The 57671-nt window shown below is 61.2% G+C and carries 48 protein-coding genes (2 of these 48 running past the window's edge); 29 read left to right on the forward strand and 19 right to left on the reverse strand.

Annotated features, from left to right (window positions below; translation table 11 throughout):
* A protein-coding gene (locus J5M56_RS00290; RefSeq protein WP_207868960.1) for a TonB-dependent siderophore receptor crosses the window boundary here: on the forward strand, positions 1-420 show its 3' portion. Its footprint begins 1737 nt before the window's first position; the window shows 420 of its 2157 coding nt (coding positions 1738-2157); its start codon lies beyond the left edge, outside the window; it ends in the stop codon at positions 418-420.
* A gap of 59 nt (positions 421-479) precedes the next feature.
* Here the strand turns inward: J5M56_RS00290 and J5M56_RS00295 are convergent, their stop codons facing one another.
* From J5M56_RS00295 to J5M56_RS00305, 3 genes are all read right to left on the reverse strand, one after another.
* Positions 480-1451, reverse strand: a complete 972-nt coding sequence (locus J5M56_RS00295; RefSeq protein WP_207868962.1) for a biotin-dependent carboxyltransferase family protein — start codon at positions 1449-1451, stop codon at positions 480-482.
* Positions 1448-2323: an allophanate hydrolase subunit 1 gene (locus J5M56_RS00300; RefSeq protein WP_186477062.1), complete on the reverse strand. Its 876-nt coding sequence runs from the start codon at positions 2321-2323 to the stop codon at positions 1448-1450. Before J5M56_RS00300 ends, J5M56_RS00295 begins: the two co-directional genes overlap by 4 nt.
* 84 nt (positions 2324-2407) lie before the next feature.
* Positions 2408-3172: a 5-oxoprolinase subunit PxpA gene (locus tag J5M56_RS00305; protein WP_207868964.1), complete on the reverse strand. Its 765-nt coding sequence runs from the start codon at positions 3170-3172 to the stop codon at positions 2408-2410.
* 116 nt (positions 3173-3288) lie between these two features.
* Between J5M56_RS00305 and J5M56_RS00310 the strand changes: the two genes are divergently transcribed.
* Entirely contained in the window at positions 3289-4206 is a 918-nt protein-coding gene (locus J5M56_RS00310; RefSeq protein ID WP_060476593.1) for a LysR family transcriptional regulator, read from the forward strand.
* A 42-nt stretch (positions 4207-4248) separates the two neighbouring features.
* Here J5M56_RS00310 and J5M56_RS00315 read toward each other — a convergent pair whose 3' ends face one another.
* Positions 4249-5100, reverse strand: a complete 852-nt coding sequence (locus J5M56_RS00315) for a type 1 glutamine amidotransferase domain-containing protein (RefSeq protein WP_207869631.1) — start codon at positions 5098-5100, stop codon at positions 4249-4251.
* Positions 5101-5195: 95 nt separating this feature from the next.
* Between J5M56_RS00315 and J5M56_RS00320 the strand changes: the two genes are divergently transcribed.
* From J5M56_RS00320 to J5M56_RS00335, 4 genes are all read left to right on the forward strand, one after another.
* A complete protein-coding gene (locus tag J5M56_RS00320; RefSeq protein ID WP_060476595.1) occupies positions 5196-6140 on the forward strand; it encodes a LysR family transcriptional regulator in 945 nt (314 codons plus the stop codon).
* A 35-nt stretch (positions 6141-6175) separates the two neighbouring features.
* A complete protein-coding gene (treS, locus tag J5M56_RS00325) occupies positions 6176-8242 on the forward strand; it encodes a maltose alpha-D-glucosyltransferase (protein ID WP_207868966.1) in 2067 nt (688 codons plus the stop codon).
* Positions 8243-8374: 132 nt separating this feature from the next.
* Positions 8375-9004 (forward strand): riboflavin synthase subunit alpha, encoded by a 630-nt coding sequence (locus J5M56_RS00330; RefSeq protein WP_207868968.1) that lies wholly within the window; start codon positions 8375-8377, stop codon positions 9002-9004.
* 9 nt (positions 9005-9013) lie between these two features.
* Positions 9014-9715: a YoaK family protein gene (locus J5M56_RS00335; protein ID WP_186477056.1), complete on the forward strand. Its 702-nt coding sequence runs from the start codon at positions 9014-9016 to the stop codon at positions 9713-9715.
* Positions 9716-9718: 3 nt separating this feature from the next.
* Here the strand turns inward: J5M56_RS00335 and proP are convergent, their stop codons facing one another.
* From proP to J5M56_RS00350, 3 genes are all read right to left on the reverse strand, one after another.
* Positions 9719-11221 (reverse strand): glycine betaine/L-proline transporter ProP, encoded by a 1503-nt coding sequence (gene proP / locus J5M56_RS00340; protein ID WP_186477055.1) that lies wholly within the window; start codon positions 11219-11221, stop codon positions 9719-9721.
* Between the two features lie 126 nt (positions 11222-11347).
* A complete protein-coding gene (gene hemB / locus J5M56_RS00345) occupies positions 11348-12322 on the reverse strand; it encodes a porphobilinogen synthase (protein ID WP_060476600.1) in 975 nt (324 codons plus the stop codon).
* Between the two features lie 172 nt (positions 12323-12494).
* Entirely contained in the window at positions 12495-13388 is an 894-nt protein-coding gene (locus J5M56_RS00350) for a PA4780 family RIO1-like protein kinase (protein WP_060476601.1), read from the reverse strand.
* 310 nt (positions 13389-13698) lie between these two features.
* Between J5M56_RS00350 and J5M56_RS00355 the strand changes: the two genes are divergently transcribed.
* The 3 genes from J5M56_RS00355 (at position 13699) to J5M56_RS00365 (ending at position 15733) form a co-directional block, all read left to right on the forward strand.
* The gene (locus J5M56_RS00355) at positions 13699-14394 is read left to right on the forward strand and encodes a 3-oxoacid CoA-transferase subunit A (protein ID WP_186477053.1); all 696 of its coding nucleotides are present in this window, start codon (positions 13699-13701) and stop codon (positions 14392-14394) included.
* 8 nt (positions 14395-14402) lie between these two features.
* Positions 14403-15044 carry a 3-oxoacid CoA-transferase subunit B gene (locus J5M56_RS00360; protein ID WP_060476603.1) on the forward strand — a complete coding sequence of 214 codons (642 nt, stop codon included), beginning with the start codon at positions 14403-14405 and terminating at the stop codon, positions 15042-15044.
* Between the two features lie 152 nt (positions 15045-15196).
* Positions 15197-15733 (forward strand): type 1 glutamine amidotransferase domain-containing protein, encoded by a 537-nt coding sequence (locus tag J5M56_RS00365; RefSeq protein WP_060476630.1) that lies wholly within the window; start codon positions 15197-15199, stop codon positions 15731-15733.
* Positions 15734-15812: 79 nt separating this feature from the next.
* On the opposite strand, the gene J5M56_RS00370 is transcribed toward J5M56_RS00365, so the two are convergent.
* The 4 genes from J5M56_RS00370 to codB all read right to left on the reverse strand — a co-directional run bounded on the left by J5M56_RS00370 (position 15813) and on the right by codB (position 21315).
* Entirely contained in the window at positions 15813-17429 is a 1617-nt protein-coding gene (locus J5M56_RS00370; RefSeq protein WP_186477052.1) for a histidine kinase famiy protein, read from the reverse strand.
* 165 nt (positions 17430-17594) lie between these two features.
* Positions 17595-18833, reverse strand: a complete 1239-nt coding sequence (codA, locus tag J5M56_RS00375; RefSeq protein ID WP_186477051.1) for a cytosine deaminase — start codon at positions 18831-18833, stop codon at positions 17595-17597.
* A complete protein-coding gene (locus tag J5M56_RS00380) occupies positions 18830-20053 on the reverse strand; it encodes a PucR family transcriptional regulator (protein ID WP_207868971.1) in 1224 nt (407 codons plus the stop codon). The genes codA and J5M56_RS00380 overlap by 4 nt, the downstream gene beginning before the upstream one ends.
* Positions 20050-21315 carry a cytosine permease gene (codB, locus tag J5M56_RS00385; protein ID WP_207868973.1) on the reverse strand — a complete coding sequence of 422 codons (1266 nt, stop codon included), beginning with the start codon at positions 21313-21315 and terminating at the stop codon, positions 20050-20052. Before codB ends, J5M56_RS00380 begins: the two co-directional genes overlap by 4 nt.
* A gap of 398 nt (positions 21316-21713) precedes the next feature.
* Here codB and nhaA point away from each other — a divergent pair, with 398 nt between their 5' ends.
* From nhaA to mrdA, 3 genes are all read left to right on the forward strand, one after another.
* Entirely contained in the window at positions 21714-23072 is a 1359-nt protein-coding gene (nhaA, locus tag J5M56_RS00390; protein ID WP_207868976.1) for a Na+/H+ antiporter NhaA, read from the forward strand.
* 125 nt (positions 23073-23197) lie between these two features.
* Complete coding sequence (locus J5M56_RS00395; protein WP_207868978.1) at positions 23198-24577, forward strand: 8-oxoguanine deaminase; 1380 nt, start codon at positions 23198-23200, stop codon at positions 24575-24577.
* 267 nt (positions 24578-24844) lie between these two features.
* Positions 24845-26737, forward strand: a complete 1893-nt coding sequence (mrdA, locus tag J5M56_RS00400) for a penicillin-binding protein 2 (protein ID WP_186477046.1) — start codon at positions 24845-24847, stop codon at positions 26735-26737.
* A gap of 14 nt (positions 26738-26751) precedes the next feature.
* On the opposite strand, the gene pobA is transcribed toward mrdA, so the two are convergent.
* A complete protein-coding gene (pobA, locus tag J5M56_RS00405; protein ID WP_186477045.1) occupies positions 26752-27939 on the reverse strand; it encodes a 4-hydroxybenzoate 3-monooxygenase in 1188 nt (395 codons plus the stop codon).
* Between the two features lie 131 nt (positions 27940-28070).
* Here pobA and J5M56_RS00410 point away from each other — a divergent pair, with 131 nt between their 5' ends.
* The 7 genes from J5M56_RS00410 to J5M56_RS00440 all read left to right on the forward strand — a co-directional run bounded on the left by J5M56_RS00410 (position 28071) and on the right by J5M56_RS00440 (position 36515).
* Positions 28071-28958 (forward strand): helix-turn-helix domain-containing protein, encoded by an 888-nt coding sequence (locus J5M56_RS00410; protein ID WP_060476612.1) that lies wholly within the window; start codon positions 28071-28073, stop codon positions 28956-28958.
* 54 nt (positions 28959-29012) lie between these two features.
* Positions 29013-29411: a MerR family DNA-binding transcriptional regulator gene (locus tag J5M56_RS00415; RefSeq protein ID WP_060476613.1), complete on the forward strand. Its 399-nt coding sequence runs from the start codon at positions 29013-29015 to the stop codon at positions 29409-29411.
* 13 nt (positions 29412-29424) lie between these two features.
* On the forward strand, positions 29425-30324 hold the full coding sequence (locus tag J5M56_RS00420; RefSeq protein WP_207868980.1) for a hydroxymethylglutaryl-CoA lyase: 900 nt from the start codon (positions 29425-29427) through the stop codon (positions 30322-30324).
* Between the two features lie 643 nt (positions 30325-30967).
* On the forward strand, positions 30968-31207 hold the full coding sequence (locus J5M56_RS00425) for a DUF3203 family protein (RefSeq protein WP_060476615.1): 240 nt from the start codon (positions 30968-30970) through the stop codon (positions 31205-31207).
* Between the two features lie 123 nt (positions 31208-31330).
* Positions 31331-32740, forward strand: a complete 1410-nt coding sequence (mapR, locus tag J5M56_RS00430) for a GntR family transcriptional regulator MpaR (RefSeq protein WP_186477042.1) — start codon at positions 31331-31333, stop codon at positions 32738-32740.
* A 55-nt stretch (positions 32741-32795) separates the two neighbouring features.
* Positions 32796-34388: an ATP-binding protein gene (locus J5M56_RS00435; protein ID WP_207868982.1), complete on the forward strand. Its 1593-nt coding sequence runs from the start codon at positions 32796-32798 to the stop codon at positions 34386-34388.
* A gap of 63 nt (positions 34389-34451) precedes the next feature.
* Positions 34452-36515 (forward strand): PAS domain-containing protein, encoded by a 2064-nt coding sequence (locus J5M56_RS00440; RefSeq protein ID WP_207868984.1) that lies wholly within the window; start codon positions 34452-34454, stop codon positions 36513-36515.
* Positions 36516-36524: 9 nt separating this feature from the next.
* On the opposite strand, the gene J5M56_RS00445 is transcribed toward J5M56_RS00440, so the two are convergent.
* The 4 genes from J5M56_RS00445 to J5M56_RS00460 form a co-directional block, all read right to left on the reverse strand.
* On the reverse strand, positions 36525-37271 hold the full coding sequence (locus J5M56_RS00445) for an SDR family oxidoreductase (protein WP_207868986.1): 747 nt from the start codon (positions 37269-37271) through the stop codon (positions 36525-36527).
* Positions 37272-38102: 831 nt separating this feature from the next.
* Positions 38103-39638: a DHA2 family efflux MFS transporter permease subunit gene (locus J5M56_RS00450; RefSeq protein WP_060479099.1), complete on the reverse strand. Its 1536-nt coding sequence runs from the start codon at positions 39636-39638 to the stop codon at positions 38103-38105.
* Positions 39635-40828, reverse strand: a complete 1194-nt coding sequence (locus J5M56_RS00455) for an HlyD family efflux transporter periplasmic adaptor subunit (RefSeq protein WP_207868989.1) — start codon at positions 40826-40828, stop codon at positions 39635-39637. Before J5M56_RS00455 ends, J5M56_RS00450 begins: the two co-directional genes overlap by 4 nt.
* A 30-nt stretch (positions 40829-40858) precedes the next feature.
* Positions 40859-41332 carry a MarR family transcriptional regulator gene (locus tag J5M56_RS00460; RefSeq protein WP_207868991.1) on the reverse strand — a complete coding sequence of 158 codons (474 nt, stop codon included), beginning with the start codon at positions 41330-41332 and terminating at the stop codon, positions 40859-40861.
* A 243-nt stretch (positions 41333-41575) separates the two neighbouring features.
* Here J5M56_RS00460 and J5M56_RS00465 point away from each other — a divergent pair, with 243 nt between their 5' ends.
* Positions 41576-42583 (forward strand): FecR family protein, encoded by a 1008-nt coding sequence (locus J5M56_RS00465; protein ID WP_207868993.1) that lies wholly within the window; start codon positions 41576-41578, stop codon positions 42581-42583.
* A gap of 4 nt (positions 42584-42587) precedes the next feature.
* Here J5M56_RS00465 and J5M56_RS00470 read toward each other — a convergent pair whose 3' ends face one another.
* Positions 42588-43907 (reverse strand): Na+/H+ antiporter NhaC family protein, encoded by a 1320-nt coding sequence (locus J5M56_RS00470; RefSeq protein WP_207868995.1) that lies wholly within the window; start codon positions 43905-43907, stop codon positions 42588-42590.
* Positions 43908-44174: 267 nt separating this feature from the next.
* On the opposite strand from J5M56_RS00470, the gene J5M56_RS00475 reads away from it, so the two are divergent.
* Positions 44175-46319 carry a methyl-accepting chemotaxis protein gene (locus J5M56_RS00475; protein ID WP_060479104.1) on the forward strand — a complete coding sequence of 715 codons (2145 nt, stop codon included), beginning with the start codon at positions 44175-44177 and terminating at the stop codon, positions 46317-46319.
* On the opposite strand, the gene J5M56_RS00480 is transcribed toward J5M56_RS00475, so the two are convergent.
* Positions 46316-48256, reverse strand: a complete 1941-nt coding sequence (locus J5M56_RS00480; protein WP_207868998.1) for a S8 family serine peptidase — start codon at positions 48254-48256, stop codon at positions 46316-46318. The genes J5M56_RS00475 and J5M56_RS00480 overlap by 4 nt on opposite strands.
* Before the next feature lie 161 nt (positions 48257-48417).
* On the opposite strand from J5M56_RS00480, the gene J5M56_RS00485 reads away from it, so the two are divergent.
* The 3 genes from J5M56_RS00485 (at position 48418) to msuE (ending at position 51138) form a co-directional block, all read left to right on the forward strand.
* A complete protein-coding gene (locus J5M56_RS00485) occupies positions 48418-49434 on the forward strand; it encodes an ABC transporter substrate-binding protein (RefSeq protein WP_207869001.1) in 1017 nt (338 codons plus the stop codon).
* Positions 49431-50279, forward strand: a complete 849-nt coding sequence (locus J5M56_RS00490; RefSeq protein ID WP_186477032.1) for a proline/glycine betaine ABC transporter permease — start codon at positions 49431-49433, stop codon at positions 50277-50279. The genes J5M56_RS00485 and J5M56_RS00490 overlap by 4 nt, the downstream gene beginning before the upstream one ends.
* Before the next feature lie 298 nt (positions 50280-50577).
* A complete protein-coding gene (gene msuE, locus J5M56_RS00495) occupies positions 50578-51138 on the forward strand; it encodes an FMN reductase (protein WP_060479108.1) in 561 nt (186 codons plus the stop codon).
* 245 nt (positions 51139-51383) lie between these two features.
* On the opposite strand, the gene katG is transcribed toward msuE, so the two are convergent.
* Entirely contained in the window at positions 51384-53639 is a 2256-nt protein-coding gene (gene katG, locus J5M56_RS00500; protein ID WP_207869005.1) for a catalase/peroxidase HPI, read from the reverse strand.
* A 301-nt stretch (positions 53640-53940) separates the two neighbouring features.
* Between katG and J5M56_RS00505 the strand changes: the two genes are divergently transcribed.
* From J5M56_RS00505 to glcE, 5 genes are all read left to right on the forward strand, one after another.
* Positions 53941-54849: a LysR family transcriptional regulator gene (locus tag J5M56_RS00505; RefSeq protein WP_207869008.1), complete on the forward strand. Its 909-nt coding sequence runs from the start codon at positions 53941-53943 to the stop codon at positions 54847-54849.
* A gap of 101 nt (positions 54850-54950) precedes the next feature.
* Complete coding sequence (locus J5M56_RS00510) at positions 54951-55550, forward strand: hypothetical protein (RefSeq protein ID WP_207869014.1); 600 nt, start codon at positions 54951-54953, stop codon at positions 55548-55550.
* A gap of 100 nt (positions 55551-55650) precedes the next feature.
* Positions 55651-55968 carry a DUF2388 domain-containing protein gene (locus tag J5M56_RS00515; protein WP_060479112.1) on the forward strand — a complete coding sequence of 106 codons (318 nt, stop codon included), beginning with the start codon at positions 55651-55653 and terminating at the stop codon, positions 55966-55968.
* A 201-nt stretch (positions 55969-56169) separates the two neighbouring features.
* Complete coding sequence (gene glcD / locus J5M56_RS00520; RefSeq protein ID WP_207869016.1) at positions 56170-57669, forward strand: glycolate oxidase subunit GlcD; 1500 nt, start codon at positions 56170-56172, stop codon at positions 57667-57669.
* Positions 57669-57671, forward strand: the 5' end (the start) of a protein-coding gene (gene glcE, locus J5M56_RS00525; protein ID WP_060479114.1) for a glycolate oxidase subunit GlcE. 1050 nt of this gene lie beyond the right edge of the window; only the first 3 of its 1053 coding nucleotides appear in the window; the start codon lies at positions 57669-57671; its stop codon lies beyond the right edge, outside the window. The genes glcD and glcE overlap by 1 nt, the downstream gene beginning before the upstream one ends.

The following is a 57671-nucleotide window of genomic DNA, read 5'->3' on the forward strand; positions in this document are numbered from 1 at the left end:
GTCGCAGGCGGCTACACCTACGCCCGCGTGCACACCCTCAAAGACGCCGCCACCCCCGCCAATGTCAATCAGCGGTTCGACACCGACACCCCGGAGCACATGTTCAAGCTGAACACCGTTTACCATTTCCAGGGCCCGCTGGAAAAACTGCGGGTCGGCGGCAACATTTCGTGGCAGAGCCGCATCTATAACGACTTCACCGTAGCCGATGGCAGTCAGTACCGACTGGTTCAGGGTGCTTATGCAGTCACTGCCCTGATGGCCGGCTACCGGGTCAACCAGCATCTGGACCTGCAGCTCAATGCCAACAACGTGTTTGATCGCAAGTACTACTCGGCGGTTGCCAGCTCCGTGGACTATGGCGGCGACACATGGGGCGCACCGCGCAATATGATGCTGACGGCCAAGTACAGCTTCTGAGCAAGCGCCTGACGACACCGGCCAGGCCGGTGCTCGCAGGCTGCTTCAAGCCGGAACGTTCAGCCGAACAGCTTGGCCAGGCAGCCCAGCTTTTTCTTGTATGAGCGCCTGGCTGCCAGGGCATCCTCCAGGGTCACCGCCAGGAATCGCGCCTGCTGGTTTGGCTGCATCTGCCCGATCAGATCCAGGTCGGCACTGATCACCGTGCCGATCATCGCATAGCCACCGCCGGACACAGCATCGCGGTGCAGGATGATCGGCTCAAGCCCCGCCGGGACCTGAATGGAGCCTATCGGGTAGCAGCTATCGACGATGTTCGAGGGGTCAGAGCCGGCTCCGAAAGGTTGTTCGCGGGCTTGGAAGCTCAGCGCACCCCCGCCCTTGTAGCGATAGCCTATCCGATCGGCTTCCGACCCCACGGTCCAGGCATCGGTGAAAAAGCGCTTGGCCGCCGCCTCGGTCAGGCGGTGAAAGTACAGCCCCGGCACCACCCGCAACAGCACTTCGCCACCCAATGCCTGGCGCAACGCCATCGGCAGACTGGCCCCGGCACGGCCCCTGCCACTGGGCACACCTACCGGCAGAAGATCGCCCGCCGCCAGCTTGCGCCCGTGAAAGCCACCCAGCCCGCCAAGGGCGTAGGTCGAACGGCTGCCCAGCGCCATCGGCACATCGATGCCCCCGGCCACTGCCAGGTAAGCTCGCGCCCCTGCCGCGGGGTAGCTAAAGCGCAGTACCTGCCCGGCACGCACGGCAAAAGCGGTGTCTGGGCGCTGTTCCCGGTCATCGAGTAGCACCGGCATTTGCGCGCCGCAGACCGCGACCAAGGCATCTTGCTGAAATTCCAGCTCCGGCCCCACCAAGGCACACTCCAGGCCCGCCGCGTCTGCCGGGTTGCCGACCAGGTGGTTGGCGGCCTGCAATGCATACTGGTCCAGCGCGCCAGAAGGCGGTATGCCGAGGTGATAGTAACCTTCGCGGCCCAGGTCCTGTACCGAGGTGGCCAACCCGGGTTTGATGACCTTGATCATGCCAACACCTCCTGCAGCGACTTGGGGTAGCCGACAGGGTCGGCAAGAAATGCATCCAGAGAGAACTCCACCGGGCGTATGCGCAAGTCGAAACGACCGTCTTCCACATCCGCCACGGCCTGGTCATAGGCCCGGCGGTCGATAGGCTTGAACTGCACGATATCCCCCGGGCGGAAGAACACCATGTGCTCTTTGAGGTAGGCCAGTGACTGCTGCGGGTCATAGATCGGCGCCGGGGTTACGCCGAACATCTGGTAGCCCCCGGCGCCACGTACCGAATAGATGCAGCCGAAACAGCCGCCATGGCCCAGGGTCAGCTTGGGTGTGTCGGTACGCGGACGCAGGTACTTTGGCACCTGCAACTGCCGCTCACGCTCCACCATCTGGAACATGAACGGCAAGCCGGCAACGAATCCCACCATCGACACGAACCACGGCGCGCCACTGTGCGCAGCGACGAAGGCCTCGACGTTGGCCAGCCCATTGATGCGGGCAGCGTACTCCAGGTCGGTGCTGTCGGGGTCCTGGTGACGATCACGGAAGCGCATCAGCGTCTCGTGGGTCCAAGGGTCGTTGTACAGCACCGGGATCTCGATGATCCGAGTGCTCAGCGAGCGCTCGGTAACAGCTTGGGCCTCTGCGCTTCGAACTGCTTCGAGCAAGGCGTGGGGGGCGATGCGATCGGGGTCGAACCGCACCTGGAACGAGGCGTTGGCCAGGCAGATGTCCAGCACGCCTTCCAGTGCCATACGTTCCACTGCACGGGTCACCGCCATACCTTTGAAAAAGGCTTCCAGCGACATGCTGTCGCTGACTTCGGCGAACAGGTGCTCGTCGGCACCGAAGCTGTAGCGGATCGGGGAAGTCGCCATGTCTGCTCCTTGTTGGAATCTTTATCGACGGCAGGCAAAACAATGCGGTGCTGCGGGCCTTGGCGTCTTCGCGCCAGCAGCCAATCAAGCTCGGTGCGGTGCACGCACCTCGATACCTGCAGCGTCCAGCGCAGCGCGAGTGGCTTCGATCAGGTCGAGCGCTCCGGGGGTGTCGCTATGCAGGCAGATCGACTCGAATTCGACGGTCAGATCTTGGCCCTCCACGGTTTGCACACGCCCCTGCTGACATGCCCGCAGCACTCGCTCGGCAACCCTTTGTGGCTGATAGCCGCTTACGTTGCGGGTAAATACGATCGAGCCACTGAGGTCGTATTCGCGGTCTGCGTAGAACTCCCGCACGACCGGTTGGCCGAGCTCTTGGGCGATGCGGCAGATCACCGAGCCTGGCATGCAGTACAGCAACAAGTCAGGCGCCAGCACCTGCAGGTTTTCCACCAACAGGCGTGCCGCCTCCTCGTCACGGGCCAGATGCATGTACAGCGCGCCATGGGGCTTGATGTGCTGCAGGCGCACGCCCTGTGCCCAGGCGATTTCGCGCAGGGCGCCAAGCTGATAAAGGATATCGTCGACCAGCTCTTGAGCCGGTGCGTTGATATGCCGGCGACCGAAACCCACCAGGTCGCGGAAACCAGGATGCGCGCCCACCCCAACACCCAGCGCCTTGGCCCGCGCAACCGTGCGCCGCATGGTCCCGGGGTCACCGGCATGAAAGCCAGTGGCGATGTTGGCCGAGCTGATGAATCCCATCAGTTCGTTATCGACACCATCGCCGATCGTCCAAGGCCCGAAGCCCTCGCCCATATCAGAATTGAAATCCACTACACGCATCGCGCTACCCCTGGCTTGTGACGGCATGCCAGCCACGTTAGATTCTGCCTGCCCCCTTGGGAAGATCTATAAACAGATGGGGTGTCTTCTGAAAATCAGATACCCAGGAGCCCACCGTGTCTCTCACGCTACGCCAGGTACGTTACTTCGTTGCCACTGCCGAGATTGGCCAGATCTCCCAGGCAGCGATACACCTCAATATCTCCCAGTCGGCGATCACCACTGCGATCAAGGAATTGGAAGCCATGCTGGGTGTGCTGTTATTTCAGCGCTCGGCCCAAGGCATGAGCCTGACCGAAGCCGGCCGGCACTTTCTCAACCGCGCCTACGTGATCCTGCGCAGCGTCGACGATGCCCTGAACAGTCCTCTACCCAACGTGCGCGCCAGTGGCCTTCTGCACCTTGCGGCAAGCTATACGGTCATCGGCTACTTTCTGCCGCACCATTTGCAGCGCCTGGAGCACTGGCACCCGGACGTGGAGCTCAAGGTTCACGAGCAGGAGCGCAGCGCCATCGAGCAAGGGCTGCTGGAGGGACGTTTCGACATGGCAGTGGTGCTCACCGCCAACCTCACCCATCCGGATATCGTCTCCGAGACCCTGTTCAATTCCGAGCGCCGGCTGTGGCTGCCCGGCCATCATCCGCTGTGTGAGCGGTCGGCAGTGAGCCTGGCCGACGTGGCCCAGCAGCCGTTCATTCTGCTCACTGTCGATGAGGCCGAACAAAGCGCCATGCGCTATTGGCAGCAGGCCGGGCAGCGACCGAATGTGCGGGTACGCACAAGCTCGGTGGAAGCGGTACGCAGCATGGTGGCCAATGGCAGCGGCGTGGCGATCCTTTCCGATCTGGTGCACCGCCCCTGGTCGCTGGAAGGCAAGCGTATCGAAACGGTGTCCATCTCCGACCCGGTGACGCCTATGAGTGTGGGCCTTGCCTGGCACCGCGAACGCGCATTCAGCCCGGCGATGCAAGCACTGCGCGATTACTTCCGCGATGCTTTCCTGGCACCGCAGCAACATGCAGCTAGGCGCTGAAACGCCTGACCAACCCACGCAGCCGATGGCCCGGTACAAGTCTCACTCGGCCTTGGTCTGCTCGGCCAGCTTGGCCAGCAGTGCCTTAGCCAGTGCCTTGTCGGAGAAAGGGTTTTGCCCGGTGATCAGTTCTCGATCCACCTGCACGTGCGGCTGCCAGGCCTGGGCGTAGCTCATCGCCCCACCGGCACCGGCCATGGCCGCGGCGGGGTAGAAAAGCAGCTTCTGCGGTTTGAGGGATGCCTCGAACACCTGCTCTTCAGCGTCGGAGAAAATGGTCATGCGGTAGCCTTGATAGGCCCAGTCGTCAGCCATCGGTTGCTCGCCACGCACCAGGGCGGCCTGATAGCTGGCAGGGTCTCGTTGCGCCGACAACAATGCAATTGGCCCGTGGCAAATGGCAGCCGTGGCTTTTCCGGCCTGGTGGAAGTGGCGCAGTAAAGCCCCGACCTCTGGGTTGTTGGCCAGATCGATCAGCGGCGCGTGGCCGCCGGGAATGAACAAACCGGCGTAGCGGTCGAGGTCGCCAGCCAGCACTTCTTTGAGCGACAGAGTGTCGTCGATGCCCGGCAGCCCCCGCACGAGTTGCTCGATGCGCCGCATTTCTTTGACGTCCCCGGCAAAATACTGCGGATCCACCGAGCGTACGTCCACGCTCGGCGCGTTGCCTTTAGGCGTCACTAGCACCAGCTTATAGCCAGCTTTGAGCAACTGGTCAGCAGGGACGCCAAATTCGTTGAGGTAATAGCCTGTGGGATAGCGCTTGCCATCCTCCAGCATCAACTGGTTTTCACTGGACAGCAGAACCAGCACTTCGCCTTTGGGTGCCGCGTGTGCGCCGCCGGCAAGCACTGCTGCGGTTATTGCCAGGCCCAGGGTGGGGATGCCTTTCATCATGTGCTACCTATTCACTTGGATTCAGTAGGCGCAGTCTAAACAGAGCGCTAAAATTCGATAATTCGAAACCCTTCATCTCTGTAATCCAAATAATGAATATCGCCGGCAAGGATCTGAACCTACTGTATTTGTTCCATGTGCTCTATCAGGAACGCAACGCCACGATGGCTGCAGCCCGCATGGCCCTGAGCCAGCCCGCATTGAGCCACAAGCTGAACAAGCTTCGACACCAGTTCGGCGACCCGCTGTTTGTGCGTGCCCCCCGTGGCCTTACCGCCACGCCGCGTGCCCACGAACTTGCCCCCCAGGTGCAGCAGCTGGTCGAGGGGCTGGCCACCTTCTATGAGCAATGCGAGGGCCAGGACTTCTTGGCCCGCCCTGCACGTTTGCACGTCTACAGCACCGACTTCATGGAGCAGACCCTGCTGCCTCGGCTGCTGCCGGTGCTGCGGCAGTCAGCGCCAAACCTGGTGCTGGTGACCCACAATACGGGGGGCCAATTGCCCCGAGAAGCGCTGGAGAAGGGCACCTGCGATGTGGCCATCGCGGGCTTCTACACCGACCTGCCTGACACCTTCCATCAGCAGCGCCTGCTCAGCGAGGACTTCGTGGTGCTGGCATCGCGCAGCAACCCTCACCTTGCCCAAGGCCTGGATCTCAAAGCCTTTCTGGCCTGTGATCATCTACTGACCACGCTCACTGGCGATCTTGATGGCCTGGTGGACCGCGCCTTGCGCGCTGCCGGGCACAGCCGTCGCATAGTGGCCGGGTTGTCGAGCTTCCTCGCACCGACACGGCTGGTGCGCGGTACCGACCTACTGCTCACCTGCCTGCGCTCGGTGGCGCAAGAAGCTGCCGAGCGGGACGATGATGTGTGTATCCACCCGCTGCCTCTGGTGCTGCCCAAGGTCGAGGTGATGCAGATCTGGCATGAGCGCACCCAGGCCGATCCTTTGCGCAAATGGTTTCGCCAACAGCTGTACAGCGCAGCCACGGCTGATGCCAAACCGAACGATACGTTTGAGTTACCGTCATAACTTGGGCCGGTGCCGCCACGCAAAGAGGACGCGAAATGACCCAGCCCGACCCGTCTTACCTCCAATGGCTAGAAGAACGTTCCATGTTGAAAGCCTCGCAGGAACGCGCTCGCCTTTATTCCGGCCAGTCGCGCCTGTGGCAGAACCCTTACGCCGAAGCGCAGCCACGCCGCGCCACTGAGATCGCTTCGGTGTGGCTGACCGTTTACCCCGACGCCATCATCGCGCCAGAGGGCTGCTCGGTATTGGCAGCCCTTGGCCACCCTGCCCTGTGGAAACGCCTTTCAGAGATTGGCGTGCAAGGCATCCACACTGGGCCGATCAAGCAGTCCGGTGGTGTGCAGGGGCATGAGTTCACCCCCAGCATCGACGGCAACTTCGACCGCATCAGCTTTGACATCGACCCGCTTTACGGCAATGAGCAAGAGCTGGTGCAGATGAGCCGCCTGGCGGCGGCGCACAACGCCGTGACCATCGATGACCTGATCCCCTCGCACACCGGCAAGGGTGCCGATTTCCGCCTGGCCGAGCTGGCTTACGGGGCCTATCCAGGCCTCTACCACATGGTCGAGATCAATGAGGAAGACTGGCCGCTGCTGCCTGATGTGCCCCAGGGGCGGGATGCGGTCAACCTGTTACCGGCGCAGTGCGACGAACTGAAGCTGCGCCACTACATCGTCGGCCAGTTGCAACGGGTGATTTTCTTCGAGCCAGGGGTCAAGGAAACCGACTGGAGCGCTACCCCACCGATCACAGGCGTAGACGGCAAGACTCGGCGCTGGGTATACCTGCACTATTTCAAGGAAGGCCAGCCGTCATTGAACTGGCTGGACCCAAGCTTCGCCGCCCAGCAAATGATCATCGGCGATGCCCTGCACGCACTCGACTGCCTGGGCGCCAGAGGCTTGCGCCTGGATGCCAATGGTTTTCTCGGCGTGGAAACCCGAGCTGCCGGCAGCGCTTGGTCCGAAAGCCACCCGCTGTCGATCGTCGGCAACCAGCTCATCGGTGGCATGATCCGCAAGGCAGGTGGCTTCAGCTTCCAGGAGTTGAACCTGACCCTGGACGATATCGCGCAAATGTCCAAAGGCGGCGCCGATCTGTCTTACGACTTCATCACGCGCCCGGCCTATCAGCACGCGCTGCTGACCGGCGATACCGAATTCCTGCGCTTGATGCTCAAGGAAATGCACGCATTCGGTATCGACCCCGCGTCGCTGATCCACGCCCTGCAAAACCATGACGAGTTGACGGTAGAGTTGGTGCACTTCTGGACGCTGCACGCCAACGACATGTACCTGTACAAGGGCCAGACCTTGCCGGGCAGCATCCTGCGCGAGCATATCCGCGAGGAAATCTATGAGCGCCTGTCGGGTGAACATGCCCCCTATAACCTGCGCTTTGTCACCAACGGCATTTCCTGCACCACCGCCAGCCTGATCACCGCCGCCCTGGGGCTGCGCGACATCGAGCAACTCAGTGCGCAAGATATCGCCAAGGTGCAGAAAATTCACCTGCTACTGGTGATGTACAACGCCATGCAACCGGGCGTCGTCGCGCTGTCGGGCTGGGACATGGTCGGCGCCTTGCCGCTACCACCGGAGGCGGTCGCCGAGCGAATGGGTGACGGTGACACCCGCTGGATCCACCGCGGCGGCTACGACCTGGCAGGGCTCGACCCGCAGGCCGAACAATCGGTGCGCGGCATGCCGCGTGCCCGCGCCCTGTATGGCAGCCTCGACAGCCAGCTCGAAGACCCAGGCTCGTTCGCCAGCCAGGTGAAGAAACTGCTGGCCGTGCGCCAGGCCTATGGCATCGCCACCAGCCGTCAGGTGTTGGTGCCCGAGGTCAGCAGCCCTGGCCTGCTGGTGATGGTGCACGAACTGCCGTCTGGGCGTGGCATCCAGATCAGTGCCTTGAACTTCGGCCAGGATGTGATCGCCGAGGAGCTTGAGCTGACCGGCTTCACCCCGGGCCCGGTGGTCGACATGATCAACGAGACTGTAGAGGGCGACCTGACCGAAGATGGCCGCTTGATGATCAACCTGGACCCTTATGAAGCACTGTGCCTGAGGATCGTCAACAGCAGCGGCCATGTCTGAACCGTCCTGCGGCCCCTTCGCCGTGCACCCAGGATGGTGCTGCCGGCGAAGGGGGCGGCACGGGTTGCTTGCATTTGCAGCGCCACGGGCATAGTTTCCTGATGCTTTCCCTTCAGAGCCCAGGAGCAACCCATGTACACCGGCATCGTCCAGGCCGTGCGCCCTCTGCTTGATGTGACCTGCTATCCGGGCCACAACCAGTTCACCATCGACCTGACCCCCGAATTGCTTGATGAACTGAAGATCGGCGCCAGCGTCAGTGTCGAGGGTACCTGCCTGTCGGTGACGGAAATCGACGGCAGCCGGGTCAAGTTCGATGCCATGAACGCGACCCTGGAACGCACCAACCTGGGCTCGCTCAAAGCAGGCCAGGGTGTGAACATCGAACGCTCAGCGAAGATGAACGCCGAAGTCGGCGGCCACCTGATGGCCGGGCACATTGCGACCACGGCACAGATCGTCGAGCTGTCGATCAAGGAGACTGGCGCTTACATCAAGTTCCGCATGCCTGCAGAGTGGGCCAAGTACGTGTTCCCGCGCGGTTTCATCGGGGTCAATGGCTGCAGCCTGACCGTCGCCGACATTGACGATAACGTGGTGACGATCAACCTCATTCCCGAAACCCTGCGCCAGACCACCTTCGCCCGTTACAAGCCCGGCGAGCTGCTGAACATCGAGGTAGACCAGCCGACCATGGTCCTGGTCGATGTGGTGGAGCGCACCCTTCAAGGCACCTTGGCCCGCCTGAAACTCCTGCCCTGAGGCCAACCGATGCTGCCCAATGCCCTTCCCGCCCGCACAGCCAGGCACCTTCGCCTGCAGGTGTTGCGCGGTCGCGTTGGCCTTGGCCTGGTGGCCGGGCTGTCGGTACTGGCCGGCATGACCGACGCCATTGGCTTGCTGGCGCTTGGCGACTTCGTGTCGTTCATGAGTGGCAATACCACACGTCTGGCGGTAGCCATCAGCGAGGCGGACCTGGCCCTGGTGTTGCGCCTGAGCGCTGCCGTATTGGGCTTCGTGGCAGGCAACGCACTGGGGGTGCTGCTGGCCAGAGGCTTCGGCCGGCGAGCCTGGCCGGTGCTGGCGATAGTGGCCGGGCTGTTGGCGTGGGCGGCGGTTTGGCCGTTTGCCGCTACCTTCCCAGCGCTGCTGGCGGCTACGTTGGCGATGGGCATGATCAACGCCGTAGTCGAACAGGTCAACGGCCTGCCCATTGGGCTTACTTATGTGACTGGCGCGCTGTCGCGTTTTGGCAGGGGCCTAGGGCGTTGGCTGCTGGGCGAACGCCGCGATGGCTGGAGGGTTCAATTGGTACCGTGGGCCGGCATGCTGCTTGGCGCAGCCCTAGGGGCCTGGCTGCAACAACGTTTAGGGCTTCAGGCGCTGGCAGGCAGCGCGGCGCTGGCCTGCCTGCTGGCGCTGATATCGCGGTTCATCCCACGCTCGTGGCAGCGCGGTTACATGCCGCGCTGAGGCTCAATCGATGCGCGGGTGCTGCTGGACCAGCAGCTTGCGCTTGGCCTCCAGCTCGGCGATCTGGTTGTCGATGTCCTCGATCTTCTGCTCGATGTTGTCGTGGTGCTCCTGCAGCAACTCGCGCGCCTCTTCCATATCCGACGCCGCTGGCGCTGCGCCACGCAGTGGCTTATTGGCGGTTTCCTTCATGGTCAGGCCAGTGATCAGGCCGATGGCGGCGATCACCATCAGGTAATAGGCTGGCATGTACAGATTGCCGCTGGTTTCAACCAGCCACGCCGCAAGGGTCGGGGTCAGGCCGGCGATCAGGACCGAGATATTGAACGCACTGGCCAAGGCACTGTAGCGGATGTGGGTGGGGAACATCGCTGGCAAGGTCGAAGCCATCACCCCGATGAAGAAGTTCAGAAGCACTGCGATGATCAGCAAGCCAGAGAAGATCAACCCTAGCGCGCCACTATTGATCAGCATGAAAGCAGGGATGGCCAGCGCGAACAGGCCGATGCTGCCGACCACAATGAAAGGTCGCCGCCCCACTTTGTCGCTGAGCAGGCCGATCAGAGGCTGCACGAACAGCATGCCGACCATGATGGCGATAATGATCAGCACACCATGGTCTTCGCTGTAGTGCAGGTTGTGCGACAGATAACTAGGCATGTAGGTGAGCAGCATGTAGTAGGTGACGTTGGTAGCGATCACCACACCGACGCAGGTAATAAGGCTGCGCCAATGCTTGGTCGCCACCTCCTTGAACGACACCTTAGGCCCTGAGGCCAGACCCTCGCGATCACCCTGCTCAAGCTTGTCCACATGCTGCTGAAATGCCGGGGTTTCCTCGAGCGCATTACGCAGGTAGAGGCCGATGATGCCGAGCGGCAACGCCAGGAAGAACGGCAGGCGCCAGCCCCATTCGAGAAACTTCTCTTCCCCCAGCACGGTGGAAATCAATACCACAACGCCCGCACCCAACACGAAGCCGGCAATCGAGCCGAAGTCCAGCCAACTGCCAAGGAACCCACGCTTGCGGTCGGGCGCGTATTCAGCGACGAAGATCGACGCCCCGGTGTATTCACCGCCAACCGAAAAGCCTTGGGCCATCTTAGCCGCCAACAGCAGGATGGGTGCCCATATGCCTATGCTTTCATAGGACGGAATCAAACCGATGGCAAAGGTGCTCAAGGACATGATCACGATAGTGGCGGCCAGAACCTTCTGCCGGCCGAACTTGTCGCCCAGGGCGCCGAAGAACAACCCACCCAGCGGGCGGATCAGGAACGGCACGGAGAAGGTGGCCAGCGCTGCGATCATCTGCACACTGGGGTCGGCGTTGGGGAAAAACACTTTGCCCAAGGCATAGGCGACGAAGCCGTAAACGCCGAAGTCGAACCATTCCATGGCGTTACCCAGCGCAGCTGCGGTAATCGCCTTTCTCATCTTGGCGTCGTCGACGATGGTGATGTCTTTCAAGCCGATGGGCTTTACGCTTTTTTTGCGTGATTTCATGCCTGTGTCCCTGATTACTGAAGGCTCTAAGGCATCAGATACAAAGGGACACTAAATAATTCAGCGCTTAATGGTTTTTTCTGAATCTTCAGATGCGGGCGCCGTTGGCGGCGGCGCCCGTTGCCATCAGATGCCCTGCTGGGCCAGGTCCATGGCGAAGTAAGTCAGAATCAAGTCAGCACCGGCACGCTTGATGGCGCCAATGCTTTCGCGTACCACGCGCCCCTCGTCGATGGCGCCGGCAAGCCCGCCGAACTTGATCATCGCGTATTCGCCGCTTACCTGGTAAGCCGCCAGCGGCAGGCGCGATGCGGCGCGGATATCGGCGATCACGTCCAGGTAGGCGCCAGCAGGTTTGACCATCAACACATCGGCCCCTTCCTGCTCGTCCAGCAGCGACTCACGTACCGCTTCGCGGCGGTTCATCGGGTTCATCTGGTAGCTCTTGCGGTCACCCTTGAGCGCCGTGCCCCCGGCTTCGCGGAATGGACCATACAGCGACGAAGCGAATTTGGTGGAGTAAGCCATGATCGCCGTGTCATGGAACCCAGCACCGTCCAGCGCGCTACGAATGGCCTGGACCTGCCCATCCATCGCCGCCGAAGGGGCAATGAAGTCGGCGCCAGCTGCAGCGGCAATCACCGCCTGCTTGCCCAGGTTGACCAAGGTGGCATCGTTGTCCACGCCATGGTCATGCAGCACGCCACAGTGGCCGTGGCTGGTGTATTCGCAGAAGCAGGTGTCGGACATCACCACCATCTCCGGCACGGTGTCCTTGCAGATGCGCGACATGCGCGCGACAAGCCCGTTTTCATTCCAGGTGTCGCTGCCGCTGGCATCGAGGTTGTGCGATACCCCGAACGTCATAACCGACTTGATACCGGCGCGGGCATAGCGCTCGATTTCCTGAGCCAGCAGCTTCTCTGGAATACGGTTGACGCCCGGCATGCTGGTGATCGGCACGAAATCATCGATGCCCTCTTCGACGAAGATCGGCAGGATCAGGTCTTCAAGGCGGAATTCGGTTTCCTGGAAGATCGTGCGCAGGGATTCGTTCTGGCGCAGGCGGCGAGGACGAACGGAAGGGAAACGGTTGGACATGACAGCTCCAGGGCATTTTTAACGGCCTATACCTTATGCCTGTGGCACGCCAGTGAAAAGGCCAGATGACGAGATTATGCGTTGCATCAAAGGTAACGACAGGCGACTTTTTAGTGTTTACGCCTTGGGCGACCTAACGGCGGGTGTCCGCCATTGATCCGCCGGGGGTGAGTCATTGCATCCAAGGCGGTGTCGGCTCTTGAGCCGTGGTCGGCCCATGCTCGTCCTCGGCACGGGCAGCACGGCGGCGCGCTTCGTCGCGCAAAGTGGCATCGATCTCGCGCAGCACCCCGGCCACGTCGGCGGCCTGGTCCTCATCCTCGAACTGCCCAGTGAGCGGGCTGTCAGCACGCAACTCGCCAGCCTCGTACAAAGCCCACATCTCATCGGCGTAACGCGTAGCCTTGAGCTCAGGCGCGAAGCGTCCGAAATAATGCGCCATGTTCGCTACATCGCGCTGCAGCATGCTGAACGCATGGTTATTGCCCGCAGCATCCACGGCCTGAGGCAGGTCGATGATCACCGGGCCGTCCGGGCCAAGCAGAACGTTGAACTCGGACAAGTCGCCATGCACCAGGCCGGCGCAGAGCATCAGAACAATCTGGCGGATCACGAAGGCATGGTATTCACGGGCCTGCTCGGCTTCCAGGTGCACATCGTTCAAGCGAGGCGCGGCGTCACCGTCGGCGTCGGTCACCAGTTCCATCAGCAGCACGCCGTCTTGAAAGTCGTAGGGTTTGGGCACCCGCACCCCGGCATTGGCCAGGCGGAACAGCGCCGTCACTTCTGCGTTCTGCCACGCGTCCTCAGCCTCTTTACGGCCATATTTGCTGCCCTTGGCCATAGCCCTGGCCTGGCGGCTGTTGCGGACCTTGCGCCCCTCTTGGTATTCGGCGGCCTGGCGGAAGCTGCGTTTGTTGGCCTCCTTGTAGACCTTGGCACAGCGTACCTGGGCCCCGCAGCGCACCACGTAAACGGCTGCTTCCTTGCCGCTCATCAATGGCCGCAGCACTTCGTCGATCAGGCCGTCTTCGATCAGTGGTTCGATTCGTTTTGGAGTCTTCATCAGGCTGCGTTCGGGGTCCTGGCTAAGGTGACGGACATCCTCTCACAGGCTGGGGCGACTTGCTCGTCTGTCTGCACACCGGCCTGCCCACGTCGGCGCGCACGGGCAGCCATGGCCTGTGTGCAAACGCTCATAAATCGCACAACGGTTCGGTAATCGCACAAATTCCACTCGGTGCTCTCTACTGTTGCCTTGTCTTGCGGCAGGCTATAGGCAAGCCAGCACACAACGCCAAGCGCCCAATGGCCCCGCCGCGTCAGCACGCTGCCAGGTCGACAATCAATACTCCAGGAAGAACCAGGAGCCCGCTTTGATCAATAAAACGTTTGAGTCCATCGCCCAAGCGGTGGAAGGAATCACCGACGGATCGACCATCATGGTCGGTGGCTTCGGTACTGCCGGCATGCCGTCCGAGCTCATCGATGGCTTGATTGCCACCGGTGCCCGCGACCTTACCATCATCAGCAACAACGCCGGCAACGGCGAGATCGGCCTGGCCGCTTTGCTGATGGCGGGCAGTGTACGCAAGGTCATCTGCTCGTTCCCGCGCCAGTCCGACTCTTACGTATTCGACGAACTGTACCGTGCAGGCAAGATCGAGCTGGAGGTGGTTCCCCAAGGCAACCTGGCTGAGCGCATCCGCGCGGCCGGCTCGGGTATCGGGGCGTTCTTCTCGCCGACCGGCTATGGCACCCTGCTGGCCGAAGGCAAGGAAACCCGTGAAATCGACGGCCGCCAATACGTGCTGGAGATGCCGCTGCATGCCGATTTCGCCCTGATCAAGGCGCACAAGGGCGACCGCTGGGGCAACCTGGTCTACCGCAAGGCCGCCCGCAACTTCGGCCCGATCATGGCGATGGCCGCCAAGACTGCCATCGCTCAGGTAGATGAGGTCGTCGAGCTCGGTGAGCTGGACCCGGAGCACATCATCACCCCGGGTATTTTCGTCCAGCGCGTGGTCGCCGTCTCCGGCGCTGCCGCTTCTTCGATCGCCAACGCTGTCTGAGGCCTGCCATGACCATCACCAAAAAGCTTTCCCGCACCGAGATGGCCCAACGCGTGGCCGCAGACATTCAGGAAGGTGCCTATGTCAACCTGGGCATCGGCGCTCCAACGCTTGTGGCCAATTACCTGGGCGACAAAGAAGTGTTCCTGCACAGCGAGAACGGCCTGCTGGGCATGGGCCCGAGCCCAGCCCCTGGCGAGGAAGACGATGACCTGATCAACGCCGGCAAGCAGCATGTCACGCTGCTGACCGGTGGCGCCTACTTCCACCACGCCGACTCGTTTTCGATGATGCGTGGCGGGCATCTGGACATCGCCGTGCTGGGCGCTTTCCAGGTTTCGGTCAAAGGCGACCTGGCCAACTGGCATACCGGTGCCGAAGGTTCGATCCCCGCTGTAGGCGGCGCAATGGACCTGGCCACGGGAGCGCGGCAGGTGTTCGTGATGATGGACCACCTGACCAAAACCGGCGAAAGCAAGCTTGTGCCCGAATGCACTTACCCGCTCACTGGCATCGGTTGCGTCAGCCGCATCTACACCGACCTAGCCGTACTGCAAGTAACCGCCGAGGGCTTGAAGGTGGTGGAGATCTGCGCGGACATCGACTTCGATGAACTGCAGAAACTCAGCGGTGTACCGCTAATCAAGTGACGCGCTGGCTCTGGCTCCTGCAGGCGCAGGGGCCAGGCCAATCACCCTGCCAGTCATTTCCCGCAAACGCAGCCACTGATGCAATGCGTTTGAACTTCACGGCTCGGCCAAGGCCTTTCCAAGAAGTCACAGTAAAAAACGGAGATGACATGATGAGCGCAACACTCAACGGCAAGCGCGTGGCCATTCTGGTCACCGATGGTTTCGAGCAAGTGGAGTTGACCGGCCCCCGTGATGCGCTGAAACAGCACGGCGCGGTAGTCGACATTCTCAGCGACAAGCCAGGCACCGTGCGTGGCTGGAACCACGACAAGCCCGCCGATGCATTCGATGTGGATGCCACGTTCGACAGCGCCCAGCCTGATGTCTACGATGCCGTCGTGCTGCCAGGCGGCGTGCAGAACTCGGACACCATCCGCTTGATCCCCGGCGCCCAGAAACTGGTGAAAAGCCTTGATGCGGCAGGCAAGCCCGTGGCTGTGATCTGCCACGGTGGCTGGTTGCTGATTTCGGCAGGCCTTGCCCAGGGTAAACGGATGACCAGTTTCAAGACCTTGCAAGACGACATCCGCAATGCCGGGGGTAATTGGGTCGACGAGCAGGTGGTGGTGGACGGCAATCTGATCAGTAGCCGTCAGCCGGACGATATCCCGGCATTCAACGAGCAACTGATCAAAGCCTTGGCTTGATAGCGGGACGCCCTCGCACGAAAGTGCGGGGGCTCCGGGGCTTTGGCGATTTTCACAGCAGGTTGCGAGGGCGCCCCACTCATGTCACACCCGTGAAGCCATCAAGAACTTGCCTTACCCGGCGGGCAAGGTCATGTGGCTGGCACGGTTTGGAAATCACCTCGAACTCAGACCCGCCGATATCCGTGCGCTCAATCGAGTTTTCCGCATAGCCGGTGGTCAACAACACCTTCATCTGCGGCTGAAGGCGCCGCACTTCCCGCGCCAGCATCACGCCGTTCATGCCGCCTGGCATGATCAGGTCGGTGAACAGTAAATCGTAATGTTCCCCCGCCTGAATCAGCTTGAGCGCTTCGCGTGCATTGAGCACCATGTCAGCGGCGTAGCCGTAATCCTCCAGTACCATCTTGGCGAGTTCAGCCACATCCGGTCGATCTTCGACGATCAGGATACGCTCGGTGCCCGAGCTGCGGTCCACCTTTTTCACAGGTTGCGTGGGGATGATCTTGCCTTGGTCAACCGGGAAATACAGGCGTAACGTCGTGCCCTCGCCCTCTTCTGTATATATGCGTGCCGCCCCACCGGACTGCTTGGCGAAACCGTACACCATCGACAGCCCTAGGCCAGAGCCTTTGCCCTCCTCCTTGGTGGTGAAGAACGGGTCCATGACTCGATCACGGATGCTGGCCGGCATCCCGACGCCATTGTCGGTGACCGAGAGGCTCACGTAATTTCCCGGCAGCAGCCCATCGAACGAGTGGTTGATATCGGTGACGGAAATATTCCGGGTTTCGATGAACACATGCGGCCGCTGGCGCCCGATAAGCGCATCGCGTGCGTTCATGAAAATGTTGAGCAACGCGACCTCTGCCTGAGTCGGGTCGATACGGCAGTTGTGCAGGTTGGCTTCGAGGTCGAAATCAACAGCCACTTCAGCGTCGAAAGTTCGCTCCATCATGGGGCGTACGTCATCGAGCAGGTGATTGAGGTTGAGCACCCGGCCATGGAGTTTCTGCTTGCGGGCGAAGGCCAGCAGCTGCTTGGTCAGGGTACTGGCACGTTCGACCGCGCTCTGGGCGTGCCCTACACTGCGCCGCACGCGGTTCAGGTCGACCTGGGACTTGTCCGCCTCACTGGCGATCAACCCCAGATAACCGCCCATCACTTGCAAAAGATTGTTGAAATCGTGCGCGATACCGCCAGTCAGTTGCCCAAGCGCTTCCATCTTTTGCGCCTGGTTCAGCGCATCCTCGGCGTCACGCCGCCTGCTCACATCCAGTTGCGATGCAAAGAAGTAAATCAGGTCGCCCCGTTCATTGAAGATCGGTGAGATGAATAGCGCGTTCCAAAAGCTGGAACCATCCTTGCGGTAATTGAGGATCTCGGTAGAGATATCGACCTTCTGGGCGATAGCGTCCCGCACGGCATCCACCACCGCAGCTTCGGTTTCAGGGCCTTGGAGGAACCGGCAATTACGGCCAATGATGTCCGCCAACTCATAGCCGGTCATTTCCAGAAATGCTCGATTGGCGAAAATGATCGGATTATCGTCACGGTTGGGGTCGGTGACGATCATCGGCATCCGCGTGGTTTGCACCGCGGCGAAGAACATGTCGTGTGGCAGCTGCGAAATATCACCCGATGCCTGGTTGCTGACGCGCGCCTTCTTGCTGGTCACGCGGACCTCCTTGCTCATTGCAGTAGGACGTTTATCGATTCAACCATGTCGACTCTCGTTGCCTACGCTTGGTTTCACCGAGTGCAGACTGTCTGACAGCCTGCACGATCGGCCGCCGAGCTTTCTAGCCAAGGTGCAGGCCAGCCGCCTCTACTGACGAGGATTGATAGCGCCTGATGCACATCACAACATACGCTGCACTTGCGCAGGGGTGCGACGCATCAGCACCTTGCCAGCGCGTACCGATACCAGCGCGTGGCCCTGGCTGCGGACCATTTCGTAGTCATCCGGTGCCGACAGTAACAGCAGATTGGCTGGCCGCCCCACCTCGATGCCGTAGCGCTCGCCGAGGTTCAGTGTGCGAGCGCTGTTGTCGGTGATCAGGTCCAGGCTGCGTTGCAGGTCTTCGTAACCGAGCATATGGCAGATATGCAGGCCGGCTTCGAGAATTCGCAAAATGTTGCCGTTACCCAGCGGGTACCAGGGATCGACGATTGAGTCCTGGCCGAAGCACACGTTCATCCCGGCGCGATCGATTTCGGCCACTCGGGTCAGCCCCCGCCGCTTCGGATAGTTGTCGAAGCGCCCTTGCAGGTGAATGCTTTCGGTAGGGCAAGAGACGAAGTTGATGCCCGACATCTTGAGCAGCCGGAACAGCTTGTAGCAGTAAGCGTTGTCGTACGAACCCATGGCCACCGTATGGCTGGCCGTGACGCGCGGGCCCATACCGCGCACCCGCGCCTCCTCGGCCAACACTTCCAAAAAGCGCGACTGCGGGTCATCGGTTTCATCGCAATGCACATCCACCAGGCAGCCAGTGCGTTCGGCCAGGTCCATCAGGAACTTGACCGACGCTACCCCCTGATCACGTGTGTTCTCGAAATGTGGGATACCGCCGACCACATCGGCGCCGATCGCCACCGCTTCAGTCATCAGCGCGCGGCCGTTGGCATACGACTCGATGCCTTCCTGTGGGAATGCGACGATCTGCAGGTCGACCAGGTCGCGTACTTCCTCGCGCACCTCGACCATGGCCTTGAGTGCGGTGAGCCTCGGGTCGGTGACATCGACATGGGTGCGCACATGCTGTATGCCATGATCGACGAGCATGCCGATGGTTTTTTTCGCTCGGGTCTTGATGTCGTCGTGGGTGGTGATTTCCTTGCGCTCGGCCCAGCGCTCGATGCCTTCGAACAAGGTACCGCTCATGTTCCACTTCGGCTCGCCCGCCGTGAGGGTAGCGTCAAGGTGGATGTGCGGCTCGACGAAAGGCGCCACCACCAGGTTCTGCTGGGCATCCAGGTCATCAGGGCTACTCAGCACAACCTGGGCCTGGGAAGTGATGGCAGCAATGCGCTCGCCATCGAGCTCGATGCGGTACAGCCCAGGCTTGCCACGCAGGCGGGCGTTGATGATGTTCATGGCGTTACTCCTTGACGTGGTCCGTTCATGCGCCATACCAGCATGGCGACAGATGCGTTCATGCGAAACAGTGGGTCGTCCAGCGATTGCCCGCTCAGTTGCTCGATACGTTGAATGCGTTGGTTGATGGTATTGCGGTGCAGGCCCAAACGCTGAGCGGCCTTGAGGCCGTTACCGTTTTCCTTGAGCAAGGCGTCGAGAGTATCTACCAGCACGTAAGGCTGCTTGCGCCCAGGGTTGATCAGCCTGCCGAGGGTCTGGGCAACGAAGTCATCGATCCGCGCGCGGTCATTGATGCCCTGGAGCAGGCGCAGTACCCCCAACTCGCTGAAATCACAGAAACCATCGGCAGGGTGCAACTGTTGTGCAACGTCCAGAGCCTGACGCGCTTCGCTGAGCGCTTGACGGTAACCTGCGCAGTCGGCGGCCAGCCGCGACAGGCCCATATGCAGCCTGAGTTCCCCGGCCACCATGCACAACTGCCGATGCAGCGCTGCCAGGCTGCTCGGCAGGTCGCCAGCGTCGGCCAGTAACAGCACCTGCAAGTCACCCGGCATTTGCACCAGCACCGCCCCAGGCCGCGCTCGGCACCAAGTCTGAAGGTGATCTTCCAGCGCCTGGCGCACAGCTTGCCAGAGCCGCTCGCCCTCGGCCAGGCCATGACGCTCGAACAACTGCTCAACCTGCACCAAGCGCAGCGCAACCACCCGCCGCGGTTCGTCAAGCATCAACTCCAGGTGCCTGGCACGCTGGCAGGCGATAGCCAGGCTTGGGTAATCACCGCTGAGTAACTGGCCGAGAATATCGTTGCGCGACCGGCGCAACTGGCTCATCTGCACGAGGGCCGTACCGATCAGGTGGGTTACCACTACCATTTTCAAAGCATAGGGCTGTTCGATCAGCGGCAAACCCAGTTGCTCGGCGCGCGCTATCACCGGGGGCGCAATCTTCTGGATGAAACTGCCACCGGTTAGAATCACCAAGCCGGCGATCCCTACCGCTTCGCCATCCTCGATCAGGCTGAGCAGATTTGCCTGGCCACGCGGGTGGTTGATACCGGTGACGAACACCAACTCACCGCCCATCACCCACTCGGCGATCCCCTCATTTTCCGCCACGTAAGGCCAGCGCACCCGCCGCTGCAGGTTTCGCGCGCCGGCTCGCACGCTCATCGCCTCCAGGCCCGGCAAGTGCAGGATTTCCTCCAGGGTCAGGCTCACGGCTCAACGCTCTGTTGGCCCAGCGCCTTGCGCCGGCCTTGCAGTTCAAGCATTAAGATGTAGCTCAAGGCCGAAGCGCCGATGCCGACCAGTGGCGCGACCCAGGGCGAGGCGTAGGCAAGCACCGCGCCCACGGCATACGCCAGCAGGCCGTTGATGTTGTAGCGGGGCAAGGTTACCGACGCCAGTGCGGGGTAACTGCCCCGATGGCGGTACCAGAAATCGGCCATGATCACCCCGCCGACCGGAGGAATGATCGAGCCCAACAACACCAGAAACGGAATCAGCATTTCATACATACCACCGATCGCCAGCACCACCCCTACACCTGCCGCAACCAGCGTAGCGGTGCGTCGTCGCTCACTGCGCAGCAAGTGGCAGGCAGCAGCCGAGACGTTGTAGATGGTGGGCCCCTGGATGGTCCAGAGATTCAGGCACAGCATCACTACCGCGGCGAACGACAGCCCTTGCAGGATCATCACCTCGACGATGTCAGCCTGCTGATAGACCATGGCGCACCACGCCCCTGCCACCACCATCAGCCCATTGCCGAGCAGGAAAGCAACCACACTGGCCACCACCGCCACCCGGCCATTGCGCGACAGGCGAGTCCAGTTGGTGGCCTGAGTGGCGCCACTGGCAAAGGTGCCGAACACCATGGTGACCGCCGCCGAGAAGGTCATGCTTTCATGGGGAACCACCGCTGCGAGGCCGGCAAAACCACCCGCATCGGCCGTTGCCAGGTACATCGATATCACTAGCAGAACGAACATCAGTGGCACCGAAACTCGCGACAGCCAGTCAAGCCCCTTGAAACCGATGATTGCAGTGATGCTGAAACCCATGCCAAACAGCACCATCAACGGCACCGCGAAGCCGCCCGCCAGGCCGAGCAGCTTGACCAGTACGATCGCCACCGTCGCAGTCCCCCAGGCGTACCAACCCAGTTCGGCAAAGCCCAGGATGAAGTCGGAAAGCCGGCTGCCCATCTCCCCAAAACAGAAGCGCCCCATCAGCACCGTGTTCAAACCGCTGCGTGAAGCGATGAAGGCCAGCGCCGCAGCGTACAACGCCAGCAGCGAATTACCGATGGCTGCGATCCACAGCATGTCAACAAAGCTGAAAGCCATGCCCAGCTTGCCTCCGGCAAACATGGTGCCGGTAAAAAACGTGAAACTGAACAGCACCATTGCGATGGGCAGCAGCCCTTTGCGTGAAGATGCCGGGGCCTCGCAAAGCGGAAATTCGTCAGTTGCGCTCATGCCAAGTTGCTCCAGGTTGTCGTTTGCGCCGAGATGGAGCAATAAACGGGCCGCTTCTTCGCTGGGGCAAGTGCAGTAAATCTGCGGTCAACGGGCACAGCATTGGCTGTTCAAACTGCACATTTATAGATCAGTTTCACCGCGCCAACCTGTGATAACCGAACTGTTTGGAGGCGTTCACGCACCAAAGCGGAACAGCTGTGGGTAGCTTTCACCCAACGCTCGCTAAATCGATATCGCCTGCACGTCACTGGCCATCGCAGATGACCCAAGGGGCTTTACTCCTTGGCCAGCAGGCGCCTTGCCGGTAAGATGCCCGTCGGGTGCTAGCTGCAAAGTGCGGTGATGCAGGTTAAAGAACAGTGCAGGTCGGGCCGCCTGCAGGAGTTCTTGCGCCTATGCAAAAAAACCATATGACCCGCGCTCAGCGTCTGGCCAAAACCGCCTTCGCCAACTTCGAGCGGTTCCTGCACATCGAAGCGGTCAGCGGCATTGTCTTGCTGATCGCTGCCGTTGCGGCCCTGATCTGGGCCAACTCCCCGGCTGCCGCCAGCTACGATGCGCTCTGGCACACACCGATCAGCTTCGGCATCGGTTCGCTGAGCTTCTCGCAATCACTGCATTTCTGGATCAACGATGGGTTGATGACCATCTTCTTCCTGGTGGTCGGTATGGAGATCCGTCGGGAAATTCACGAGGGTGCCTTGGCCAGCCTACGCCAGGCGATGTTGCCCATGGCCGCTGCGGTTGGCGGCGTAGCGGTACCGGCCCTGATCTACCTGGCGTTCGGGCATGCACCGGCCGAGCAACAAGGCTGGGCCGTGCCGACCGCCACCGATATTGCCTTTGCCGTTGGCGTGCTTGCCCTGCTCGGCAAGTCGATCCCGTCCAACATCCGCGTGTTCCTGCTGGCCTTGGCGATCATCGATGACATCATCGCCGTGCTGATCATCGCCGTGTTCTACTCGGGCGGTCTGGACTACAGCGGCTTTGGCGTTGCCGCGGTTGGCCTGCTGCTGGTGATCGGCCTGCAGAAGATCGGCGTGGGTTCGGCATGGGCCTATGTAATCCCCGGTGCAATCACCTGGGTTGGCATGCTGATGACCGGTGCGCATCCTACCCTGGCGGGCGTTGTGCTGGGTTTGATGACCCCGGTCGCCGCCATGCCGCTGGGCGAGCGGCCCGTGGATGCAGTCGCGCGCTTCACCAACGACCTACTCGGCCGCGCCAAGGCACCCGACCAGGACGATGGCGACCTCAGCGCCCCGCTCAAGCAACTGCGCCTGGCCCAACGCGAACTGGTTCCACCGGTAACCCGCGTCGGCGGCGCCCTGCACCCGTGGGTGGCTTACGCGATCATGCCATTGTTCGCCTTGGCCAATGCCGGTGTCGGCCTGTCTGGCATCGACCTTTCCGCCGAGGGGCCGCACTGGGTGATGACCGCCGTGGCCGTAGCCCTGGTAGCTGGCAAACCGTTGGGGATCATCGGCATCAGTTGGCTGATGGTGCGCCTGGGCTGGTGCAGCCTGCCGGCGCAGGTCACCTGGCGCGGTATCACCCTGATTGGCCTGCTGGCCGGCATCGGCTTCACCATGTCGATCTTCATTGCCAACCTGGCCTACAGTGACCCAGCGTCGCTGGGTGCAGCCAAACTGGGCGTGCTGTCGGGCTCGGTCATCGCTGCCGTGCTAGGCCTGGCCTGGGGCGTGACTGCCATGCGCAGGCACACCGCAAAGGCTCCGCTCAACGCGGGCTGAAGCCGGTCGGGGCCTACGGGCCCCGGCATTTTTCTGTATACAAGAATTTAAAACTTTGCTTACATGGCCACCTGTGCGCCTACGACATCGGCAATCGTCGCTGCGTATTGTGCCAGGCACAAGCCATGCAAGCTCCTTCGCAACATACCCCCAAGACCCTCCTGGTCAAGAACGCTGCACTGTTGGTCACCATGGACGGCGAACGCCGCGAGATCAAAGGCGGCGGCCTGTACATCGAAGACAACCTAATCAAGCAGGTCGGCCCAAGCGATACGCTGCCCCAAGACGCAGATGTGATCCTGGACATGGCCGGCAAGGTGGTCATCCCTGGGCTGGTCAACACCCACCATCATATGTACCAAAGCCTCACCCGCGTGGTACCGGCGGCGCAGGACGGTGAACTGTTCAACTGGCTGACCAACCTGTACCCGATCTGGGCCCGGCTCACGCCGGAGATGATTTCGGTGTCGACTCAGACGGCCATGGCCGAACTGATCCTGTCCGGTTGCACCACCTCCAGTGACCACCTGTACATCTACCCCAACGGCTGCAAGCTCGACGACAGCATCCACGCAGCCAACGAGATCGGCATGCGTTTCCACGCAGCGCGCGGCAGCATGAGCGTTGGTCGTAGCCAAGGCGGCTTGCCACCTGATTCGGTGGTGGAAAAGGAAAGCAACATCCTCAAAGAGTCCCAGCGCCTGATCGAGGATTATCACGATGCCAGCCACGGCTCGATGCTGCGCGTGGTGGTGGCGCCATGCTCGCCGTTCTCTGTCAGCCGCGACCTGATGCGCGAGGCTGCCGTGCTGGCGCGCAATTACGGGGTTTCGTTGCACACCCATTTGGCGGAAAACGTCAACGACATCGCCTACAGCCGTGAAAAGTTCGGCATGACCCCGGCCGAATACGCAGAAGACCTCGGCTGGGTCGGCCATGATGTGTGGCATGCTCACTGCGTGCAGCTCGACCAGCACGGTATCGAATTGTTCGCGCGCACCGGCACCGGTGTTGCCCACTGCCCCTGCTCGAACATGCGCCTGGCCTCGGGCATCGCGCCAATTCGCAAGATGCGTGACCACGGCGTTGCAGTAGGCTTGGGCGTAGACGGCTCAGCCTCCAACGATGGCGCCAGCATGATCGGCGAGGTTCGCCAGGCGTTGCTGCTGCAGCGTGTCGGCTTCGGGCCTGACGCGATGACCGCACGTGAGGCCCTGGAGATCGCGACCTTGGGCGGCGCCAAGGTGCTGAACCGTAACGACATAGGTGCATTGGCACCGGGCATGATCGCCGACTTCGTCGCTTTCGACCTGGGCCACGTGGCGTATGCCGGCGCCCTGCACGACCCACTGGCAGCCTTGGTGTTCTGCACGCCGACCCACGTCGATACCAGCGTGATCAATGGCCGGGTCGTGGTCCAGGATGGCCGCATCACAACCATCGACCTGCCGCGTGTACTGGAACGGCACAACCAGCTGGCCTACCAGCTCGTCAGCGGTCAATAACCTCAACGGCCCTGATCCTACTGGCCATGGTGACCGGCACGCCGGTGGCCATGGCCTCAGGCAGGGTCGGCTTCTCCCGGCGCTGGCCGGCTCAGCCGTGGCACTGCATGAACAAATCTTCATGCAGGCCCAAACGCCGTGATACCGGGCTTATCGGCAAGGCTTGACTCGCACTCGGGCGCCCTCGCCTTGAGGCCAGGGACGGTGTTGCGTAGCATCGCCGGCCCTTAGGCCGCCTGGCGGCCCATCCGCGACGAAAGAGCCCCCATGCCGCAACCGATTCCGCTCAAGGACCACGAAAAGGAAAAACACCTGGTCAACCGCCGGCTCCTGGCCTGCGCCGCCCTGGTGTTCAGCCTGTGCGCGGTTCTGGTCGGTCGGCTGTATGTGCTGCAGGTGCTGCAGCACGACCAACAGAGCGCGGTCTCGGAAAACAACCGTGTGCACGTGCTGCCCATTGCCCCTGAGCGCGGGCTGATCTACGACCGCAATGGCGTGGTGCTGGCCGACAACAAACCCAGCTTCGATTTGACCATGACGCGCGAGCGCGCCGGCGATTCGGCCAAGGTGCTCGATAGCCTGGTGCAGATCCTTGGCTTGGGTGAAGACGACCGCAAGCAGTTCGACAAAGACCTGCGTCGCGGCCGCAAGCCATTCGAGCCGGTGACCCTGATGGTCGGGCTGACCGAAGAACAGATCGCCCTGATCGCCGTCAACCAGTTCCGCTTGCCTGGGCTGGACGTGGAACCGCAGTTCATCCGTGAATACCCACTGGCCGAACATTTCGCCCATTCGGTCGGCTACGTCGGACGGATCAACGAGAAAGAAGCCAAAACCCTCGACAGCACCGAATACCGGGGCACTCAGTCGATTGGCAAGACCGGCATCGAGCATTTCTACGAAGCCCAGCTGCATGGCCACGTAGGCTATGAAGAAGTGGAAACCAACGCCCAGGGCCGGGTGATGCGCGTGCTCAACCACAAAGACCCAATTCCTGGCAAAGACATCATCCTCAGCCTTGACGCGCACCTGCAGCTAGCCGCCGAAAAGGCCTTGGGCGATCGCCGCGGCGCAGTGGTAGTACTGGACCCGGCCAATGGTGATGTCCTGGCGATGGTGAGCAACCCCAGCTTCGACCCCAACTTGTTCGTCAAGGGCATCAGTTTCAAGCAATATGCCGCGCTGCGCGACTCGATCGATCGGCCGCTGTTCAACCGCGTGCTGCGGGGTTTGTATGCGCCCGGCTCGACGGTCAAACCCGAGGTCGCCATCGCCGGCCTGGACAGCGGTGTCATCACCCCAGGCAGCCGGGTGTTCGACCCTGGATACTACGAGCTGCCCAACTACGACCACAAGTACCGCAACTGGAACCACAGCGGCGATGGCTGGGTTGACATGTACACAGCCATCATGCGCTCCAACGACACCTACTTCTACGACCTGGCACACAAGCTCGGCATCGACCGCCTGCACGACTATATGGCCGAGTTCGGCCTTGGCCAGAAGGTTTCGCTGGACATGTTCGAAGAGGCCCCTGGGCTGATGCCCTCGCAAGCCTGGAAACGCGCCACCCGCCGTCAGGCCTGGTATCCGGGTGAAACGCTGATCCTCGGCATCGGCCAAGGCTACATGCAAGTCACGCCACTACAACTGGCTCAGGCCACCAGCCTGCTGGCCAGCAAAGGCGTGTGGCACCGCCCGCACCTGGCCATGACCGTCGGCGGTCAGACCCCAATCGACCCCAACCCGATGCCCGACATCGTGCTGCACGACAAACATGCCTGGGACCAGGTCAATGTCGGTATGCAGATGGTGATGCACGACCCGCGCGGCATCGCCCGTGCGGCTGCGGCCGGCGCTCAGTACCGGATTGCCGGCAAAAGCGGCACGGCGCAGGTGGTAGCGATCAAGCAGGGTGAGCGCTACAACCGCAACAAGACCCTCGAAAGGCACCGTGACAATGCGCTGTTCGTCGGTTTTGCCCCGGCCGACCATCCCAGCGTAGTGGTCGCGGTGATGATCGAGAACGGCGAGGCTGGCGGCCGTGTGGCAGGGCCAGTGGTGCGCGAAGTCATGGATGCTTACCTGCTCGATGATCAGGGCCACCTCAAACCTCAGTATGCCGGCACCCCTGTGGCCAAGGCCGCGCCTCACGGCTGACGCACCCCGTGGCCTCAGGCCACCTCTTCGTACGGCAACCCCACGTAGTTTTCGGCGATGTTCGCCAACCCCGCCGGCGAGGTCAGGAAGTACTCGCGGTCGGCTTCTTGCATCTTTCGGTCCCACGCATCCTTGTGCTCACCAAAGTCATGCAGCAACTGGGTCATGAACCAACTGAAGCGCTCCCCCTTCCACACCCGCCGCAGAGCAAGCGGCGAATACTGCTCCAGCAGGTCGGTGCGCCCCTCGCGGTAAACCTTGACCAGTATCCGGTACAGATAATTGACATCGGAGGCCGCCAGGTTAAGGCCTTTGGCACCCGTGGGCGGCACGATGTGCGCCGCGTCGCCCACCAGGAACAGATGACCATATTGCATCGGTTCAACCACCAGGCTGCGCAGCGGCGCGATGCTTTTTTCCAGCGCAGGCCCAGTGACCAGCTGCTGCGCCACATCTTCAGGCAGGCGTGCCTTGAGCTCGTCCCAGAACCGCTGATCGGACCAGTCCTCGACCTTTTCATCCAAAGGGACCTGCAGGTAGTAGCGACTGCGGGTCTGCGAACGCTGGCTGCACAGGGAAAAGCCGCGCACGTGATGGGCGTAGATCAGTTCGTGATTGACCGGTGGAGTGTCGGACAACAGGCCCAGCCAGCCGAATGGGTAGACCCGTTCATATTCCTTGAGCACTCCTTCGGGAATGCTCTTGCGTGACACGCCATGAAAACCGTCGCAGCCGGCGATATAGTCACAGTCCAGGCGATAGGCCTGGCCGGCCTTTTCAAACGTGACATAAGGCCGCTCGCCCTTGAGGTCATGGGGCTGCACATTTTCGGCAGCGTAGATGATCGGTGCACCACTGCTTTCACGGGCCTGCATCAGGTCCCGGGTGACTTCGGTCTGGCCGTAGACCATCACCGTCTTGCCACCGGTAAGGCCTTTCAAGTCCAGACGCTGACGCCGGCCAGCGACCAACAACTCGACCCCCTCATGAACCAGCCCTTCCCGGTCCATCCGTTCGGCCACGCCCGCTTCGCGCAGCAGGTCGACGGTACCCTGCTCGAGCACTCCGGCCCGGATCCTGCCCAGCACATAGTCAGGTGTCTGGCGTTCGAGAATGACCGTGTCGATTCCGGCCTTGTGCAGCAACTGACCCAGCAGCAGGCCAGAAGGGCCCGCGCCTATGATCGCAACTTGAGTGTTCATTGTTCTTATCTCGTTATTAACGGGTAGCCCTTGCATTTTTACTGGCATTAACCGGCAATAAAATGTGAAATCAGATGAGAAAAATGCACTTTTACAAAATCTGTTCGATTAGCGCACAGGCAAATTCTGCGATGAAGTCCTCCCTCCCCGGCGTACCCTTGTTTCAGTTATATGGCGAGAACCACCAATGGCCTGGCACCGACCTGCTGCACTGCGAGCCAATATCGGCACGCAGCAGCCTCCATCATTGGGAGATCAAGCCGCACCAACATGCCGAGCTGTTTCAGCTGCTGTATGTGCAACGCGGCCAGGTGCAGGTGGAGATTGAGGGCATGCGCAGCCGCATCAGCGCGGCGGCAGTCCAGGTGGTGCCGCCATTGACCGTGCACGGTTTTCGCTTCAGTACCGATATCCAGGGCCATGTTTTGACCTTCGGCACTACGCTGGTCGCCGAGCTGGAACAACGCCTGGGGGCGCCACTGGGGGTGCTGGCGAAAGCGGCGTGTTACCCGCTGGGTAGAGATCGCGTACTGCTGCGGGGGCTGATCGATACCCTGCAGCACGAATACCAAGGCAATGCTTCGTCACGGGCGACCATGCTCCAAGCGCTGGTCACGGCGCTGATGGTATGGATCAGCCGGCGCCCACAGCCTAGCGAGGCTCCACGCAACCGCGACGAGCGTGATCGGCACCTGCTCGGGCAGTACTTACGCCTGGTCGAGGCGCATTATCGCGAACACCTGTCAGTGGAGGCGTTCGCCGCACGCCTGAATATCTCCAGCCTGCAACTGAACCAGCTGTGCCGCAGACTGAGCGGGCAGACGGCGTTACAGGTGATGCACCAGCGCCTGTTGCTGGAGGCGCGGCGCAACCTGATCTATACGCGCATGAGCATCGGGCAGCTGTCGGACAGTTTGGGATTCAGCGACCCCACTTACTTCTCCCGTTTTTTCAAGCGGCTGAGTGGGCAGACGCCTCACGCCTACCGCCGCGCGGGGGACGACCACCGATCTGCTTGACGTATACGTCAACGCGCCTTCAGGATACCGCCATACCCTACGCCGAGCCCGAGCATGAGCAGCCAAACCTATAGCATCTCCGACCTTTCCCGTGAGCTGGACATCACCACACGCGCTATCCGCTTCTACGAGGAACAAGGCCTGCTGAGCCCCGAGCGGCGTGGGCTGGAACGCATCTACTCGGCCCGTGACAAGGTCAGCCTCAAGCTTATTCTGCGTGGCAAGCGCATTGGCTTTTCACTGGCCGAATGCCGTGAGCTGATCGAGTTGTACGACCCCAGCAGCGGCAACCTCAAGCAGCTCAACAGCATGCTGGCGAAGATCGCCGAACGTCGCGCCCAGCTTGAACAGCAAATGCTCGACATCCATCAAATGCAGCTGGAACTGGACACCGCACAGGAGCGCTGCGAGCAGGCCCTGGCAGCCACCTTGAACACTCACGCAAAACGCTGACAGGAAGATCACCATGGCTATGCCTACAACAGTCCGTCTGGTCGAAGTCGGCCCACGAGACGGTCTGCAGAATGAAGCTCAACCCATCGATGTAGCCGACAAGGTACGGCTGGTCGATGACCTGACAGACGCCGGGGTCAGCTACATCGAAGTCGGCAGTTTCGTCTCGCCCAAATGGGTGCCGCAGATGGCAGGCTCCGCGCAGGTATTTGCCGGCATCCGCCAGCGCCCCGGTGTCACCTATGCCGCACTGGCGCCCAATTTGCGCGGTTTCGAAGACGCGGTGGCGGCTGGGGTGAAGGAAGTGGCAGTGTTCGCAGCAGCTTCCGAAGCGTTCTCCCAACGCAACATCAACTGCTCTATCAGCGATAGCCTGCAACGCTTCGAGCCAATCATGAACGCCGCACTTGAGCACGGTGTACGGATGCGCGGGTACGTCTCCTGCGTGCTGGGCTGCCCTTATGAAGGCAAGGTCCGCGCCGAGCAGGTGGCGCCGGTGGCCAAGGCCCTCCATGAGATGGGCTGCTACGAGGTGTCGCTGGGGGACACCATCGGTACTGGGACGGCGGGCGACACGCGGCGGCTGTTCGAGGTGGTTTCGGCAGTGGTGCCTCGCGCGCAATTGGCCGGCCACTTTCACGACACCTATGGCCAAGCGCTGGCCAACGTCTACGCCAGCTTGCTCGAGGGGATCAGTGTCTTCGACAGTTCGGTCGCGGGCTTGGGTGGCTGCCCTTACGCCAAAGGTGCCACGGGCAATATCGCCACCGAGGACGTGCTTTATCTGCTGCAGGGCCTGGGCATCGAAACCGGCATCGACCTTGAACGGTTGATCGCCGCCGGCCAGCGCATCAGTACCGTGCTGGGGCGGGCCAATGGTTCGCGGGTAGCCCGTGCGCGTAGCGCAGGATGAGTTTCATTCCAGTGTCACATGAGTGTGGGTGAGTGTTACCTCCCCCACAATTTTCAGCAGAAAATCGGGTAACAGAGAAACAAATCGACAAATACTTGGGCTGTTCGCTTCAGCTGAAAAGTCTTAACCCATTGATTTTAAAGTACTTTCAAAAGTTGGCACGGCACCTGCTTTATTACTGGTACAAAAACAAGAAAAACGCGACAACCAATAAAAACAACATGCAACGGCTCTGACATAACAAGAACAACACGGCAGAGGCGCAGCAAGCAGATTTTTTTGGAGTCGACAGGCTTTTCAGGGGGTTACCCCGCGCGCTGGCACACAACAATAAAACTACCTTGAGGTAGCGGCAGCCAGTTTCGGATCCACAGGATGAAAGCAGGTCAGCGCTCAAAAAAATACGTTTGCTCTTGACCCCGGATGGGGGTCGCACGTGACATCAAGGTTGGCCTACAAAAACAACAAAAGGCTGGCCTCAATAATAAAAAAGAGCAGGCAACATTGCTTTGAGGGGAGCTTCGGCTCCCCTCAGTGCTTTCCCCCCCACCTTTCACTGCCCTTCTGCGCCATTTGGCATTCGCGATGCAGCAACCAGCCGGTGCCCGCGGTCAGACCCTGTAACTGCACAGGAGACCCGATCATGCCCATCGAGATTGAAGAGAGTACTCAGCGCTGCACCCTCATTGGCGACAAACTGCGCATCGAAGGCAAAGGCCACGAAATCGAAATCGTCACCGACGCCCAATTGCGCATGTCCGTGGCCGTCCTCGCCGGTGAGCGCTTCCCGATCACCGAACTCGAAGCCGATGCATTGACCGTAGCAGGTGCGGTGGACAACCGCAGGCACCTCAAGGCCAGCACGCCAGGCTCAGTAATCTGAAGCTTTAGCCGTCCAAGGCCGAATTCTGATATGGATTTTGTCGCCCAAGCTGAGTCTGTGCTGGAACCCGTTTGGCAGGCATAGTGTGTTTCTTGCCTCAACCACCTGGCCTGCCGAACACCCATGAAACGTTACGAACGCTTTGCCGAGGACATTGCCGAACTGATCCGCAGCGGTGTACTGGCCCCTGGTCAGCGTGTGCCCTCGGTGCGCTACGCCAGCCAGACCCACGGGGTAAGCCCTTCAACGGTATTTCAGGCCTACTACCTGCTTGAACGACGAGGCCTGATTCGCGCGCGCCCGCGCTCAGGCTATTTCGTCAACGCCCATGCCCCACGACAGTTCCAAGAACCACAGGCACTTGCCCCACTGAGCGAGTCGACCGAAGTGGACGTCAGTGGCCTGGTGTTCTCGATTCTCGACTCGATCAAAGATCCGAGCACCGTACCGTTCGGCTCGGCGTTTCCCAGCCCCCTTTTGTTCCCATTGCAGCGTCTGGCACGCTCCCTGGCCAGTGCCAGCCGTGCCATGGACCCACGCATGGTGGTCACCGACCTGTCACCGGGCAACCCGCAGCTGCGTCGACAGATCGCCCTGCGTTACATGGTGGGTGGGTTGATGTTGCCCATCGAAGAGCTTTTGATCACCAATGGCGCGCTGGAAGCGTTGAACCTCTGCCTGCAAGCTGTCACAGAGCCCGGCGACCTGGTGGCCATCGAGGCACCGGCCTTCTACGCCTGCCTGCAAATACTGGAACGGCTCAAGCTCAAGGCCGTGGAGATTCCAGTACACCCGCGCGAAGGCATGGACCTCACAGCGCTGGCGCACACCCTGGACAAGCATCCGATCAAGGCGGTGTGGTGCATGACCAACTTCCAAAACCCAGTGGGCGCAAGCATGCCTGAGGCGAAGAAACAGGCCTTGGTCGAACTGCTCAATCGCCATCAGGTACCTCTGATCGAAGACGATGTCTACGCCGAACTGTACTACTCGCAGCAAGCCCCCAAACCTGCCAAGGCATTCGACACCCAAGGCCTGGTCATGCACTGCGGCTCTTTCGCCAAAAGCCTGGCACCCGGTTATCGGATCGGCTGGGTAGCCGCTGGCCGCTTCGCTCAGAAGATCGAGCGGCTGAAGCTGATGACCTCACTCTGCGCCTCGATGCCGGCCCAGGCAGCCATCGCAGACTACCTGCAACACGGAGGCTACGATCGCCACTTGCGCAAGTTGCGCTACGCCCTGGAGGGCCAGCAGGCCAGCATGCTGGCCGCCATTGTCCGTCACTTTCCGTCGCAGACCCGTGTCAGCCAACCTTGCGGCGGCTACTTCCTGTGGCTGGAGCTGCCTGAACAAATCGATGCCTTGAAGTTATTTCACATGGCTCTGGCTCAAGGTATCAGCATCGCTCCGGGGCCGATCTTTTCGCCGACCCGGCGTTTTGGCAACTGCATAAGGCTGAACTATGGCTCACCGTGGAACGAGGCGGCTGAGAACGCAATGGCCACGCTAGGCCAGATCATTCGTTCGTTTTGAACCTGCATCCAGCTCTGTGTGGCTATAGTTGTTGGACGAACAGCGAGCCAGCACCATGCCATCTGATGATCCGACCTCCTGCACCGCCACACAAGGTGCACGCCAATGCAGCGACTCCTCCCAGGCCACCAGCAAGCTGCTAGCGGAGTTGATCGACCACAGCTTGGCCAATGTATTCGCCTTTGACCGCGAGTTCCGACTGTTGGCAATCAACCGCACAGCCCAGCAAACCTTCCAGCGAGTACGCAGTATGGTGCCGCAGGTCGGGGATAACCTTCTACAGTGGATCACGCGACACCCTGACCTTGCCGCTTTGATGCAGCCCTTCATACCCCGGATGGTGGCTGGTCAGCCGTTTACCGAAAGCATCGCACTCGGCCCTGCCGATGACCTGCGCCACTACCAGATCATCTATAACGCATTGCGTGATCCTGAGCATGGAATGCTGGGAGGGTCGCTGTTTGCCTATGACATCAGTGAGCGCGTTGCCGAGCAGGCGCGTATGCGCAAGATCGAAGAAGCGCTATATCAGTCGCAAAAGATGGAAGCGGTCGGCCAATTGACTGGTGGTATCGCTCACGATTTCAACAATCTGCTTGGCGGGATTCTCGGTGCTCTGGAAATGGCCGAGCAGCACCAAGACGAGCAACGTTACCTGGATACCACCCGGCTGCTGGGCGTGGCCCGGCAGAACGCGCTACGCGCGGCTTCTCTGGTGCAACGCCTGCTGGCATTCTCGCGCCAGCAGACCCTTGCACCTCAGCTGGTGAACGTACATCAACTGGTCGCCGGCATGCATGAGCTGATTGCCAGCTCGCTTGGAACACGCATTACGTTCATCGACCAGACCCAGCAGGAGCATTGGCCGGTCCTGATAGATCCCAATCAACTGGAGAACACGCTGCTCAATCTGTGCATCAATGCTCGCGATGCCATGCCATCTGGCGGCACTGTGCTTCTGGCCAGTGATAACACCTTGCTCGATCAGGCGCAGGCTCAGGCGCTGGAACTGCCAAGCGGCTCGTATCTTCACGTCAGCGTCAGCGACAGTGGTACCGGCATGCCTGCAGAGGTCTTGCAACGAGCATTCGACCCCTTCTTCACCACCAAACCTGCTGGCCAGGGCTCTGGCCTTGGGCTGTCGATCGTCTATGGCTTCGTCCGTCAATCCGGGGGGCAAGTACGTATCACTAGCAACCCCGAGCAAGGCACCTGCGTTCACCTGTACCTACCACGGGCTGCCAGCCAGGCAAGCGCGCACACCGATGGGCAGCCACAAACGGTCATGGTCGTCGAGGGCCAGGCCGTGCAGCGGATGCTGATCTGTGAGGTATTGGAGGAGCAAGGGCATCAGGTGCACAGCTTCAGCGATGGCTATAGCGCACTGGAAGCGCTACGCGGCGGCTTGCGTCCTGACCTGTTGATCACCGACATCAGCCTGCCCGGCGGTATCGATGGTTACCAGGTTGCAGCGGCCTGCCAAAAAAGGCCTGAATGTGTACTGGTGCTGTTCATCACCAGCTCTGCCAGCAGTCGAGTCAATGTACGCCCCGATCCATACTGTGACGTGCTTTATAAACCGTTCGAACTGGCTGCGCTGAGCCAGCACGTTGAAAAGTTGCTAAAAAAACGATACCTGCCCCGGTAGGTTGCTAGGCGGCTGCCCACTAGGCAGGTAAAGTCTACTCACTTTCATCTGTCGGACGTCGACATGCCTCACCGCGACTTGATCGCTCTGCGCCAAGAAATCGAAACCCTGAGCCTGCGTAACCAGCAATTGGAAAGTCAGCTGCGGCAACATCAGGATCACGATCTTGCCATCTATCGGTTTCTGTTCGACACCATGGATGAAGGGTTTTGCATCATCGAGTTCTTCGATGGCCCCCATGGCCCGCTGAGCGATTACGTCCACGTGATGGCAAACGCCGCTTATGCCAAGCATGCCGGCATTCCCAACGTGGTCGGGCAGAAACTGCGCGAGATGGTTCCCGAAGAGGCCGATGACTGGATCGCTCGCTACGGTGCGGTACTGCGCACAGGCCAGCCTTTGCAGTTCGAACAGGAACTGGTGGCCACCGGGCGTGTACTGTCGATCACCACGTTTCGCGTGGAGCCGGCCCAGCGGCGCCAGGTTGCGGTGCTGTTCAAGGACGTGACCGAGCGCCGCAAGGCGGAGCTTGCACTGCGCCAGCTCAACGATGAGCTTGAGCAACGGATCAGCGCAGCACTGGCTGAACGCCGCCTGTTCGCCGAATTGATAGACCACGGCACCAGCAATGTCTATGTGATCGATATGCAGATGCGCTGGCTGGCGATCAACCGCCAGGCCCGGCAGGATTTTCAAACGATGTACGGCAGTGTGCCTGAAGTTGGCGATTCGCTGCCGGCTTTCTTGAATGACCACCCGGACGAACGCGACTTGGTGCTGCCGCTATGGCAGAGGGCGTTGGCTGGTGAGCAATTCATCGAAACAGGCACTTTCGCTCAACGCCCCTACGAACTGCATTTCAACGCATTGCGTGACCATGACGGTAACGTGCAGGCCGCCTACCTGTTCGCCTATGACATCACTGAGCGGGTCAAGGAGCAGCAACGCTTGGCCAATGCAGAGCAGGCATTGCGGCAGGCGCAGAAAATGGAAGCCGTAGGCCAGCTCAGCGGCGGCATCGCACATGACTTCAACAACCTGCTTGGCGGCATCATCAACGCCCAGGAGCTGATGCAGCGGCGCCTCGATCAGCAGCGCTACGCAGCCCTAGCGCCCCTGCTGGAACTTTCCTGCCAGTCGGCACAACGTGCGTCTGCGCTGGTGCACCGATTGCTGGCTTTCTCTCGCCAGCAGACCTTGCAACCGCTTGCGACCGACGTTGCCGTTCTGGTCAATAGCATGCAAGCGTTGGTGCGGCCGGTTATCAGCCATGCGATCTCCTTGCGCAGTGAATTCGTCAACGATTTGTGGCCGACCTATATCGACCCCCCGCAACTGGAAAGCGCTTTACTGAACCTTTGCATCAACGCCCGCGACGCCATGCCAGCGGGCGGGACCATCGATATTCGCGGCGATAACATCAGCCTGGACAGCGAGCAGGCTCAACCGCTGGGGATGCCCGCTGGCGATTACGTGCGCCTGAGCGTGACCGACACCGGTCACGGGATGAGCGAAGCGGTAGCAGCGCGTGCAATCGACCCGTTCTTCTCCACCAAACCACCAGGCCGGGGCACCGGCCTTGGGTTGTCGATGACCTATGGGTTCGTGCGTCAATCGGGTGGCCAGTTACGCCTGCTCTCCTCCCCCGGCCAGGGCACGCGTGTCGAGTTGTATCTACCGCGCCACCACGAGCAGCCTGCAGCGCCTATCCGACCGAATCCTGGCAAGACGGCGGCCAACAGCCACCCGAGCGGCCAACGGATCGTGCTGGTAGAGGACCAGGCGGCATTGCGCCTGGTCGTCGGGGAAGCGCTGAAGGAGCTGGGTTATGAGGTCGAAGCCTTCGAAAATGGCGCTGCCGCGCTGGCGCATATGCACAAGTGCGAGCAACCTGACCTGCTGCTTAGCGATATCGGCCTGCCCGAAGGCCTCAATGGCCACCAGGTTGCCGAGCGCTGCCGGCAAATCTTTCCGCAACTCAAGGTGCTTTTCATCACCGGCTACGATGAAAGTGCAGCGCTGGGTGACGGCCAGCTGCTGCCGGGCACCAGCATACTGACCAAGCCTTTCGAGCTTCATGCGCTAGCTGAGCGTGTGGGCCATTTGCTGGAAAACGAAGTGTGCTGACGGTGGCAATCAACGCCCTCCGCCCAGGTCGATAAAACTGCCGGTGGAATAAGAGGCCTTGTCCGAAAGCAACCAGAGGATTGCCTCGGCGACTTCCTCAGCGCGGCCGCCGCGCCCCATGGGCAGGCTCGCTTCAAGCTTGCTGACGCGCTCAGCATCACCGGACAATGCGTGAAAGCCGGTATGGATGTAACCCGGCCGCACGCCATTGACCCGCACGCCCTCGCCCGCCACTTCCTTGGCCAGGCCCAAGGTGAAGGTGTCCAGCGCGCCTTTGGAGGCAGCATAATCGACATACTCGTTGGGTGAGCCCAGGCGCGCGGCAACCGACGACACATTGACGATGGCACCGCCGTGCCCGCCGTGGCGCCGGGCCATGCGCAACAAGGCGTGCTTGGCACACAGCATCGGCCCGACGACATTGGTCTTCATCACCTCAAGCAGCCGGAACTCGGACATGCCCTCAAGCCGGCTCTGCTGGCCGATGGTGCCAGCATTGTTGACCAACGCGGTCACAGGCCCCAGTGCTTGGTCGACGCGCTGGAACAGATGCACCACTTCGTCCTCGACGCAGGCGTTGGCGCGCACGGCGATGGCCACGGCCCCCAGTGCGCGCACCTGAGCGAGGGTATGTTCGGCAGCCTTTTCGTCAGCATGGTAGTTGATGCAGACGCGATAGCCCTCGCGGGCGGCCTGCAAGGCAGTGGCGGCGCCGATGCCGCGACTGGCACCGGTTATGACGATGACGTTGTGCATAGTGGTTTGGAGTGGTTCAAGAACGGTGATTCGACAATAGGTCAAAAGCCGCGCCAATGGAATGAGCGATCCGGTTAGACAAACCACTGCGCGCATTTGTGGGTTTGATTGCGAACAGGTGCCGGGATGCTTTGCGCGAGGTATTCAATTTATGGGCGTAGGCCTGGATTGAATCAACGAGCCTCATTGCGCCAAGGACAACAGGATGATCAGACCCACCAAGCCGCGCTGCCTGACGCTTTGCACCCTGACATTCAGCTCTTGCTCTTGCTTCTAAGCGCGCGATAGCTCAGACAACGCGAAAGGCGACTTCAGGAGGCCGAGCGCAGGCGTCAGCCAAAACCATCGCGCTCTAGCTTTGGGCTTTGGGCTTTGGGCTTTGGGCTTTGGGCTTTGGGCTTTGGGCTTTGGGCTTTGGGCTTTCAAATCAGGGTTACATTCATTTGCCATGGTGGCGCGGAATACGCTTTTCGCCTTTACGGCGACCTACTTTTTGACTGGGCAAAAAGTAGGCAAAAACCCCCGCTCCCATCATCCGGCCCCTCCGCTTCGCTCCGGGGTCCCCTCACTCCGGCGCCTTCCGGGCCCGCGCGGCCTACGACTTGCTACGCAAGTCTACATCTCGCGCCTTCGGCTACGCCGAAGGGGTGCTACGCACCCTGGCCCTCCAGACGCCTGCGTTCGGCCTCCTGAAGTCGCACTCTGTGTCGCCTGAACTATCGCGCGCTTAGAAGCCAAAGCAACAGCAACAGCAACAGCAACAGCAACAGCAACAGCAACAGCAACAGTAAAATCAACAACGAGCGCTAGAGCGAGAGGACAGCTACCTCATCAATGCCCCGCCGAAGCCGGCCCTGCCTTGGCCGTAAACGGCGGCTTGGCCAGCCATACCAGCAAGATCAACCCAGCAAACACCCACGTCATCAAGGTGAAATAATCCACCGTCGACATCATGTATGCCTGGGCATTGACGATCTGCTCAAGCTGCGCGTAGTTCTGCGTGCTGGCCCCGCCCAACTGCTCAAGCGTATGCCTCGTCGCCGGGTCGAACTGGCTGATGTGCTCGCTCAGGTAGGCATGATGCTGATCCGCCCGGCGAATCCAGATCCAAGTCGTCAACGACGCAGCAAAGCTGCCGCCCAACGTACGCAGGAAGGTCGCCAGCCCCGACCCATCGGCAATCTGCTGCGGCGGCAGGTCCGACAGCAGGATGCTCAAGGTCGGCATGAAAAACAGCGCCACACCAATACCCATGAACAACTGCACCAGGGCAATGTGCTGGAAGTCCACCTCGCTGGTGAACCCCGCCCGCATGAAGCAACTGGTGCCAATGGCCAGAAACGCCAGGCCCGCCAGCACCCGCAGGTCGAAGCGATGCGCATACTTGCCTACGAAAGGCGACATGATCACCGGCAGCACACCAATCGGCGCCACCGCCAACCCCGCCCAGGTGGCTGTATAGCCCATCTGTGTCTGCAGCCACTGAGGCAAGATCAGGTTGATGCCGAAAAAACCCGCGTAGCCCCCCACCAGTACGATGGTGCCGACCCGAAAGTTGCGGTGCACGAACAGGCGCAGATTGACCACCGGATGACGGTCGGTGAGCTCCCAAATGACGAAAATCGCCAGAAAGACCACCGAAATCAGGCTGCCAATAATGATGAACGACGACTCGAACCAGTCCAGGTCATTACCCTTGTCCAGCACCACTTGCAGCGCGCCCACACCCACGATCAACGTCAACAGGCCGATGTAGTCCATCGGCTGGCGGCTGGTGACCACTGGCCGGGCGCGCATCTGCTGGCGCACCACGGCAGCTGCGAACAGGCCGATCGGTACGTTGATGAAGAAGATCCACGGCCAGCTGTAACTGTCGGTGATCCAGCCGCCCAATATGGGACCCGCGATCGGCGCCACCACCGTAACCATCGCCAGCAATGCCAGGGCCATACCGCGCTTGGCGGGTGGGTAAACCGCAATCAGCAGAGTCTGGGTCATGGGATACAAGGGCCCTGCCACCACACCTTGCAACACCCGAAAGCCCACCAGCTCAGGCATCGACTGGGCGATGCCGCACAGAAACGAGGCCAGCACGAACAACAACGTCGCCCAGATGAACAGCTTGACCTCGCCAAAGCGCCGACTCAGCCAACCAGTCAGCGGCAAGGCGATGGCATTACTGACTGCAAACGAAGTGATGACCCAGGTGCCCTGCTCGTAGCTCACACCCAAGTTGCCGGAAATGGTCGGCAGCGCCACGTTGGCAATGGTGGTATCGAGCACCTGCATGAAGGTCGCCAGCGACAGACCAATGGTGGTCAGCAGCAGGCTCGGCGGGGTGAACTGGGCCGGCGCGTCGTTGCTCATCGCTCGACCGTCTTGCCGGCGGCACTGTTCTGGTGAATCAGCCTGGCAATCAGCTGGTCTGCCTCGTCCAACTGGCGGTCGTACACCTGCGTGGTGTAGCTGGCCTGCTGTGGAGGCTGCTGAGCCAGGGTCGGGCCACGCTGGTCATGCAGGTCCACGTCGACGACGGTGGACAGGCCAATGCGCAGGGGGTGGTCCTTGAGTTGGTCAGGGCTCAGGTGAATGCGCACCGGCACCCGCTGGACGATCTTGATCCAGTTGCCGGTGGCGTTCTGCGCAGGCAGCAGCGCGAAGGCGCTCCCGGTGCCGGCGCCTAGGCTGTCGACCGTGCCGCTGTACTTGACCGAGCTGCCGTACAAGTCAGCGCTGACCTCGACCGGCTGACCGATGCGCATGTCGCGCAACTGGGTCTCTTTGAAATTGGCGTCGATCCACACCTCATCCAGCGGGATCACTGCCATGGTAGCGGTCCCCGGCTGCAGGCGCTGGCCAAGCTGCACGGTACGCTTGGCGACATAGCCGGTTACCGGGGCAACCAAGGTGGTGCGGGCGTGATCGAGGTAGGCCTGGCGCAAATCAGCGGCAGCCGCCATCACTTCAGGGTGCGAGGACACCACGGTGTCGTCGACCAGTGCGCTGCTGGTGTTCAGTTGCTGGCGCGCACTGTTGACTGCGGCCTGGGCGACGGTCAGGTCATCCCGGGCATGGGACAGCTCTTCCGCCGCGATCGCGCCACTGGCGGCCAGTACCTTGCGCCGGTTGAAGTCCTGGTGAGCCTTCTGCAACTCGGCCTGGCGCGTTTGCAACTGAGCCTTGAGCGAGTCGACATTGCTGTACAAGCCGCGGACCTGTCGCACTGTCCGCGCGAGCTTGGCCTCGGCAGCCTGCTGCGCCACTTCACTGTCCGAAGGGTCGAACTGCAACAGCACCTGGCCAGCATGCACCAGGTCGCCATCGTCGGCGCCAATGCTGATCACGGTACCGGTCACCAATGGCGTGATCTCCACCACGTTGCCGTTGACGTAGGCGTCGTCGGTGTTCTCATACCAGCGCCCGACCAGGCTGTACCAAGCCCAGGTACCGGCGCCGACCAGCAGCACCAACACCAACAGGCCGAGCAGCCAGGCCTTGCGTTTACCCGGCGCTGGCGCGTCGGTCGGAGGGTTTGCAGTGTCTGCGGAAGTGGCCATGACAGTACCTTGAAATATTCGAAACAGGGATCAACGATCAGCGAAGCGGCGGATCGTCAGAGGGTCGCCGGCACTGAGCAGTATTTTGGCCAACAGGCTTTCCAGAGCCTTGAGCTCGTCTGCTTGCAGCGCGCCGACCAGTTCGTTCATTGCCGCCGCGCCGATCTCTGGCAGGCGGTCGGCCAGGCGTTGCCCCTCCCTGGTCAACGCCAGGCGCACCTGACGGCGATCATCGGCGCAGCGGTTGCGCATGATCAGGCCCTTGTGCTCAAGGCGGTCGAGCATGCGGGTCATCGAGCCACTGTCCAGCCCGAGGTAACGGCACAGTTCAGCGGGGGTATCCACCTCGTACTGGGTCACGATGATCAACACCTTGAACTGCGCTGCCGTCACACCCTCAGATTCCAGGTGCCAATCGAGAATACGGTCTTTGAGGATGGCTGCGCGGCCCAACAACATGCCGATGGCACAGCTCTGGAAATTTTCCGGCGTGAAATGGGACATGAATATCGGCTCAAGCATTTGTTTAAAAATATTACTGCCTAGGCAGTAAATGTCAAAGCCTTCGTTAGCTGGCTATGTAAATAGCGACGAAGGGTTTGCCCGCAGCGGTTGTCGCGAAGCATTCTCAAACATCGGAAATTCGTCACGAAATCCAGGAAAACCCGCACAACTGATAGTCATTCGCCATTAGCTCGTTTTCGCCCCCCCCTGTGCAGGGTAGAATGGGCAAAACCCGGAGCCCTGATGAACCAAGACCGCCTCAACCCCAGCCCCGACGACGCCATCACCGACGCTGCCGCGCATTGGTGCATGCGCCTGCACGCCGATGATTGCACAGCGCTCGAACATGAAGCGTTCGCCTGCTGGCTGGCGGCTGACCCGCGGCATGAAGAGGAATACCGGGCGATGCTGGAGATTTGGCAAACTGCCGATCACCTCCCGCGCACAGCCACGGTCATCGACTTCAACCAAACGGCGCAGCAAGCGCCACAGGTACGCAACTGGCGGCCGCTGGCGTCGGCGGCGGCACTGGCCCTGCTGGCCTTGCCGCTGGCAGCATGGCTAGGCTGGACCCAGGGCTGGCTGCCCAATGACTATCAGCACTTTGAAACCGGCGATCAACGGCGCACCGTGCAGTTGAGCGACGGCAGCCAGGTCGAACTTAACCTGCACAGCGAACTGACCTACCTCAACTACAAGGACCAGCGCCAGGTCACGCTCAAACGCGGCGAGGCTTACTTCACGGTGCAGCACGACAGCAAGCACCCGTTCATCGTCCGCGCCGGCAGTGGTCAGGCACGGGTCACCGGTACGCAATTCAATGTTTGGAAGTACCAGGACCAGGTCAAGGTCACCCTGGTGCAGGGGTCGGTGCTGGTCAGTAGCGAGGGCAGCACCGGCGGCTACCGCCTTGGCCCTGGCATGCAGGCCAGCTACCACAGCGGTGACTTCGAGCCACAACTGGCCGAAAGCGACGACTATGGCAACAGCCTGGCCTGGCGCCAGGGCAAATTGGTGCTCGACAACCTGAGCCTTGAGCAGGCGCTGCCAGTGATCAACCGCTACCTCGATGCGCCGCTGCAGTTGGCGGACCCTGCAACCGGGCGCATCCGCATCAGCGGCATCTACAGCACCCGCGAAGTCAGGCGATTGGTCGACAGCCTGCCCAAGGTGCTGCCGATCTACCTGACCCGCAGCAAGGACGGCAGCACCGTCATCAACAGCATCCTGCCGCCGCCGAACAAGGGCTGAGGCTTTACAGCGTCATCGCCGCCAACCAACCGAACGCCAGTAACGGTAGGTTGTAGTGAAGGAAGGTCGGCACAACGGTGTCCCAGATATGATGATGCTGTCCGTCCACGTTCAGGCCTGAAGTTGGCCCAAGGGTCGAGTCCGAGGCCGGCGAGCCGGCGTCACCCAACGCGCCTGCGGTACCGACGATGCACACGGTGGCCAGTGGGTCGAAGCCCAGCTGCATGCACAATGGCACGAAGATCGCTGCCAGGATCGGCACCGTGGAGAACGATGAGCCGATGCCCATGGTCACCAGCAGCCCCACCAGCAGCATCAGCAAGGCGCCGACGCCTTTGCTGTGATCGATCCACTGCGCCGACGCCTCGACCAAGGTCTTGACCTCACCGGTTGCTTTCATCACCTCGGCAAATCCGGAGGCTGCGATCATGATGAAACCGATCATGGCCATCATCTTCATGCCCTCGGTGAACAGCCCGTCGGTTTCCTTCCAGCGAACGATGCCCGACAGCGAGAAGATCAAAAAGCCCACCATGGCGCCGATGATCATCGACTCCAGCCACAATTGCACAACGAACGCCGCAGCGATTGCCAGCGCTGCAACCAGCAGGGTGAGCGGGTTGTACTGCACGCTGACCTGCTCGACCTGCTCGATGCGTGCCAGGTCGTAGTCGCGCTTGTTGCGGTAGCTGACGAACACAGCCAACAAAAGGCCGACGAACATGCCCGCCGCAGGGATAGCCATGGCGTGGGTCACATTGACCCCGCTGACGTCGACCCCTGCCCGCGCGACATTGGCCAGCAGAATCTCGTTCAGAAAGATGTTGCCAAAGCCAATCGGCAAAAACATGTAAGGGGTGATCAGGCCGAAGGTGATCACACAGGCGACCAACCGACGATCGATGCGCAGCCGCGTCAGCACATACAGCAGCGGCGGCACCAGTAGCGGGATGAAGGCGATGTGAATGGGCAGAATATTCTGCGATGACACCGCTACCACCAGCATGAGCCCGATCAGCAGCCATTTAACCTTGCCACCACTGGCGTGGCCCTGGCGGTCGATCATGCCGAGCGCGCGGTCGGCCAGGGCGTGAGCCAGCCCAGACTTGGCAATAGCCACCGCGAACGCCCCGAGCAACGCGTAGGACAGTGCCACCGTGGCGCCGCCTCCCAGGCCACCATTGAAAGCCTTGAGCGTACCCTCGACCCCCAGCCCCCCGATCAAACCACCGGCCAAAGCGCCGATGATCAGGGCGATGACCACGTGCACGCGGGACAGGCTCAATATCAGCATGATGCCCACCGCGGCGATCACTGCATTCATGGTTTGGCTTTCCTCTACCAACAGACAAAAAGCGCGCACTCTGAAGCAGTGCAAGGCAGATGTCAAAAGCGCCATGACAGGACGTAATCGTCCAGCACTTAAATTGAATGTTTGAATAAAGAAAAAACCCAGCGGGTCGATAAAGCGGGAGGCTGGAGGGCGAATTGCGCCTACTGACACTTGCAAAGCCGGGCGGTGGCGCCCTTCGAGGCAACTTCCTCCTGCCCTACTACCAAAACCCTTACTGCTAAAAAGGGATTGCACCCCATGCCTTTGCGACAACTTTCCATCCAGTGGAAAATCACCCTGCTCGCCGGCCTGTGCCTTGCCAGCATCGTCACCCTGCTCGTCGGCCTATCGCTGTACCGCATGGACCACAGCTCGGACCTGGTCAAGGCCAGCAGCATGCAGATGCTTACCGAGGCTGCCCAGGCGCGTATCGAGTCGCAAGGCGAAGTTCAGGCGCTGAACATTCGCCGCCAGTTCATGGACGCCTATCAGTACGGCGCAGGCTTCTCGCGCCAGGTGCTGTTCCTGCGTGAGCAGGCGGAAAAGCGTTTTCTGGACGCTTTCGACCTGCGCGAAGACATGACCCGCCAGGTGCATGCCGCACTGCAGGCCAACCCTGACCTGCTCGGCCTCTCGCTGGTTTTCGAGCCCAATGCGCTGGACAACAAGGACAGCCTGTTCGCCGGCAAAGCCGAGCTGGGCAGCAACGAAACCGGGCGCTTCGCCTTGTATTGGTCGCAGCCCCGGGCGGGTCAGCTGACCGCAATGGCTTTGCCCGAACATGATATGACCAACACCGAGATAGGCCCCAGCGGACAGCCAGCCAATACGTGGTGGACCTGCCCGCGCAGCACCGGCAAGGTCTGCGTGGTGGAACCCTACTTCTATGATATCGACGGGCAGCGCGTGTTGATGACCAGCATCGTCTTCCCGCTGACGGTCAACGGTAAGATCATTGCTACGCTCTCGATCGACATCAACCTCAATAGCTTGCAGGCCCTGAGCCAGGATGCCAGCCGCAACCTGTACGAAGGCCGCGCCACGGTTGGCATCCTCAGCCCGGTCGGCCTGCTGGCCGGCTATAGCGCTGATGCCAGCAAGCTGGCTCAGCGCTTCGACCAGGTCGACCCTCGCCAAGGCGCGGAGCTGGTACGCAAGATGGCCAGCGGCAAACTCAGCATCCTCCACGACCAGGCGCGCCTGAAAGTGCTAGCGGCGTTCGAGCCAATCCCAGGTGCCAAACCCTGGGGGGTGATGCTGGATGTCCCGGAAAACGCCCTGACCGGCCCTGCCGAAGCCCTCAAGCAAGAGCTCGACACCCTTAACACCAGCGGTACGCTGCTGGAGCTGGGCCTGGGCTTAGGTGCAGCCGTCGCCGGCTTGCTGCTGGTGTGGCTGATGGCCCGAGGTGTGACCAAGCCGATCCTTGGCGTGGCGGCGATGCTTGAGGACATCGCCAGCGGTGAAGGCGACTTGACCCGCCGTCTGACCTACGACAAGCGTGACGAACTCGGCGAGCTGGCAGGCTGGTTCAACCGCTTCCTGGACAAGCTGCAACCGACCATCGCCGAGGTCAAGCGCTCGGTGCAGGCTGCCCGTGGCACCGCGGACCAATCCTCGTCCATCGCGACCCAAACCAGCGCTGGCATGGAGCAGCAGTACCGCCAGGTGGACCAAGTGGCCACCGCCTCCCATGAAATGAGTGCCACCGCCCAGGACGTCGCCCGCAGCGCCGCCCAGGCCGCGCAGGCTGCCCGTGACGCAGACCAAGCCACCCGCGAAGGCCTGGCAGTGATCGACCGCACCACCAGCAGCATCGACGCCTTGGCAGACAACATGAGCCAGGCCATGGCCGAAGTCCAAGGGCTGGCCCAGAACAGCGAGAAAATCGGTTCGGTACTGGAGGTGATCCGCTCGATCGCCGAACAGACCAACCTGCTCGCGCTCAATGCTGCCATCGAAGCGGCCCGTGCCGGTGAAGCCGGCCGCGGATTTGCCGTGGTCGCCGACGAAGTGCGCAACCTGGCGCAGCGTACTCAGCAGTCGGTGGAAGAGACACGTCAGGTAATCGAAGACCTGCAGACCGGCACGCGCGATGTGGTCGGCAGTATGGACCACAGCCATCGCCAGGCCCAGGGCGGCGTCGAGCAGGTGAGCCAGGCGGTGACTGCGTTGCAGCGCATCGGCCAGGCGGTGAGCGTGATCACTGACATGAACCTGCAAATCGCTTCGGCCGCCGAAGAGCAAAGTGCGGTGGCCGAGGAGATCAATAGCAACGTTGCGACCATCCGCGATGTGACCGAATCGCTCTCGGGCCAGGCCAATGAATCGGCGCGGGTCAGCCAGTCGCTGAACAGCCTGGCCAACCAGCAACAGGCGCTGATGGATCAGTTCCGCGTCTAGCCCTGGGCCGTGCAGTCATCGGTGCTGCAGTAGCCCTGGTCTGGCAGGTAGAAGCGCCCTGCCTGGACGATGCGATCGAGCAACGCCATGGCGCCCAGCACATTCGGGCGGGCGCCCATTGGCAGCGTATCGGTCAGAGGCAGCGTGGCATCCTTGTACCCCGACTCCATGACCAGCAGATGCATCTGGTCGGCATTGAGGTAGAGGTGATGCTCTTCGATGGCGTAGGCCTGGATAAGGGCCAAGGCCCCGGTTACCAGGGGTGTGGCACTGGAGGTGCCGCTGTAGCTGTCGGTGTAATCCCGGTCGTGCTCATTCCTATCCTGCAGATCGCCGTAGCCCGTGGTGGCTACGCTGTCGCCCCAGGCATTGAGCATGCGGTAGCGATAGTTGTAGTTGGAATACTGATGCGGCTTGCCATCCCATGAATGGCTGGCGCCTACCAGAATCGCATCAGCATCGCCAAAATCCTCGAAATAGCTGAACCGTGCCAGGTCAACACCATAACCTTTAGTGGTAGCTATCCTGGGGTCCCCCTGCCAAGTGCCATTGCACGCCGCATTGAGTACCACCGCACCTCGGGCTGTCAGCGCGCGGGTGACGTCCCACCAAGCCTGATCATGCAGCGACGGCAGGAACGTACCCAGCGCATTGATATTGGCTGTCTGCCGATTGACCGCAACGATATCTCCCGGATTCACATAGGCCAGCATTTTTTTCAGGGTCTGAGAAAACCCCTCGGCGTCCTTGGCTCGGTTGTCGTAAACGAACAGCTCTGCGCCGTGGCAGATGCCTGTCATGCCAAAGCCGTTGTCGCGGGCAACCAGGATGCCCACCGAGGCGGTGCCGTGCTTCTGATCGCTGTTATCGGCCGGCGGTATCAGTTTGAGTTTTGGGTTGTCGCGCAGGTCCTCATGGTTGAAATACAGGCCTGCGTCCGAGAAATGCACGCGCGCGCCCCTGCCATTGACACCCGCCTCCCAGGCTTTACGAATGTTCAGCCCCTTCTGCTGGGCGTCCGGTGCGTTCAGGTAGCGTTGCAGTGCGGTGAAGTCCGGAGTCGGCTGCGCCTCGCTGTGCGCCCTGTTGCCGGCGACGAAGGCGGCGCCCGTCAGTAAGGTGGCGAACACCGCCGAAGCCCCCAGAGCAAACAAATTACCAGGCACTACCTGCGGTGGCACAAAGGCTGTCTGCTCCACGTAATCCAATGCCTCCAGGCTCTGGATCAGTGCGACGAAGGTGGCGTTGGACATGCTCGCAGGCTGTTCCAGCCAATAATGGTTGGCCAGCACCGCAAAGCGCTCATCGTTGCGCTCTTGTGCGTTCAAGAAGGGTTGTACATCGATCATCCGGGCAAGCCCCGGCCAGTGGCGTTGCAAAAGCGACGCCGAGTCAGGCTGCAGGTCGGCCATCAAACGGGCGAAACCTCCCTGCTGAAAAACCAGGATCAACGGCGGGTAGCGCTGGCCCTCTGGCTGGTAAGGGAACCTGACCGGCATAGGGTCAGACACTTGGCGCTTGCGACGCTCTGCCTGAGCAGGCAATGGCACGCGATCAAGGATGCGCCGGGTCAACTCACTCTCGGCAACCTGCACGACGAACGACGCCAGGCGCAAGATACCGTTGTCCAGCAGTGCAGGGTCCAGTTGCAGCGCCGCGCTATCGATCAAACGCACTTTGGGGGTTATCAGGTAGTGGCCGGCACGCACATCGCAGCTCAGAGTCGCAGGGCAGCCATAGTTGGCGACCTTGGCGCTAGTGGTTTGGGAAGGCACGGTAACGCCGTCCAGGTGAACGATGTCGCCGTCAGGGGTTTTGCGCTCCAGCAGATAGTGGATGGACTTGACCTTGGGCAAGTCGTCACCGATGCAGCGCATGTGAAACTTCCCATCGAAGGTGAAATTACGGTAGTACACGAAATCCAGCTCAAGGCTCATGAGTAGCTCCTGTAGACCACGGCCCGGTTGGGCGCGGCTTGCCAGTCTCATGAATCTGCAGCCGAGCACGCAGGCTGAAGTCGTTCCAGCGCTTGGCCTGGGCAACACGAGGGCGTTGGCTACACTTGCCCGATCCGCACGGCAATACTTGAGAGGTTCGAATGAGGAAGTTTCCAGCGTTGCTGGCCAGCCTGATGCTTGCCATGGGCCTGGCCAGCACGGGCAGCGCCGCTTCGGCAGAGCCAGTAAAACCTATCCACTTTGGCGCCATCGGCTGGGAAAGCGGCGCTTTGACCACGGAAATACTGCGCCATATCGTCGAGCACGGTTTCGGCTACCCCACCGACACCCTGCCCGGCAGCACCGTGAGTATGGAAGTGGCCCTGGCGCGCAACGACCTGCAAGTGATCGCCGAAGAGTGGGCCGGGCGCAGCCCTGCTTGGGTCAAAGCCGAACAGGCCGGGCAGGTCTTTGCCTTGGGCGACACAGTGAAAAACGCCGAAGAAGGCTGGTGGGTACCGGCCTATGTGATCAAGGGCGACCCGGCCCGTGGTTTGAAGCCACTGGCACCGACTTTGCGCAGCGTCGAAGACCTCAAAGACTACCCGCAAGTGTTCCGCGACCCTGAAATGCCAGACAAAGGCCGCTTTCTCAACAGCCCAAGCGGCTGGACCTCGGAAACGGTCAACTCGCAGAAGCTCAAGGCCTATGGTCTGGATGGGCTGTATAACAATTTCCGCAGCGGCTCGGGCGCAGCGCTGGACGCGGAAATCAATTCGGCCATCCGCCGTGGGCAACCGGTGTTGTTCTATTACTGGAGCCCGACGCCGTTGATTGGCCGCTACGACCTGGTGCGCCTGCAGGAGCCGGCTTTCGATGCGGCGGCATGGGCGACCCTGACAGACGCCAAGAACCCTGATCCCAAAGGCAGCCAGTCATTGCCGGCCAAGTTGTCGATCGGTGTTTCCAAGGCATTTCGCGACAGCTACCCAGATTTGGTAGCGGTTTTCGAGAAAGTCGACCTGCCGATCGACCGGCTGAACAAGGCACTGGCCGAAATGAGCGACAAACGCCAGAAGCCCACCGATGCTGCGATCGCTTTCCTGCGCGCCAACCCTGATGTATGGAAGCCCTGGCTGCCCGCCGATGCCGCCAGCAAGGTCGAGGCCAGCCTATGAGCGCAGGCTTCCCCGAAGCCCTTCAGGTGTCGTTCGCCGACGCAATCAATCGCCTGGTCGACTGGCTCGTGGTGCACTATGGCGACCAGTTACGCAGCATTTCAGATCAGTTGCTGCAGCTTTTGGTGGGGCTTGAGAACCTGCTGCGCCTGATTCCCTGGTGGCTGCTGCTGGTATTGGTCGGCCTTATGGCCTGGCATGCCAGCCGCAGCTTGCTGCGCAGCGTAGTGATGGTCGGGTTACTCGCGTTCATCGGCATGCTCGGGTTGTGGGACAAGCTGCTGCAGACCCTGGCCTTGGTGCTGGTCAGTACCGGCCTGTGCGTGCTGGTTGGTGTGCCGCTGGGCATCTTGCTGGCCACCCGCCCGCTGGCCAGGCGGGTGTTGATGCCTGTACTGGACGTGATGCAAACGCTACCAGCTTTCGTCTACCTGATCCCGGTCCTGATGTTGTTCGGCCTAGGCAAAGTGCCAGCGATATTCGCCACGCTCGTCTATGCCCTGCCGCCGCTGGTACGCCTGACGGAACTGGGTTTGAGCCAAATCGACCCGTCGTTGCTGCAGGCCGCGCATGGTTTGGGGGCTAGCCGCTGGCAGCGCTTGCGACGGATTGCCCTGCCACTGGCCTTGCCCAGCATCATGGCCGGCCTCAATCAATCAGTGATGATGGCGTTGTCGATGGTGGTGGTGGCGTCGATGATCGGCGCCCGGGGGCTGGGTGAAGACGTGCTGGCGGGCATTCAAACGCTCAATGTCGGCCAGGGCGTCGAAGCCGGGTTGGCCATTGTTGCGCTGGCGATGGTCATCGACCGAATCAGCCAGGCGTATGGTCGCAAAGCTCGATAACGTTGGTGATTGGCGCGCAGTGATCACGCAGACGAGACGAAAAAACAGGAAGGAATAAGAATATGAATTCTTATTTCTTCTTAACGCTGCCTAGCCGCGTTATAACGTCGACCAACTGCGCAGCTGCCTCATGGGCCAACTGCCCGCAGCGCAATACCTCATCAACCGTGATCACGCACACATAACACCCAGTCCCGGCTACTGAAGGCCAAGCGGTTGATCCTCATAGTTTTATACCCCGGTACGACGATTGCTCGAGCAAAGTCCCCCACACTCTAACCGAACTGGAGACATGCCGATGAGCACCCCACTGAACGTCGTCGCCCTTTCCGGCGGCACCAGCCGCCCTTCACGCACGCTGGCCCTCACGGAGGCCATCCTCGAGGAGTTGGGCCAGCATTTGCACATCAAGCCCCATCTCATCGAGCTAGGCGACATCGCTCGACCGCTGGGTGCCGCATTATGGCGTAGTGAACTGCCGGATACTGTCGAGCAACAGTTGCGCCAGGTGGAAAGGGCCGATTTGCTGGTAGTTGCCACACCGGTCTACCGTGGGAGCTTCCCAGGCCATTTCAAGCATTTGTTCGACCTGATCGGCCAAGACGCTCTGATCGACACCCCAGTGCTGCTCGCCGCGACCGGCGGCAGCGAACGTCACGCACTGGTGCTCGACCACCAACTACGCCCCCTTTTCAGCTTCCTTCAGGCCCTGACCCTGCCGATTGGCGTCTACGCAAGCCAGGCTGAGCTTGCTGAATACAAGGTGGCCAGCGACGCACTTGGGGCACGTATCCGGTTGGCTGCCGAGCGCGCAGTACCGCTATTCGCGAGTCACCACGCACTGCGTCGCAGCGCCTGAGAAGCCGCCTTGCAGGCACTTTGAACGGACTGGCAGGCACCGTCAGTGGGCCTTGCCTCACAGCCAGCCCAGTGCAGAGGACCGTGACCGATACGGCGCTAGGCTCAACACCGAACACCGAACGCGGCGCGCTGCGCAGCAGCGGCTTGATATAGCTGCTGACTCTATGGGCACTTGGCGCCAAGCGCCCTGCCCCGTCGTGATCCCCTCAAAAAGCAGATGGGGCGCAAGCGCCCCACTGGTGTTTACTTCAGGTCGAATCGATCGAGCTCCATCACCTTCACCCAGGCCGCAACGAAGTCGCTGACGAACTTGTCATTCCCATCGCTGCTGCCATACACCTCACTCAAAGCCCGCAACTGCGCATGGGACCCGAACACTAGGTCAACGCGGCTAGCGGTCCATTTCACTTGCCCGCTCTTGCGGTCACGGCCCTCGAAGCTTTCGTTGTCCGCCGAAGTTGGCTTCCATTCCACGCCCATATCCAGCAGGTTGCGGAAAAAGTCGTTACTCAAAGTGCCAGGCTTGTCAGTGAATACCCCTTGCTTGTTATCGCCATGGTTGGCACCTAGCACCCGAAGGCCACCGATCAAAACCGTCAGCTCAGGGGCCGTGAGCGTCAGTAGCTGGGCTTTATCCAGCAGCAGCTTTTCGGCCTTGACGCTATAACGGGCCTTGGTGAAGTTACGCAAACCATCGGCCAAAGGCTCCAGCACAGCGAACGACTCGACATCGGTCTGCGCCTGGGAGGCATCGACCCTGCCTGGGCGAAATGCCACAGTGCCGCTGAACCCAGCATCCTTGGCTGCCTTCTCGACCGCCGCAGTGCCCGCCAGCACGATCAGGTCGGCCAAAGACACCTTCTTGCCGCCGCTGTTGAACGCGCTCTGGATTTGCTCCAGCACCCCCAGCACCTTCGCCGTCCCCGCATTCGCCACCCAGTCTTTTTGCGGCGCAAGGCGCAGGCGCCCGCCGTTTGCACCACCGCGCTTGTCCGAACCGCGGAATGTCGAGGCTGCTGCCCAGGCGGTGGAAACCAGCTCGCCAACGCTCAGGCCCGAAGCCAGTATCTTGGCCTTGAGGCCGGCGACATCCTGCTCGTCCACCAGAGGGTGGTCGACTTTTGGCAGCGGGTCTTGCCAGAGCAGTTCCTCGTTGGGCATTTCAGGGCCCAAGTAACGTGACAACGGGCCCATGTCACGGTGAATCAGCTTGTACCAGGCGCGGGCGAAGGCATCGGCTAGCTGGTCCGGGTTATCTTTGAAACGCCGGGCGATCGGCTCGTAGATCGGGTCAAAGCGCAGGGCCAGGTCGGAGGTGAGCATGGACGGGGCGTGTTTCTTGGCCGGGTCATGGGCATCCGGCACGGTCCCTGCCCCCCCTCCGTCTTTGGGCCGCCATTGATGGGCACCGGCCGGACTTTTGGTCAGTTCCCACTCGTAGTTGAACAGGTTGTTGAGGTATTCATTGCTCCACTTGGTGGGCGTGGAGGTCCAGGTTACTTCCAGGCCGCTGGTGATGGTATCTGCGCCTTTGCCACTGCCGAACTTGTTGGCCCAGCCTAGCCCCTGAAGCTCCAGGGCTGCTGCTTCCGGCTCGGGGCCGACGTTATCGGCCGGGCCTGCACCGTGCGTCTTACCGAACGCATGGCCGCCTGCGATCAGCGCCACCGTTTCTTCATCGTTCATGGCCATGCGGCCAAATGTCTCGCGGATATCCTTGCCGGACTTGACCGGGTCAGGCTCGCCTTCCGGGCCTTCCGGATTGACATAGATCAGGCCCATCTGCACAGCGGCCAAGGGGTTTTCAAGGTTGCGCTCTGCCGACAGATCACGGCTTTGTTCTTCAGCATGTTTGGCAGGTTCGGCCACCAGGTCACCTTGGCCGGGTGGCTGCGCCTTGACCTGCTCTTTGCCATAGCGCGTATCACCGCCCAGCCAGACTTTTTCCGACCCCCAATACACGTCTTCGTCCGGCTCCCATACATCGGCGCGCCCGCCGGAAAAACCGAAGGTCTTAAAGCCCATGGACTCCAGGGCGACGTTACCGGTAAGCACAATCAGGTCAGCCCAGGAGATCTTGTTGCCATATTTCTGCTTGATTGGCCACAACAGGCGCCGAGCCTTGTCGAGGCTAACGTTGTCCGGCCAGCTGTTGAGCGGGGCGAAGCGCTGTTGGCCAGACCCGGCACCGCCACGGCCATCACCGATGCGATAGGTACCGGCGCTGTGCCAGGCCATGCGCACGAACAGCGGGCCATAGTGGCCGAAGTCGGCTGGCCACCAGTCCTGGGAGTCGGTCATCAAAGCCCTGAGGTCGGCTTTGAGGGCTTGGAAATCAAGGCTCTTGAAAGCCTTGGCATAGTCGAAGTCCGGGTCAGGGCTGGACTTGGACGAGTGCTGATGAAGAATCCTGAGGTTGAGCTGGTCAGGCCACCAGTCACGGTTGGTGGTGCCGCCACCTGCGGTTTGATGGAACGGGCATTTCGATTCGTTCGACATCTGCTGTTACCTTTGGGTCGGTTATCCAGATTTACCGGTGTAGGCGAGGTAGTGTTGGAGTCCTGCTCAAGGCTTTTTGCCTACCCCCTCATCAGGTCAGGTCGGCCACGCGCCGAGACGGCTTGCGAAGTGCTCAATCGGTGATTTCGCAGGGCCAGAACAAAGACTAGCCGAGCTTGGGCAGAGGTCTAATAGAGTGGCTCTAGCAGGCTGATAGCCGCGACGCATTCATCTTCTGCACAACGGCCGCCGACGTGCTTCAATACACAGCCAACCCCTCTGCCCCGGTGAGCCAAGCCCCATGAACCGCAACGACCTGCGCCGTGTCGACATGAACCTGCTGGTGCTGTTCGAAGCCTTGATGATCGAGCGCAACCTGACCCGCGTCGGCGAAAAGCTGTTCATTACGCAATCCACCGTCAGCGCTGCGCTGGCGCGGCTGCGCGAACTGTTCGACGACCCGCTATTGATCCGCAGCGGCCGGGCCATGGAGCCGACGCCGCGGGCCCTGCAAATTTTCGCTGAATTGGGGCCAGCGATGGATGTGATTTCTTCTGCCATCAGCCGCGCCCGCGACTTCGACCCGGGCAGCAGCTGCAATCAGTTCCGTCTGGGCCTGTCGGATGACGCCGAGTTCGGCCTGTTCCCCGCCCTGCTGCAAGCCTTGCGCGAAGAGGCGCCGGACATCAGTGTGGTAGTGCGCCGCGCCAACTTTCTGTTGATGCCAGGCCTGTTGGCCAGCGGCGAGATTTCGGTGGGCATCAGCTACACCACCGATCTGCCGGCCACTGCCAAACGGCGCAAATTGCGCGATATCGGCGTGAGAGTACTGCGTGCTGACGACCGCCCCGGCCCATTGACGCTCGACGAGTATTGCGCCCGCCCCCATGTGATGGTGTCGTTCTCCGGTGACATGAGCGGCAACATCGACCTGGATTTGGCGCGGATAGGCCGCTGTCGCAAGGTAGTGCTGGCTGTACCGCAGTTTGGCAGCCTGCGCGCCCTGCTGCGCAATACCGAAATGATCGCCACCGTGCCCGACTACGCCGCCTGCGCACTGGCCGACGATGGCAATCTGCGAGCCGACCCCGCCCCGTTCGAGATCTCCGAGGCCGAGTTGTCGATGGTGTGGAGCGGTGCCCAAGACAACGACCCTGCCGAGCGCTGGCTGCGCGAGCGCATCCTGCAATATATGGCCAGCCCAAGCTGATCCATCGACCTCGTCGATAGCCACCATGAATGCCATCGAGTTCCGCTGCTGGGACGACCGGCGCAAGATGGCGGCATCCACGGATCGATGAGACGCTACCCATGAAAACCGGCATGCTCGCTGCCTTGCTCGCTTTGTTCGCTGCCCTGGCGGGGTGCACAACCTCGGCCAGCCCTTCGGGCGCCGAGCCTGAAGGGCATTTCTATTCAGCCACCGCCCTTTCCAGCCTCGCCCTGGCGCCGGGGCAACATGTGGCCGTGCTGTTGGGGCGCGACACGCAAACTACCCTTGGCTATCTGCAACAGCACCGAGGGCAGGCGCAGACTGCAGCGCCGCCGCGCAGTATTGCAGTGGCCATCCTGCGCGGGGGTAGCCAAGCCTACGACTGGCTAGCGCATTCGCTGGCGCAACAGTTCGCCGAGGTTAGGTTCTATGAAGACCTCGACAGCCTGCTGGCCGACCAGCCGGATGTGATCGTGCTGCTGGACAGCGAAAGCCGCCTGGCCACAGCCGACGTCGAGAGCCGTGTGGTGGCGCGCTTTTTCGACAGCCAACTCACCTACATCGGCCGCGCCGAAGGGCGAGCACGCAAAAATGTCGACAGCACGGCACGGCTACTGGAAAACGAAGCAGCGGCCAAAGCCGACGCCCTGCGCGATTTCGATCAGTCCCTGCAACGTTTGCTGAGCGGCAAGGTGTAACGACAACCGGGGTCCTGCACAGGGAACTCCCGCCAGTGCGGCGCTATCCTATGGGTGAGTGGTTTCTTCCCTAATGCTTGCTGCTACTGGAGAACTCGACATGCGCCACCTACTCATTGCCCCTGCGCTGCTGCTTCTGTTGCCTGCCGGTGCTGCCCTGGCCCGCGTTGATGCGGGCGACGTGGCAACTTCGGCAGGTGTTTCCGCATCGCTGTATTCCACCTTCAAAGACGATAAACGCATCATCCCTGCACGCGACGAGCTTTCTGCGTTCGTGGCCAGCGGTGGTAGCATCCGTGGCGCCTATGTCGAGTCCGCGCTGGAGCAGGTGCGTAAGGACAACCCAGGCTTGCAAGCCAGTGATGAAGAGTTGGCCAAAGCCATTCTTTCCCAGGATGACCCGCTGGCCCATCATTGATATTCATCCGTACGCCTGACCCTCGACATCTTGGTTGCCAAACGATAGGCACCCAAGGTGTCGAGCCTTCCCTGCAGCGCCTGCGCTAATTCAAACCGGTCTTCTATACTCAGTCGTTCGCCCCGCTCTGCCCTGCAGCGCGCAACCTTGGCAGGGACTGGTCGGCTTGCCAATAAAAACAAAAGCCATCGAGTGAAGCCCATGAACATCCTCTACGACCCGCGTGTCGATGGAGCGTTGCCCAACGTTGATCAGCACGCGTTGCTGCAAGCTTTGCGTGATGCCTTGCCCGACCTTCACATCCTGCACCGCACTGAAGACCTCAAACCCTACGAATGTGATGGCCTTTCGGCTTACCGAACCGTGCCGCTTCTGGTGGTGCTGCCCGAGCGGTTCGAACAGGTGCAGGTCTTGCTCAAGCTTTGTCATCAGCGTGGCGTGCCGGTGGTGGCACGCGGCGCCGGCACCGGTCTATCAGGCGGTGCACTGCCGCTGGCTCAAGGGATTCTGCTGGTGATGGCACGGTTGAACCGCATCCTTGAAGTCAACCCAGAAGGCCGCTTCGCCCGTGTGCAGCCCGGGGTACGCAACCTCGCCATCTCGCAAGCCGCTGCGCCCCATGGCCTGTACTACGCACCCGATCCGTCGTCGCAGATCGCTTGCTCGATCGGCGGTAACGTCGCGGAGAATGCAGGCGGTGTGCACTGCTTGAAATACGGCTTGACCGTGCACAATCTGCTCAAGGTCGAGGTGCTCACCATCGAAGGCGAACGCCTGACGCTAGGCAGTGACGCCCTGGACAGCCCGGGTTTCGATTTACTGGCACTGTTCACCGGCTCCGAGGGCATGCTCGGCATCGTCACCGAAGTCACCGTCAAGCTACTGCCCAGGCCTCAGGTGGCTCGGGTGCTGCTTGCCAGCTTCGACTGCGTCGAGGATGCGGGCCGCGCGGTGGCTCAAATCATTGCTGCCGGCATCATCCCCGGGGGCTTGGAGATGATGGACAACCTGGCGATCCGCGCGGCCGAAGCATTCATCCATGCCGGTTACCCCGTGGAGGCAGCCGCCATTCTGTTGTGCGAACTCGACGGCGTGGAAGCCGACGTGCAGGAGGACTGCGAGCGCGTGGGCGAGGTACTCAAGCAAGCCGGCGCCCGGGATGTACGCCTGGCCTGCGACGAAGCGGAACGTGTGCGCTTCTGGGCCGGTCGCAAGAATGCTTTCCCAGCGGTAGGACGGCTTGCGCCGGATTACTACTGCATGGACGGCACCATCCCGCGCCGGGAACTGCCGCGAGTACTCAAAGGCATCAGTGAACTTAGCGAAACCTACGGCTTGCGTGTGGCCAACGTGTTCCACGCCGGCGACGGCAACATGCATCCGTTGATCCTGTTCGATGCCAATCAGCCGGGGGAACTGGAGCGCGCCGAGGCAATCGGCGGGCGCATCCTCGAGCTGTGCGTGGCGGTAGGCGGCAGCATCACCGGTGAGCATGGGGTCGGTCGCGAGAAGATCAACCAGATGTGCGCGCAGTTCAACAGCGACGAGATCACCCTGTTTCACGCCGTGAAGGCGGCTTTCGACCCACAAGGGCTGCTCAATCCAGGCAAAAACATTCCCACGTTGCAGCGCTGCGCTGAATTTGGCGCTTTGCATGTGCACCACGGGCAATTGCCCTTCCCCGATCTGGAGCGTTTCTGATG

Source organism: Pseudomonas sp. 51_B (assembly GCF_017491595.1).
Lineage (GTDB): Bacteria > Pseudomonadota > Gammaproteobacteria > Pseudomonadales > Pseudomonadaceae > Aquipseudomonas > Aquipseudomonas promysalinigenes.

What these genes read in the sequence shown, in the direction of transcription:
- J5M56_RS00300 (WP_186477062.1), bottom strand. Translation starts at nt 2,323, where the DNA reads ATGGCGACTTCCCCGATCCGCTACAGCTTCGGTGCCGACGAGCACCTG.
- J5M56_RS00415 (WP_060476613.1), top strand. Translation starts at nt 29,013, where the DNA reads ATGAGCAGCCAAACCTATAGCATCTCCGACCTTTCCCGTGAGCTGGAC.
- J5M56_RS00480 (WP_207868998.1), bottom strand. Translation starts at nt 48,256, where the DNA reads ATGAGCCTTGAGCTGGATTTCGTGTACTACCGTAATTTCACCTTCGAT.
- mrdA (WP_186477046.1), top strand. Translation starts at nt 24,845, where the DNA reads ATGCCGCAACCGATTCCGCTCAAGGACCACGAAAAGGAAAAACACCTG.
- J5M56_RS00475 (WP_060479104.1), top strand. Translation starts at nt 44,175, where the DNA reads ATGCCTTTGCGACAACTTTCCATCCAGTGGAAAATCACCCTGCTCGCC.
- J5M56_RS00490 (WP_186477032.1), top strand. Translation starts at nt 49,431, where the DNA reads ATGAGCGCAGGCTTCCCCGAAGCCCTTCAGGTGTCGTTCGCCGACGCA.
- J5M56_RS00420 (WP_207868980.1), top strand. Translation starts at nt 29,425, where the DNA reads ATGGCTATGCCTACAACAGTCCGTCTGGTCGAAGTCGGCCCACGAGAC.
- J5M56_RS00335 (WP_186477056.1), top strand. Translation starts at nt 9,014, where the DNA reads ATGCTGCCCAATGCCCTTCCCGCCCGCACAGCCAGGCACCTTCGCCTG.
- mapR (WP_186477042.1), top strand. Translation starts at nt 31,331, where the DNA reads ATGAAACGTTACGAACGCTTTGCCGAGGACATTGCCGAACTGATCCGC.
- J5M56_RS00485 (WP_207869001.1), top strand. Translation starts at nt 48,418, where the DNA reads ATGAGGAAGTTTCCAGCGTTGCTGGCCAGCCTGATGCTTGCCATGGGC.
- J5M56_RS00515 (WP_060479112.1), top strand. Translation starts at nt 55,651, where the DNA reads ATGCGCCACCTACTCATTGCCCCTGCGCTGCTGCTTCTGTTGCCTGCC.
- J5M56_RS00435 (WP_207868982.1), top strand. Translation starts at nt 32,796, where the DNA reads ATGCCATCTGATGATCCGACCTCCTGCACCGCCACACAAGGTGCACGC.
- J5M56_RS00395 (WP_207868978.1), top strand. Translation starts at nt 23,198, where the DNA reads ATGCAAGCTCCTTCGCAACATACCCCCAAGACCCTCCTGGTCAAGAAC.
- J5M56_RS00510 (WP_207869014.1), top strand. Translation starts at nt 54,951, where the DNA reads ATGAAAACCGGCATGCTCGCTGCCTTGCTCGCTTTGTTCGCTGCCCTG.
- J5M56_RS00455 (WP_207868989.1), bottom strand. Translation starts at nt 40,828, where the DNA reads ATGGCCACTTCCGCAGACACTGCAAACCCTCCGACCGACGCGCCAGCG.
- J5M56_RS00470 (WP_207868995.1), bottom strand. Translation starts at nt 43,907, where the DNA reads ATGAATGCAGTGATCGCCGCGGTGGGCATCATGCTGATATTGAGCCTG.
- J5M56_RS00425 (WP_060476615.1), top strand. Translation starts at nt 30,968, where the DNA reads ATGCCCATCGAGATTGAAGAGAGTACTCAGCGCTGCACCCTCATTGGC.
- J5M56_RS00460 (WP_207868991.1), bottom strand. Translation starts at nt 41,332, where the DNA reads ATGTCCCATTTCACGCCGGAAAATTTCCAGAGCTGTGCCATCGGCATG.
- J5M56_RS00445 (WP_207868986.1), bottom strand. Translation starts at nt 37,271, where the DNA reads ATGCACAACGTCATCGTCATAACCGGTGCCAGTCGCGGCATCGGCGCC.
- msuE (WP_060479108.1), top strand. Translation starts at nt 50,578, where the DNA reads ATGAGCACCCCACTGAACGTCGTCGCCCTTTCCGGCGGCACCAGCCGC.
- hemB (WP_060476600.1), bottom strand. Translation starts at nt 12,322, where the DNA reads ATGTCCAACCGTTTCCCTTCCGTTCGTCCTCGCCGCCTGCGCCAGAAC.
- J5M56_RS00330 (WP_207868968.1), top strand. Translation starts at nt 8,375, where the DNA reads ATGTACACCGGCATCGTCCAGGCCGTGCGCCCTCTGCTTGATGTGACC.
- J5M56_RS00365 (WP_060476630.1), top strand. Translation starts at nt 15,197, where the DNA reads ATGAGCGCAACACTCAACGGCAAGCGCGTGGCCATTCTGGTCACCGAT.
- J5M56_RS00410 (WP_060476612.1), top strand. Translation starts at nt 28,071, where the DNA reads ATGAAGTCCTCCCTCCCCGGCGTACCCTTGTTTCAGTTATATGGCGAG.
- treS (WP_207868966.1), top strand. Translation starts at nt 6,176, where the DNA reads ATGACCCAGCCCGACCCGTCTTACCTCCAATGGCTAGAAGAACGTTCC.
- J5M56_RS00360 (WP_060476603.1), top strand. Translation starts at nt 14,403, where the DNA reads ATGACCATCACCAAAAAGCTTTCCCGCACCGAGATGGCCCAACGCGTG.
- J5M56_RS00315 (WP_207869631.1), bottom strand. Translation starts at nt 5,100, where the DNA reads ATGAAAGGCATCCCCACCCTGGGCCTGGCAATAACCGCAGCAGTGCTT.
- codA (WP_186477051.1), bottom strand. Translation starts at nt 18,833, where the DNA reads ATGAACATCATCAACGCCCGCCTGCGTGGCAAGCCTGGGCTGTACCGC.
- nhaA (WP_207868976.1), top strand. Translation starts at nt 21,714, where the DNA reads ATGCAAAAAAACCATATGACCCGCGCTCAGCGTCTGGCCAAAACCGCC.
- J5M56_RS00450 (WP_060479099.1), bottom strand. Translation starts at nt 39,638, where the DNA reads ATGAGCAACGACGCGCCGGCCCAGTTCACCCCGCCGAGCCTGCTGCTG.
- glcD (WP_207869016.1), top strand. Translation starts at nt 56,170, where the DNA reads ATGAACATCCTCTACGACCCGCGTGTCGATGGAGCGTTGCCCAACGTT.
- katG (WP_207869005.1), bottom strand. Translation starts at nt 53,639, where the DNA reads ATGTCGAACGAATCGAAATGCCCGTTCCATCAAACCGCAGGTGGCGGC.
- J5M56_RS00350 (WP_060476601.1), bottom strand. Translation starts at nt 13,388, where the DNA reads ATGAAGACTCCAAAACGAATCGAACCACTGATCGAAGACGGCCTGATC.
- J5M56_RS00295 (WP_207868962.1), bottom strand. Translation starts at nt 1,451, where the DNA reads ATGATCAAGGTCATCAAACCCGGGTTGGCCACCTCGGTACAGGACCTG.
- proP (WP_186477055.1), bottom strand. Translation starts at nt 11,221, where the DNA reads ATGAAATCACGCAAAAAAAGCGTAAAGCCCATCGGCTTGAAAGACATC.
- pobA (WP_186477045.1), bottom strand. Translation starts at nt 27,939, where the DNA reads ATGAACACTCAAGTTGCGATCATAGGCGCGGGCCCTTCTGGCCTGCTG.
- codB (WP_207868973.1), bottom strand. Translation starts at nt 21,315, where the DNA reads ATGAGCGCAACTGACGAATTTCCGCTTTGCGAGGCCCCGGCATCTTCA.
- J5M56_RS00305 (WP_207868964.1), bottom strand. Translation starts at nt 3,172, where the DNA reads ATGCGTGTAGTGGATTTCAATTCTGATATGGGCGAGGGCTTCGGGCCT.
- J5M56_RS00465 (WP_207868993.1), top strand. Translation starts at nt 41,576, where the DNA reads ATGAACCAAGACCGCCTCAACCCCAGCCCCGACGACGCCATCACCGAC.
- J5M56_RS00505 (WP_207869008.1), top strand. Translation starts at nt 53,941, where the DNA reads ATGAACCGCAACGACCTGCGCCGTGTCGACATGAACCTGCTGGTGCTG.
- J5M56_RS00320 (WP_060476595.1), top strand. Translation starts at nt 5,196, where the DNA reads ATGAATATCGCCGGCAAGGATCTGAACCTACTGTATTTGTTCCATGTG.
- J5M56_RS00440 (WP_207868984.1), top strand. Translation starts at nt 34,452, where the DNA reads ATGCCTCACCGCGACTTGATCGCTCTGCGCCAAGAAATCGAAACCCTG.
- J5M56_RS00370 (WP_186477052.1), bottom strand. Translation starts at nt 17,429, where the DNA reads ATGAGCAAGGAGGTCCGCGTGACCAGCAAGAAGGCGCGCGTCAGCAAC.